This is a genomic window from Vibrio sp. 10N.222.55.C6, assembly GCF_041473395.1.
In the GTDB taxonomy this organism is placed as follows: Bacteria; Pseudomonadota; Gammaproteobacteria; order Enterobacterales; family Vibrionaceae; genus Vibrio; species Vibrio crassostreae_C.
Window position 1 is genome coordinate 1 of the sequence record NZ_JBFRSD010000002.1, and the last position, 57,671, is coordinate 57,671.

55 protein-coding genes and 2 tRNA genes (1 of these 57 running past the window's edge) are annotated in these 57,671 nt (G+C 44.7%); 40 read left to right on the forward strand and 17 right to left on the reverse strand.

What is annotated here, in order from left to right; all coding sequences use genetic code 11:
- Positions 1-499: 499 nt before the first annotated feature.
- Genes AB4486_RS01740 through AB4486_RS01750 form a run of 3 tightly spaced genes read left to right on the forward strand, consistent with a single transcriptional unit; the run spans position 500 to position 3,222 of the window.
- Entirely contained in the window at positions 500-721 is a 222-nt protein-coding gene (locus tag AB4486_RS01740) for a FeoA family protein (RefSeq protein ID WP_004734203.1), read from the forward strand.
- Positions 722-2,995 carry a Fe(2+) transporter permease subunit FeoB gene (feoB, locus tag AB4486_RS01745; protein WP_017061939.1) on the forward strand — a complete coding sequence of 758 codons (2,274 nt, stop codon included), beginning with the start codon at positions 722-724 and terminating at the stop codon, positions 2,993-2,995. It begins immediately after the preceding gene.
- The gene (locus AB4486_RS01750) at positions 2,992-3,222 is read left to right on the forward strand and encodes a FeoC-like transcriptional regulator (protein WP_017061938.1); all 231 of its coding nucleotides are present in this window, start codon (positions 2,992-2,994) and stop codon (positions 3,220-3,222) included. Before feoB ends, AB4486_RS01750 begins: the two co-directional genes overlap by 4 nt.
- A 132-nt stretch (positions 3,223-3,354) precedes the next feature.
- On the opposite strand, the gene AB4486_RS01755 is transcribed toward AB4486_RS01750, so the two are convergent.
- Together AB4486_RS01755 and argS are read right to left on the reverse strand one after the other, a co-directional pair.
- Entirely contained in the window at positions 3,355-3,783 is a 429-nt protein-coding gene (locus tag AB4486_RS01755; protein ID WP_017061937.1) for an HIT domain-containing protein, read from the reverse strand.
- Positions 3,784-4,174: 391 nt separating this feature from the next.
- Positions 4,175-5,908, reverse strand: a complete 1,734-nt coding sequence (gene argS, locus AB4486_RS01760; protein WP_017067376.1) for an arginine--tRNA ligase — start codon at positions 5,906-5,908, stop codon at positions 4,175-4,177.
- Positions 5,909-6,255: 347 nt separating this feature from the next.
- Here argS and AB4486_RS01765 point away from each other — a divergent pair, with 347 nt between their 5' ends.
- Entirely contained in the window at positions 6,256-6,852 is a 597-nt protein-coding gene (locus AB4486_RS01765) for a VOC family protein (protein WP_102398069.1), read from the forward strand.
- Between the two features lie 315 nt (positions 6,853-7,167).
- Here AB4486_RS01765 and purU read toward each other — a convergent pair whose 3' ends face one another.
- A complete protein-coding gene (purU, locus tag AB4486_RS01770; RefSeq protein WP_029235131.1) occupies positions 7,168-8,001 on the reverse strand; it encodes a formyltetrahydrofolate deformylase in 834 nt (277 codons plus the stop codon).
- A gap of 301 nt (positions 8,002-8,302) precedes the next feature.
- Here purU and AB4486_RS01775 point away from each other — a divergent pair, with 301 nt between their 5' ends.
- The 8 genes from AB4486_RS01775 to rnd all read left to right on the forward strand — a co-directional run bounded on the left by AB4486_RS01775 (position 8,303) and on the right by rnd (position 16,291).
- Positions 8,303-8,503 carry a hypothetical protein gene (locus AB4486_RS01775; RefSeq protein ID WP_017062381.1) on the forward strand — a complete coding sequence of 67 codons (201 nt, stop codon included), beginning with the start codon at positions 8,303-8,305 and terminating at the stop codon, positions 8,501-8,503.
- A 160-nt stretch (positions 8,504-8,663) separates the two neighbouring features.
- On the forward strand, positions 8,664-10,592 hold the full coding sequence (locus AB4486_RS01780; protein WP_372116354.1) for an ATP-dependent DNA helicase: 1,929 nt from the start codon (positions 8,664-8,666) through the stop codon (positions 10,590-10,592).
- 59 nt (positions 10,593-10,651) lie between these two features.
- Positions 10,652-11,353: a tRNA (adenosine(37)-N6)-threonylcarbamoyltransferase complex dimerization subunit type 1 TsaB gene (tsaB, locus tag AB4486_RS01785; protein WP_017062379.1), complete on the forward strand. Its 702-nt coding sequence runs from the start codon at positions 10,652-10,654 to the stop codon at positions 11,351-11,353.
- 72 nt (positions 11,354-11,425) lie between these two features.
- Positions 11,426-11,731: a hypothetical protein gene (locus tag AB4486_RS01790; RefSeq protein WP_017062378.1), complete on the forward strand. Its 306-nt coding sequence runs from the start codon at positions 11,426-11,428 to the stop codon at positions 11,729-11,731.
- A 35-nt stretch (positions 11,732-11,766) separates the two neighbouring features.
- The gene (locus AB4486_RS01795) at positions 11,767-12,327 is read left to right on the forward strand and encodes a Slp family lipoprotein (RefSeq protein WP_017062377.1); all 561 of its coding nucleotides are present in this window, start codon (positions 11,767-11,769) and stop codon (positions 12,325-12,327) included.
- A gap of 49 nt (positions 12,328-12,376) precedes the next feature.
- Entirely contained in the window at positions 12,377-13,228 is an 852-nt protein-coding gene (locus tag AB4486_RS01800; protein ID WP_372116517.1) for an alpha/beta fold hydrolase, read from the forward strand.
- Between the two features lie 106 nt (positions 13,229-13,334).
- Entirely contained in the window at positions 13,335-15,029 is a 1,695-nt protein-coding gene (fadD, locus tag AB4486_RS01805) for a long-chain-fatty-acid--CoA ligase FadD (RefSeq protein WP_017062375.1), read from the forward strand.
- A gap of 143 nt (positions 15,030-15,172) precedes the next feature.
- Positions 15,173-16,291 carry a ribonuclease D gene (gene rnd / locus AB4486_RS01810; protein WP_017062374.1) on the forward strand — a complete coding sequence of 373 codons (1,119 nt, stop codon included), beginning with the start codon at positions 15,173-15,175 and terminating at the stop codon, positions 16,289-16,291.
- A gap of 130 nt (positions 16,292-16,421) precedes the next feature.
- Here the strand turns inward: rnd and minE are convergent, their stop codons facing one another.
- The 3 genes from minE to minC are packed head-to-tail and all read right to left on the reverse strand — an operon-like array spanning position 16,422 to position 18,188.
- A complete protein-coding gene (gene minE / locus AB4486_RS01815; protein ID WP_010436847.1) occupies positions 16,422-16,685 on the reverse strand; it encodes a cell division topological specificity factor MinE in 264 nt (87 codons plus the stop codon).
- Positions 16,686-16,691: 6 nt separating this feature from the next.
- A complete protein-coding gene (minD, locus tag AB4486_RS01820; RefSeq protein WP_009848498.1) occupies positions 16,692-17,504 on the reverse strand; it encodes a septum site-determining protein MinD in 813 nt (270 codons plus the stop codon).
- A gap of 21 nt (positions 17,505-17,525) precedes the next feature.
- Positions 17,526-18,188 carry a septum site-determining protein MinC gene (gene minC, locus AB4486_RS01825; RefSeq protein ID WP_017063419.1) on the reverse strand — a complete coding sequence of 221 codons (663 nt, stop codon included), beginning with the start codon at positions 18,186-18,188 and terminating at the stop codon, positions 17,526-17,528.
- Between the two features lie 219 nt (positions 18,189-18,407).
- Here minC and AB4486_RS01830 point away from each other — a divergent pair, with 219 nt between their 5' ends.
- The 5 genes from AB4486_RS01830 to AB4486_RS01850 all read left to right on the forward strand — a co-directional run bounded on the left by AB4486_RS01830 (position 18,408) and on the right by AB4486_RS01850 (position 24,167).
- On the forward strand, positions 18,408-18,698 hold the full coding sequence (locus AB4486_RS01830) for a YcgL domain-containing protein (protein ID WP_017062372.1): 291 nt from the start codon (positions 18,408-18,410) through the stop codon (positions 18,696-18,698).
- A gap of 30 nt (positions 18,699-18,728) precedes the next feature.
- Positions 18,729-19,727 (forward strand): lytic transglycosylase domain-containing protein, encoded by a 999-nt coding sequence (locus AB4486_RS01835; protein ID WP_017062371.1) that lies wholly within the window; start codon positions 18,729-18,731, stop codon positions 19,725-19,727.
- Positions 19,728-19,862: 135 nt separating this feature from the next.
- Positions 19,863-20,783 carry a LysR substrate-binding domain-containing protein gene (locus AB4486_RS01840; protein ID WP_017067671.1) on the forward strand — a complete coding sequence of 307 codons (921 nt, stop codon included), beginning with the start codon at positions 19,863-19,865 and terminating at the stop codon, positions 20,781-20,783.
- Positions 20,784-20,988: 205 nt separating this feature from the next.
- Complete coding sequence (locus AB4486_RS01845; RefSeq protein WP_017070735.1) at positions 20,989-22,188, forward strand: NupC/NupG family nucleoside CNT transporter; 1,200 nt, start codon at positions 20,989-20,991, stop codon at positions 22,186-22,188.
- A gap of 164 nt (positions 22,189-22,352) precedes the next feature.
- Positions 22,353-24,167, forward strand: coding sequence for a cation:proton antiporter (locus AB4486_RS01850; RefSeq protein WP_372116356.1), 1,815 nt, complete (start codon positions 22,353-22,355; stop codon positions 24,165-24,167).
- Between the two features lie 125 nt (positions 24,168-24,292).
- Here AB4486_RS01850 and folD read toward each other — a convergent pair whose 3' ends face one another.
- Positions 24,293-25,150 carry a bifunctional methylenetetrahydrofolate dehydrogenase/methenyltetrahydrofolate cyclohydrolase FolD gene (gene folD, locus AB4486_RS01855; RefSeq protein WP_017062367.1) on the reverse strand — a complete coding sequence of 286 codons (858 nt, stop codon included), beginning with the start codon at positions 25,148-25,150 and terminating at the stop codon, positions 24,293-24,295.
- 211 nt (positions 25,151-25,361) lie between these two features.
- Between folD and AB4486_RS01860 the strand changes: the two genes are divergently transcribed.
- Together AB4486_RS01860 and AB4486_RS01865 are read left to right on the forward strand one after the other, a co-directional pair.
- Positions 25,362-25,438 (forward strand) — tRNA-Arg (locus AB4486_RS01860).
- A 92-nt stretch (positions 25,439-25,530) separates the two neighbouring features.
- Entirely contained in the window at positions 25,531-26,382 is an 852-nt protein-coding gene (locus tag AB4486_RS01865; protein ID WP_372116358.1) for a site-specific integrase, read from the forward strand.
- 102 nt (positions 26,383-26,484) lie between these two features.
- On the opposite strand, the gene AB4486_RS01870 is transcribed toward AB4486_RS01865, so the two are convergent.
- From AB4486_RS01870 to AB4486_RS01895, 6 genes are all read right to left on the reverse strand, one after another.
- On the reverse strand, positions 26,485-26,919 hold the full coding sequence (locus tag AB4486_RS01870; RefSeq protein ID WP_372116359.1) for a hypothetical protein: 435 nt from the start codon (positions 26,917-26,919) through the stop codon (positions 26,485-26,487).
- A 223-nt stretch (positions 26,920-27,142) separates the two neighbouring features.
- Positions 27,143-27,385 (reverse strand): hypothetical protein, encoded by a 243-nt coding sequence (locus AB4486_RS01875; RefSeq protein WP_372116361.1) that lies wholly within the window; start codon positions 27,383-27,385, stop codon positions 27,143-27,145.
- Between the two features lie 131 nt (positions 27,386-27,516).
- The gene (locus AB4486_RS01880; protein WP_372116362.1) at positions 27,517-27,822 is read right to left on the reverse strand and encodes a hypothetical protein; all 306 of its coding nucleotides are present in this window, start codon (positions 27,820-27,822) and stop codon (positions 27,517-27,519) included.
- Positions 27,815-28,342: a hypothetical protein gene (locus AB4486_RS01885; protein ID WP_372116364.1), complete on the reverse strand. Its 528-nt coding sequence runs from the start codon at positions 28,340-28,342 to the stop codon at positions 27,815-27,817. Before AB4486_RS01885 ends, AB4486_RS01880 begins: the two co-directional genes overlap by 8 nt.
- 252 nt (positions 28,343-28,594) lie before the next feature.
- A complete protein-coding gene (locus AB4486_RS01890; protein WP_372116366.1) occupies positions 28,595-29,203 on the reverse strand; it encodes a recombinase family protein in 609 nt (202 codons plus the stop codon).
- Positions 29,204-29,537: 334 nt separating this feature from the next.
- Complete coding sequence (locus tag AB4486_RS01895; RefSeq protein ID WP_372116367.1) at positions 29,538-29,849, reverse strand: hypothetical protein; 312 nt, start codon at positions 29,847-29,849, stop codon at positions 29,538-29,540.
- A 468-nt stretch (positions 29,850-30,317) separates the two neighbouring features.
- Here AB4486_RS01895 and AB4486_RS01900 point away from each other — a divergent pair, with 468 nt between their 5' ends.
- From AB4486_RS01900 to aroC, 3 genes are all read left to right on the forward strand, one after another.
- Complete coding sequence (locus tag AB4486_RS01900) at positions 30,318-30,701, forward strand: hypothetical protein (protein WP_372116369.1); 384 nt, start codon at positions 30,318-30,320, stop codon at positions 30,699-30,701.
- A gap of 80 nt (positions 30,702-30,781) precedes the next feature.
- A tRNA-Ser gene (locus tag AB4486_RS01905) sits at positions 30,782-30,859 on the forward strand.
- A gap of 270 nt (positions 30,860-31,129) precedes the next feature.
- Positions 31,130-32,215, forward strand: a complete 1,086-nt coding sequence (gene aroC / locus AB4486_RS01910; RefSeq protein WP_017062360.1) for a chorismate synthase — start codon at positions 31,130-31,132, stop codon at positions 32,213-32,215.
- 150 nt (positions 32,216-32,365) lie between these two features.
- Here aroC and AB4486_RS01915 read toward each other — a convergent pair whose 3' ends face one another.
- Positions 32,366-32,989, reverse strand: a complete 624-nt coding sequence (locus tag AB4486_RS01915) for a trimeric intracellular cation channel family protein (RefSeq protein ID WP_017062358.1) — start codon at positions 32,987-32,989, stop codon at positions 32,366-32,368.
- 297 nt (positions 32,990-33,286) lie between these two features.
- Between AB4486_RS01915 and AB4486_RS01920 the strand changes: the two genes are divergently transcribed.
- The 3 genes from AB4486_RS01920 to AB4486_RS01930 all read left to right on the forward strand — a co-directional run bounded on the left by AB4486_RS01920 (position 33,287) and on the right by AB4486_RS01930 (position 34,788).
- Positions 33,287-33,817 (forward strand): elongation factor P hydroxylase, encoded by a 531-nt coding sequence (locus tag AB4486_RS01920; protein WP_017063424.1) that lies wholly within the window; start codon positions 33,287-33,289, stop codon positions 33,815-33,817.
- 9 nt (positions 33,818-33,826) lie between these two features.
- Positions 33,827-34,090: a YfcL family protein gene (locus AB4486_RS01925; RefSeq protein ID WP_017063425.1), complete on the forward strand. Its 264-nt coding sequence runs from the start codon at positions 33,827-33,829 to the stop codon at positions 34,088-34,090.
- 176 nt (positions 34,091-34,266) lie between these two features.
- Complete coding sequence (locus AB4486_RS01930; RefSeq protein ID WP_017062355.1) at positions 34,267-34,788, forward strand: NADPH-dependent FMN reductase; 522 nt, start codon at positions 34,267-34,269, stop codon at positions 34,786-34,788.
- A 145-nt stretch (positions 34,789-34,933) separates the two neighbouring features.
- Here the strand turns inward: AB4486_RS01930 and mnmC are convergent, their stop codons facing one another.
- Positions 34,934-37,084, reverse strand: a complete 2,151-nt coding sequence (mnmC, locus tag AB4486_RS01935; protein ID WP_080582254.1) for a bifunctional tRNA (5-methylaminomethyl-2-thiouridine)(34)-methyltransferase MnmD/FAD-dependent 5-carboxymethylaminomethyl-2-thiouridine(34) oxidoreductase MnmC — start codon at positions 37,082-37,084, stop codon at positions 34,934-34,936.
- A 56-nt stretch (positions 37,085-37,140) separates the two neighbouring features.
- On the opposite strand from mnmC, the gene fabB reads away from it, so the two are divergent.
- Positions 37,141-38,352 (forward strand): beta-ketoacyl-ACP synthase I, encoded by a 1,212-nt coding sequence (gene fabB, locus AB4486_RS01940; RefSeq protein ID WP_017062353.1) that lies wholly within the window; start codon positions 37,141-37,143, stop codon positions 38,350-38,352.
- A 71-nt stretch (positions 38,353-38,423) separates the two neighbouring features.
- Here fabB and AB4486_RS01945 read toward each other — a convergent pair whose 3' ends face one another.
- Positions 38,424-38,687: a hypothetical protein gene (locus AB4486_RS01945; RefSeq protein WP_017062352.1), complete on the reverse strand. Its 264-nt coding sequence runs from the start codon at positions 38,685-38,687 to the stop codon at positions 38,424-38,426.
- Between the two features lie 150 nt (positions 38,688-38,837).
- Between AB4486_RS01945 and AB4486_RS01950 the strand changes: the two genes are divergently transcribed.
- From AB4486_RS01950 to purF, 9 genes are all read left to right on the forward strand, one after another.
- Entirely contained in the window at positions 38,838-39,971 is a 1,134-nt protein-coding gene (locus AB4486_RS01950; RefSeq protein WP_017062351.1) for a 4-phosphoerythronate dehydrogenase, read from the forward strand.
- Between the two features lie 12 nt (positions 39,972-39,983).
- Positions 39,984-40,997 carry an aspartate-semialdehyde dehydrogenase gene (locus AB4486_RS01955; protein ID WP_017062350.1) on the forward strand — a complete coding sequence of 338 codons (1,014 nt, stop codon included), beginning with the start codon at positions 39,984-39,986 and terminating at the stop codon, positions 40,995-40,997.
- A gap of 207 nt (positions 40,998-41,204) precedes the next feature.
- Positions 41,205-46,007: a FimV/HubP family polar landmark protein gene (locus tag AB4486_RS01960; protein ID WP_372116371.1), complete on the forward strand. Its 4,803-nt coding sequence runs from the start codon at positions 41,205-41,207 to the stop codon at positions 46,005-46,007.
- A gap of 194 nt (positions 46,008-46,201) precedes the next feature.
- Positions 46,202-46,996 carry a tRNA pseudouridine(38-40) synthase TruA gene (gene truA / locus AB4486_RS01965; RefSeq protein ID WP_004734161.1) on the forward strand — a complete coding sequence of 265 codons (795 nt, stop codon included), beginning with the start codon at positions 46,202-46,204 and terminating at the stop codon, positions 46,994-46,996.
- 176 nt (positions 46,997-47,172) lie between these two features.
- Entirely contained in the window at positions 47,173-48,099 is a 927-nt protein-coding gene (gene accD / locus AB4486_RS01970; RefSeq protein WP_017062348.1) for an acetyl-CoA carboxylase, carboxyltransferase subunit beta, read from the forward strand.
- Between the two features lie 42 nt (positions 48,100-48,141).
- Positions 48,142-49,404 carry a bifunctional tetrahydrofolate synthase/dihydrofolate synthase gene (gene folC, locus AB4486_RS01975; protein WP_017062347.1) on the forward strand — a complete coding sequence of 421 codons (1,263 nt, stop codon included), beginning with the start codon at positions 48,142-48,144 and terminating at the stop codon, positions 49,402-49,404.
- Entirely contained in the window at positions 49,405-49,980 is a 576-nt protein-coding gene (locus tag AB4486_RS01980; RefSeq protein ID WP_017063432.1) for an SPOR domain-containing protein, read from the forward strand.
- A gap of 61 nt (positions 49,981-50,041) precedes the next feature.
- Positions 50,042-50,533 carry a CvpA family protein gene (locus AB4486_RS01985; protein WP_009848678.1) on the forward strand — a complete coding sequence of 164 codons (492 nt, stop codon included), beginning with the start codon at positions 50,042-50,044 and terminating at the stop codon, positions 50,531-50,533.
- A 34-nt stretch (positions 50,534-50,567) separates the two neighbouring features.
- Positions 50,568-52,082, forward strand: coding sequence for an amidophosphoribosyltransferase (purF, locus tag AB4486_RS01990; RefSeq protein ID WP_017062345.1), 1,515 nt, complete (start codon positions 50,568-50,570; stop codon positions 52,080-52,082).
- A 100-nt stretch (positions 52,083-52,182) separates the two neighbouring features.
- Here the strand turns inward: purF and AB4486_RS01995 are convergent, their stop codons facing one another.
- The gene (locus AB4486_RS01995) at positions 52,183-53,058 is read right to left on the reverse strand and encodes a LysR family transcriptional regulator (RefSeq protein ID WP_371725110.1); all 876 of its coding nucleotides are present in this window, start codon (positions 53,056-53,058) and stop codon (positions 52,183-52,185) included.
- A gap of 228 nt (positions 53,059-53,286) precedes the next feature.
- Here AB4486_RS01995 and AB4486_RS02000 point away from each other — a divergent pair, with 228 nt between their 5' ends.
- The 5 genes from AB4486_RS02000 to dnaX all read left to right on the forward strand — a co-directional run.
- Positions 53,287-54,390: a response regulator gene (locus AB4486_RS02000; protein WP_102428821.1), complete on the forward strand. Its 1,104-nt coding sequence runs from the start codon at positions 53,287-53,289 to the stop codon at positions 54,388-54,390.
- 148 nt (positions 54,391-54,538) lie between these two features.
- Positions 54,539-54,676, forward strand: coding sequence for a hypothetical protein (locus AB4486_RS02005; RefSeq protein ID WP_017067606.1), 138 nt, complete (start codon positions 54,539-54,541; stop codon positions 54,674-54,676).
- A gap of 74 nt (positions 54,677-54,750) precedes the next feature.
- Positions 54,751-55,122 (forward strand): YbaN family protein, encoded by a 372-nt coding sequence (locus AB4486_RS02010; protein WP_029225617.1) that lies wholly within the window; start codon positions 54,751-54,753, stop codon positions 55,120-55,122.
- A gap of 161 nt (positions 55,123-55,283) precedes the next feature.
- The gene (gene apt / locus AB4486_RS02015) at positions 55,284-55,829 is read left to right on the forward strand and encodes an adenine phosphoribosyltransferase (RefSeq protein WP_017062340.1); all 546 of its coding nucleotides are present in this window, start codon (positions 55,284-55,286) and stop codon (positions 55,827-55,829) included.
- An 18-nt stretch (positions 55,830-55,847) separates the two neighbouring features.
- Positions 55,848-57,671, forward strand: partial view of a DNA polymerase III subunit gamma/tau gene (gene dnaX / locus AB4486_RS02020; protein WP_372116373.1) — the 5' portion only. Its footprint extends 393 nt past the window's final position; 1,824 of the gene's 2,217 nt are visible here — the first part of the coding sequence; the start codon lies at positions 55,848-55,850; its stop codon lies beyond the right edge, outside the window.

A 57,671-nucleotide genomic window follows, 5' to 3' on the forward strand; every position in this document is an offset into this window, starting at 1 on the left:
GAGATACGAGATACGAGATAAATGGGGAGTTTAAAAAGGTTGTTGGGATAAAACAAAGGGAAGAAAAAAAATATCGTGGCATAGCCGGGGGGACTATACCACGGGTGCCAACGACACCTTCGCTTGCTGCCGGAGTGATATAGCAAAGCCATATCACCTCTGGAATAAAATTAAAGAGAAGTAGTTTCTCTTAGATGGAGTAACTATACGTCCAGCTACTTATTTTACTTATAAAATTAACGACAGATACCTATGATAAAACCGACATTTTCTCAAGTGGTTGATAATTAATGATTTGTTTTTGTTTGGGAGGGTTTGTACTAGTGAGGTAGTTCTCGCTAGTTGTTGAAAGTAACGTTTTTGACGTAAACGTTTTTAACGAAACTTACGAGTATGTATTTTCGAAAACATTGATTTCACACAATAGAATTGTGGGCATGTATGTGTATCATGGCGTTAATAACAATCTTTCTCATTATCAGTCACGAATTGGGTACTTATGAAACTCTCACAACTAGAGCAAGGAAAGGCGGCTTCTATTGTTGCACTAACAGGTTTAACACCAGACGTAAGGAAGAAACTTATGGTCATGGGTATGTTGCCAAAAACCGAGGTGACGCTTATCCGCCGTGCACCTATGGGTGATCCGCTTCAAGTTGAAGTGAGAGGTGTTTCTATCGCCATTCGTGAAAGCATTGCAGAACAAATCGAGGTTATCTAAATGGATTATCAAGTTCTTACCGTTGGTAACCCGAATAGTGGTAAAACAACACTGTTCAACGCACTGACTGGTGCTAAGCAGCACGTTGGTAACTGGGTTGGTGTCACTGTTGAAAAGAAGACGGGTTTATACTCGCACGCTGGTGATCAGTTTCAACTAACGGATTTACCGGGTATCTACGCACTAGACAGTGGTAATGATGCGAACAGCATCGATGAGTCTATCGCGTCTCGCGCTGTTTTAACTCACCCAGCAGATGTGATCATCAATGTTGTCGACGCTAACTGTCTAGAACGAAGCTTATATATGACATTACAGCTGCGTGAGTTGGGTCGCCCAATGATCGTTGTGTTGAACAAAATGGATGTATTAAAGCGCGAACGTCAGGTGATTAACCTTAAAGCACTAGAGAAAGAGCTAGGTTGCCCAGTTCTAAGCTTGTCTGCAAACGATAAAGGTCAAGTGGTTCGCTTTAAAGAGCGTCTGCATAAACTGCTTGTTCAAGGTGTGAGCCTTGACCCTATCTCTATTGATTACGATGCCGCGTTAGAAGCTCTTATCCCTTCTGTTGAGTCACAATTTGATGATGCTGACGTATCTCACCGAGCGCTAGCGATTCGTGCTTTAGAAAATGATTACTTGGTATTGAATGGTTTAGCCCCACAAACTCGCACTCAAATTGATAGCGTGCGTCTTGGTGCCGATTTCGATATTGACCTTGCTGTTGCTGACGCTAAATACACTTTCTTACATGACCTTTGTAAACGTGTTCGTCGCAGCGAAGGCAAACTAAGCCGTAACTTTACAGAGAAAGCAGACCAATTCATTTTGAACAAATGGGTCGGTATTCCTTTCTTCTTCGTTATCATGTACCTAATGTTCATGTTCTCTATCAATATCGGTAGTGCGTTTATCGACTTCTTCGATATTGGTGTTGGAGCAATATTAGTTGATGGTGGACACCACTTATTAGATGGCCATTTACCAGTTTGGTTAGTCACTGTACTTGCTGATGGTATTGGCGGCGGTATCCAAACGGTTGCGACCTTTATTCCTGTTATCGCAGCGCTTTACCTATTCTTAGCGGTACTAGAAAGCTCAGGCTACATGGCTCGTGCTGCATTTGTACTTGATAAAGTGATGCAGAAGATTGGTTTACCGGGTAAAGCATTTGTCCCACTTGTACTGGGCTTTGGTTGTAACGTGCCTTCAATCATGGCAACTCGTACTCTTGACCAAGAGCGCGAACGTAAACTAGCAGCATCAATGGCGCCGTTTATGTCATGTGGTGCTCGTTTACCGGTATACGCACTGTTCGCGGCGGCGTTCTTCCCAGGTGCAGGACAAAACGTAGTATTCGCTCTGTACATCATGGGTATCGTTGCTTCTGTATTTACGGGTTTGTTCCTGAAAAACACGATCTACCCAGGTAGCAGTGATAGCTTAGTGATGGAAATGCCAGATTACGAATTGCCGACAGTGCAAAACGTAATGTTGAAAACTTGGCAGAAGCTGAAGCGTTTCGTACTTGGTGCAGGTAAAACAATCGTGATGGTTGTGGCTATTCTTAGCTTCCTAAACTCTCTAGGTATGGACGGCAGCTTTGGTAACGAAGATAGCGAAAACTCAGTACTGTCTAGAGCAGCTCAAGTTGTAACACCTGTATTCCAACCAATTGGTATTACTGAAGAGAACTGGCCTGCAACGGTTGGTATCATCACAGGTATTTTCGCTAAAGAAGCCGTTGTTGGTACATTAAATAGCCTATATACAACGCCTTCTGATGAAGAAGCAGCTGAGTTTGACTTAGCAGCAAGCCTGCAAGAAGCGGTAATGACGATCCCTGAAAACCTAGCCGGATTGAGCTACTCAGATCCATTAGGTATTGAAGTTGGCGACTTGTCTGACTCTAATTCTGTAGCAGCTGACCAAGAAGTCGATACCTCTATCTTTGGTAACTTGAAAGACAAGTTTGTATCTGGTCATGCGGCATTCGCTTACTTGATTCTTATCCTGCTTTACACGCCTTGTGTGGCCGCGATGGGTGCTTATGTTCGTGAATTTGGTCAGACGTTTGCACGCTTCATCGCGGTTTGGACGATGGCTCTTGGTTACTTTGGTGCGACTTTCTACTACCAAGCGGCAAACTTTGCTGCGCATCCTGTGACAAGTGCAGTATGGATGGTGGCGATTGCTGGTGGTTTTGTGGTGACGTATCGCGTCTTCAAGAAAGTGGGCAGTAAGCAGAAAGCACTAGAGGTGCAAGTAGTATGATTTTAACTGAACTTCATCAATACATTGATAGCCACGGCGTTGCGGCTCGTAAAGAGCTCGCTGCAAAGTTTGGCATGAGTGAAGATGGCGTCGATGCGATGCTGAGTGTTTGGGTCAAGAAAGGGAAAGTTTCTCGCTTGGTCGATACGAATAAGCATGGTCATACAACGCGTATTCGCTACACCATCAGCAAACAAGATGGTTTGTCGCTTAACGTGATGATGTAGTTCGGTCTTCAGACTCTCGTTGAAAAAGGCGAGATTAGAAAATGACAAAGCCGCTTATCTAAGATGAGCGGCTTTTTGTTATGTGTCTTTTCTGAAGTGTTTTGCTTTAAAGCTCAATGAGATGAACTCGAATTATGCTTTCTTGAAGATAGAGCTCAGTGACAGAACGTTTTGGATTCGAGTCAGGATAGCGGCTTGATCTTCTTCACTGCGCTGTTCGCCTTTTGTATTACCCCATACTGGGCCGGGCCAAGCAATGTCGTCTTTGAAGCGTGCAATATGGTGGATGTGCAGTTGTGGCACCATATTACCCAGCGCACCAAGGTTCAATTTGTCTGGTTGGAACGTTGCTTCTAATGCTTGGCTTACCGCCTGAGATTCATGTAGGAACTGCTGTTGCTCTTTCATTGGTAAGTGGTGCAACTCTTTTAGGTTGGCACGTTTTGGTACCAAGATAACCCAAGGCACTGCGTTATCTTTGTGTAGCAGGGCTAAGCTCAGTGGAAATTCGCCGATAAGTGTGGTGTCTTTCGCAAGTTGCGGGTGAAGTTCGAAGCTCATGATCTTTCCAATTAATTGTTTTACATGAGTATAAGGTCGAAGTTTGAATGTGGCTAGGGCTTACGTTCTCAATAAGCAGATTCCCTATCACGTTCGTCCCTCACTGTAGGGAATGATGGTGAGAAGAGGGATAACGATTTGGTGTGGTTTGATGGCGCATCATTGATGTTGTCTTGGATTCACTACACCTATTCTCGTCATCTCCTAGAGCGACGAATGAGCGTAATAGGAGATCTCTTGCTGTGTAGGTTAGCTAATCGCTTAAATAATCGAGTAAACAAACCTCCAGACAAAAAAAAGGTTGACGCTTTCACGTCAACCTTTCTAATTTTCTCGAATCTCGAATCTCGAATCTCGAATCTCGAATCTCGAATCTCGAATCTCGAATCGCTTACATGCGCTCTAGAGTGTCGATACCTAGAAGCGATAGACCTTGCTTGATCGTCTTCGCTGTTAGTGCAGCAAGCTTCAGACGGCTCTGCTTAACAGCTTCGTCTTCAGCAACTAGGATAGGGCACGCTTCGTAGAAGCTAGAGAATTGACCAGCTAGTTCGAACAGGTAGCTACACATGATGTGTGGTTGACCTTCACGAGCAACAGACTGTACTGCTTCTTCAAACTGTAGAAGTTTCGCGATAAGCGCTTTCTCTTTCTCTTCAGTGATTTTGATTTCACCTTCAAGCGAGTCCATAGAAATGCCAGCTTTAGCAAATACAGAAGCAACACGAGTGTATGCGTACTGCATGTATGGTGCTGTGTTGCCTTCGAATGCAAGCATGTTGTCCCAATCGAACACGTAGTCAGTAGTGCGGTGCTTAGAAAGGTCTGCGTACTTAACCGCTGCCATAGCAACAGTGTTCGCGATCGCTTTCTTCTCGTCTTCTGCTAGTTCTGGGTTCTTAGATTCGATTAGCTGCGCTGCACGAACTTCGGCTTCATCAAGAAGATCAGCAAGACGAACAGTACCGCCTGCACGAGTCTTGAATGGTTTACCGTCTTTACCTAGCATCATGCCGAATGCGTGGTGCTCAAGAGAAACAGATTCTGGGATGTAACCTGCTTTACGAACGATAGTCCAAGCTTGCATTAGGTGCTGGTGTTGACGTGAGTCGATGAAGTAAAGAACGCGGTCTGCGCCTAGTTCTTCAAAACGGTATTTTGCACAAGCAATATCGGTTGTTGTGTAAAGGAAGCCGCCGTCGCGTTTCTGGATGATAACGCCCATTGGGTCACCATCTTTGTTTTTGTATTCGTCTAGGAATACAACTTGTGCGCCGTCATCTTCTTTAGCAAGACCTTGCTCTTTCAGATCCGCAACAATAGTTGGAAGCATGTGGTTGTACATGCTTTCGCCCATTACGTCATCACGTGTTAGAGACACGTTTAGACGATCGTAGTTGCGTTGGTTTTGAATCATTGTTACGTCAACAAGCTTCTTCCACATCTCTGCGCAGAACTCGTCGCCGCTTTGCAGTTTAACAACGTAGCCACGTGCTTTAACTGCGAACTCTTCGTCTTCATCGTAGAGCTTTTTAGATTCACGGTAGAAGCCTTCAAGGTCAGCAAGTTCCATTGAAACTTCACCAGACTCAGCCTGAACGCGCTCAAGGTTTGCGATAAGCATACCGAATTGAGTACCCCAGTCACCGATGTGGTTAGCGCGGATAACGTTGTGGCCTAGAAATTCTAGAGTACGAACTACTGCATCACCGATGATAGTTGAACGTAGGTGACCAACGTGCATTTCTTTAGCAACGTTTGGCGCAGAGTAATCCGCAACAATAGTTTGCGTTTCAGCAACGGCAACACCAAGGCGAGAGTCAGCCAATGCTGCGTCTGCTTGTTTGGCTAGGAAAGCTTCATCTAGGAAGATGTTTAGGAAACCCGGACCTGCGATTTCAACTTTAGACGCGATACCGTCTAGGTTTAGAACGTCCAATACTTTTTGAGCAAATTCTCGTGGGTTAGTGCCTAGTCGTTTAGCAACGCCCATAACGCCGTTTGCTTGGTAGTCACCAAACTGTGGTTTTGCAGATTGACGAACAGCAGCAGGAGAGCCTGCAGGTGCGCCAGCGGCTTCTAGAGCCTGAGATACTTTGTCATTAATAAGTGCTTGGATATTCACACGCGTTTCCTTCAATTCAAGGATGATAAGAGTGGCCGTTAATTCTTGGTCATTAAATTGGTTAATTATGCTTCTAGTTAACGATTTAATGCCAAAATCAGCAGCAGACTCTGTTTAAGTTCACAGAAATGGCGGTAATCATACCAATTTTGTGCGGTTTCTTATAGGTCGAATTGATAGAAAATTAACATTTCCTGAGTGGTTTTTGACAATCGACTTTTAGCAAGACGCGTTTGCATGTTTAAGGAGCGAAAAGAACATAGTTATTGAGTGTTTTTTGTAAAAGCAACGCTTGTTGCAAAAGGCAAAACTGATAACATGCAGCCATTATTTGGAGAACACAGACAATGATGATGAGCCTGAAGCAAGCTGAACTAGAACCACAACAAATGATCGCCCGCCTTGATACTTTTATGGCAAAAATCGAGAGCCTAGGAAATACATTAGGTTTGGATTTAAGCTTTGCTCAAGCGGATCATATTGCGCTGCGAATCAATGACACTGAGCTAGCGAAATCTGCCCATCAAGCGTGGTCTGAGTACGGCTCTACGATTTCTGAGGCGATGATTAATGGTCGTCCAATTGTGGTGTTGGCTTTCGATGAACCCTTGCAAAGCCTTGGCTGGAAAATTGAATGTTTGGAGCTGCCATATCCAGCAGAAGGTAAGATTTACCCAAGCCAAGATTGGGAACATGTAGAGTTTGTGATTCCTTCTCATGCCCAAACAGCTGATGAGTATCTAGCGGATCTTAAAGAAACTTACCCGCAGTTCGCTGCTAACTTTGAAACGCTGGGTGAGCAAGGCGTTAAGATCAAACTCTCTAGCCCGAAAGGCGAGGGTGAACGCTTGAATAACCCAACAGTGGCTTTTAAACATCAAGGGATTTGCATCAAGCTGCATCCACACTCTTTGAAGAAGATTGTGGAATCAGAACAGGCTTAATTTGAATAGAGAGTTGCTAGGAAAGAGATTCCTGATCTCGCCTTGGCTCGTCGGAATGACGGGGTGTTCGATGAAATTTTCCAGAGTCTATCTTTGGATAGTGACAGACTGAGCGTTCGAGAGCGTATGTTAGAGCCTATAGCTCGAAGGTTCATCACCGAGTTCGTCATTCCTGATAGCGACGAAGGAGCGTAGTCGGGAATCTCTCAAAGCGAGTCTGATCATCAGATACAAAAAACGCGCGATGGGCTTTCCCTATTGCGCGTTTTTTATTGGGTTCTAACTGGAAGTCTTACCGGAAATCGAATATCCGATTTACAGAATTACAGTCTTGTTGCCGTAAACAAACACATGATCATTGATCACCTTGTTTAACGCCTTACTTAATACATTCTTCTCTACGTCACGACCGGCTTGTGCCATGTCTTTCGCGCTGAAGTTGTGATCCACAGGGATAACATCTTGCTTGATGATTGGACCTTCATCCAAATCATTCGTCACAAAGTGTGCCGTTGCGCCAATGATCTTCACGCCGCGCTCATACGCTTGTTGGTATGGCTTCGCGCCAATAAATGCTGGCAAGAAGCTGTGGTGGATATTGATGATCTTGTGGTGGTATTTTTCAACAAAACCTGGTGTCAGCACTCGCATGTACTTAGCCAAAACAAGGTAATCCGCCTCGTACTGGTCAATCACTTCTAGCATCTTCTTCTCATGTTCTTCACGGTTTAGCCCTTCGTGAGAAACATGGTGGTAAGGGATGTCAAAACGCTCGGTTAGGCTTTGTAGAATGTCGTAGTTACCGACAACGGCCGCAATTTCAACGTCTAAGCTGCCATCGAAGTTCTTCATTAGAATGTCGCCAAGGCAGTGTGCTTCCTTGGTCACGAGTATCACAACACGCTTGCGAGACGAATCAACAAGCTTACGTTTCGTATTTGGTGGCAGGGCTTGGTCTAAATCGGCAAGCAAGGTTTCATCATTGAAATAGCCTTCCAGCTCGGTGCGCATAAAGAAGTGGCCACTTGTGTTATCTACGAACTCATTGTTGTGAATAATATTGAGTTGGTGCTTATAACAAATATTGGTGATCTTAGAGATGAGGCCCGGGGCATCAGTACAATGTGTTAGTAAAGTTTTTCTTTCCATTTGCATCTTACTTCCATGAAATGTTGCACTTATTATATGAAATAGGGATTCTTCAAATTTAATGCAGGCCGTCGAACGGTGAACTGAGCCGCAATATCACCGTTATAATTAATCTATTATCAAGTTGGTTTCAACAAATTCTGCTGCTGATTTATCGCTTTGATAAATTGTTTGATATAGAAATATCAGTTTTTAGATAGAAAAACAGGCAGAAGCTTCATTTTTAAAAGTTTTGACCGTAGTACGCATTTGAACTTCAACCGAGGCATTTACGCCTTGGCCAAAAATAGAGGTGATACTTATGGATAAAGAGTTACTAGCCAAAAAACTGTACTGCAAGCGAGTGAATTCATTGGCGAGAGGTACCGAATTAGATGGTCATGTTCTAGATGAAATGTGGGAAAGTAAGACCTCACCAACCGATGCAGCGAAAGCCATACAGCCTGGTGATAACCATTTTGAAGGTGCTCCTTGGCTATCACGTTATCTCAGTCGAAAATAAAAACGATTCTCTAATTCCTACTTCTTCAATTCTTACCTTCAAGGTAACTTAAGCCACGTCAAGCCAAACCAAACACCTCCGGTGCGAAGTCATTCTTGATTCGCGCCGGCTCACTAAACCTGCCATAATTCTCCTTCTCTTTTTCTAAACTTCGTACTCTATGATATCTAAAACGTTTTCTGCTGATGGCGCTCTGGGCAAAGCTATCCCTGGGTTTCAACCAAGACAAGCTCAGTTAGACATGGCTGAAGCGGTTTCACAAGCTATTGAAAATCAAAGCCAGTTGGTTGTTGAGGCTGGAACAGGTACTGGTAAGACGTTTGCTTACCTAGTGCCTGCGCTGCTTAGTGGCAAGAAAACCATCATTAGTACGGGGTCTAAAAACCTTCAAGAACAGCTGTTTCACCGAGATTTACCCTTGATGGTCGATGCGCTTGGCTTTTATGGTCAAGTTGCGTTGCTCAAAGGACGTTCAAACTATTTGTGTTTGGACAGACTCAGCCGCCAAATGATCGAGAGTCATGGTGCTCATACCGATCCAACGCTGCTGGCTCAGTTAGTCAAAGTTCGTAGTTGGTCGTCATCCACTCAAACGGGTGATTTAGGCGATTGTGATGATATCGCTGAAGACAGCCCGGTTATTCCAACCATTACCTCGACCAATGATAATTGCTTGGGTAAAGAGTGCCCAAGCTATACCGATTGCTTTGTGCTTAAAGCGCGTAAAAAAGCGATGGATTCCGATGTGGTGGTCGTAAACCACCACCTTTTCCTAGCTGATTTGGCGATCAAAGAAACCGGATTTGGCGAATTGATACCTGAAGCTGACGTGTTTATTTTCGATGAAGCACATCAACTTCCTGACATCGCCAGCCAGTACTTCGGACAATCGGTTTCCAGTCGACAAATCCAAGAACTAGCCAAAGACATTGAAATCGCTTACCGCACTGAAGCCAAAGACATGCGGCAGCTGCAAAAGGTTGGCGAGAGGCTCATTCAATCAGCCGCCGATTTACGCATTGTGCTCGGCGACACCGGCTTTCGTGGTAACTGGCGTGAAGCATTGAAGTCAGAGTCGATTGTGAGAGAGCTCGTGCGTTTACAAGATGCGTTGCAACTGGCTGTGGATGTATTGAAATTAGCATTGGGTCGAAGCCAGTTGTTAGACACGGCTTTTGAGCGTGCAACCATGATTAAGTCGCGTATCGAACGTGTGTGTGATGTGTCGATTACCGGTTATTCCTATTGGTATGACACCACGCCACGCCACTTTGCTTTGCACATCACGCCTCTTTCGGTTGCGGATAAATTCCATGAGCAGATTGAGCTAAAACCGGGTGCTTGGGTGTTTACCTCTGCAACTTTGGCTGTGTCGGATGATTTCGACCATTTCACCTCTCGACTCGGGTTAAAACCGTCAGCACAGTTTTCACTGCCAAGCCCGTTTGACTATCCAAATCAGGCGCGTTTGTGTGTGCCTCGTTATCTTCCCGAACCAAATAGCCCGGGTTTAGCGGATAAGCTAGTAAGAATGCTGACTCCTGTGATTGAGCAAAACCAAGGTCGCTGTTTCTTCTTGTGCACCTCACACAGCATGATGAAAGAGTTGGGGGAACGATTCCGTGAAACGCTCTCGGTTCCCGTTCTGCTACAAGGTGAGACAAGTAAGCAAAAAACCTTAGCCGAATTCATGGAATTAGGTAACGCATTGCTGGTGGCCACTGGCGCCTTCTGGGAAGGTATAGATGTTAGGGGCGACGCATTAAGCTGTGTTATCATCGATAAATTGCCCTTTACCGCCCCAGACGACCCGTTACTTAAGGCTCGAATCGAGGACTGTAAGCTGAAAGGGGGTGATCCTTTTGCACAAGTACAGTTACCAGACGCAGTGATTACCTTAAAACAAGGTGTTGGCCGATTAATACGTGATAAACGTGATAATGGCGCTTTAATTATTTGCGATAACCGCTTGGTGACCCGCGATTACGGTGGTGTGTTTTTGGCGAGTTTACCGCCTATCCCACGTACCCGTGACTTAGGGGTCATTAAAGAATTCTTAGCTAAAGACCATTCAACCGCTGCTGAGTAATTGGCATTGTTGAGTTTAGCCATTATTTTTAGATTAGATAACGAATATTTGAGACACAAATGAGCGCGAAAATTCTTGCAGTAGATACCGCAACTGAAAACTGTTCAGTTGCATTAGTAATTGGTGACCAGGTGTTCGCACGTAGCGAAGAGGCTCCTCGAGACCATACAAAAAAAATTCTACCTATGGTGGATGAAGTACTGAAAGAAGCGAATGTCGCTTTAACCGATATCGATGCTATCGCGTTTGGCCAAGGCCCAGGCAGTTTCACGGGTGTGCGTATTGGTATTGGTATTGCTCAGGGCTTGGCTTTTGGTGCGGATTTACCAATGATTGGTGTCTCTACACTGGCAGCGATGGCGCAAGGCAGCTACCGTAAATTTGGTGAAACTCATGTAGCAACAGCGATTGATGCGCGTATGAGCGAAGTGTACTGGGCTCGTTACAGCCGCGAACAAGATGGTCGTTGGACTGCGGTTGATGCCGAATGTGTAACGCCACCAAGTGAACTGGCTGCGCAGTTAGAAGCAGATTCTGAAATATGGGCGAAAGTCGGTACCGGCTGGGAAGCTTATGCCGAGCATATGGATACACTTGCGATCAACACCAAAGCGTGTGAAGTGCTATTCCCAGAAGCTCAAGATATGGCGTTCCTTGCTCAATTTGCTTACGCAGAAGGTAAAGCGGTTGCAGCAGAAGAATCTGAGCCAGTTTATCTTCGTGACAAAGTGACTTGGAAGAAACTGCCAGGTCGCGAATAATTTTTACAAGGTTCTGATGCAAATTAGGTCTAAATGCGTATTATTTAGATTTGAGAGGGCAGATATTTAGTCATGGTATCAATTAACAACTTACCTCCTTCTTCGATAGGCAGCACGTCTAAGCCGAATCGAATTAAAAAGAAGGAGCAGGCAAAAAAATCTGATGCTAGCACTGCGGTTGGGCAACCGACTAAGGTCGCTAATGCTGTTTCTCACTCTATTCGTCAAGTTAAAGAGTCTGAGCTACACAAGGCTCAAATCCAGTATGATCTTCCAGAAGGCCGAGGACGTAAGGCTATGGAAGAGTATATGGATGTAATGAATCAGGCGAAGAAAGAAGAACTTGCAAAGCTTATCGGTGTCGATATCTACATCTAGAGCTTCTTATTAATGCCTGTTTAAGGACCAGAACCATGTCAAATTATCTCTCTAAATTACGCTTAATAGCCTTTTCTCTTGGTGTATTGGTACTTGCCGGGTGTTCATCACTTCCTAGCGAGCTTGAAGCAAAATCAGAGCCTGTAATTAGCGATTACCAACAGTGGGTCGACCAACTACCGGATGCGCAAAGTGTTCGATTAGGTGGCGTTATCTCTAAAGTGACCAACTTGAAAGATAAGACTCGAATCGAAGTCGCTAATATGCCGATTTCGAGTAGCGGTAAGCCAGATCTAGACGCAGAGCCAAGCGGACGTTTTGTTGGTTATATTGAAGGGTACGTTGAGCCTCTAAGCTTTGCAGAAGGTCGTCTGATTACTTTGGTTGGTCAGTCAATTGGAAGTGAAGATGGAAAAATAGGGGAATACCCTTACACCTTCCCTGTAATGAAAGTAGACAACCAACGCCTGTGGAACATTACTGAGCGCGTTGTTGTTAACGATTTTGCACCAACCTACTACTCGTGCAGAAGTTTACATTGCCGCAGTTTTCAAACGATGCCAAGACAAGGTCGAGTGATACAAGACGTAGAGTAATTAACTTTATCCGATGTTGATTACGCAAACAGATGGAACTACATGTTTGATGATTGAAAAGTCATACTCCCTCGCGAGCGGGACGCTTGCAACACAACAGATTGGCAACCCACAAACGACCGCAACGACGGTCGTTTTTATTCATGGGTGGTTGGATAATTCGTCCAGCTTTAATCAGGTTATGCAGCAAGTCGCCAAGTTTGCGCCCAATGCTCACCTTGTTGCTATCGATCTCTTCGGACACGGCTTCTCGTCGCACAAATCGGGAAGTTACTACCCATTTCATGATTATATAGATGACTTGCATCAGTTGGTGACTAAATTATCGCCAAACAGACTGGTACTGGTAGGACATTCACTTGGTGCATTGATAGCAAGTTGCTATAGTGCCGCCTTTCCTGAAAAGGTGTCAGGATTAATTCAAATTGAAGGTCACGGACCTCTTTCAGAAGCTCCCCAAGAAACGGTTTCTCGCTTGAGAGATGGGGTACTCAGTCGTCTTCGACAGCGAAGAAAGCCTTCACGTCCTCTGGCAAGCCTTGAGGATGCTATTAAGCTGAGAGCTCACGCCAATCAAATCAATGCTGAATTAATTGCTCCTATTGTCGAGCGAGGAATTGTCGAGTTAGATAACTCTTGGCAATGGCGATGCGACCCTAACCTAAAATGTGACTCGTTATATCGAATGTCACAGGCGCACGCTGAAGCGATCATGGCGGCTATTGAATGCCCTCAATTAATAGTTTTAGGAAATGATGGATTCCGACATTTGCAGCATACTCGCTACAAATCAGCCCATAGTTCTCTGAATATAGAGACTGTTCCTGGCGGACATCATTGCCATTTAGAGAGCCCGGAGCTAGTTTCAGAGCTAATTCTTGGTGTAGTTAACAAAATTTAAACAAGTGTTTGAGCCTTTTAGTGCTCATGCACTAAAGCTGTGCTGTAATACCGCAATGATAAAAAGCGGCGAAGCAGTCGTCAGCTGATAAACGAGGAGTAACATAGTGGACAAACCTTGGCTTTCACGTTATCCAAGTGACGTACCAGAAACGATCAACCCAGATCAGTACCCATCTCTTGTAGAAATGTTTGAACAGTCGGTACAGAAGTACGCGGACCAACCTGCATTCGAGAACATGGGCTCGATTATGACATTCCGTAAGCTTGAAGAGCGCAGCCGTGCTTTTGCCGCTTACCTACAGAATGACTTGAAACTGAAGAAGGGCGATCGCGTCGCGCTAATGATGCCAAACCTACTGCAATACCCAATTGCACTATTTGGTGTATTGCGTGCAGGTATGATTGCAGTGAACGTCAACCCACTGTACACACCTCGTGAGCTTGAACATCAACTGAACGATTCTGGTGCAAAGGCGATTGTTATCGTATCTAACTTTGCGAGCACGCTAGAGAAAGTCGTTGATAACACGCCGGTTAAACACGTTGTTCTAACTAGCCTAGGGCAAATGCTGCCACGCGCGAAAGGGACAATTGTCGACTTTGTAGTGAAATACGTAAAAGGCATGGTGCCTAAGTATGATCTGCCGGGTGCTATCTCATTCAGAAAAGCGCTGCACAAAGGTCGTCGTCTTCAATATGTGAAACCGTTCATGGCGGGTGATGACATCGCGTTCCTACAGTACACTGGTGGTACAACAGGTGTAGCGAAGGGCGCAATCCTAACGCACCGCAATATGATTGCGAACGTACTTCAAGCGAAAGGGGCTTACGGTCCTGTTCTGCAAGAAGGCCGCGAGTTGGTTGTAACGGCATTACCGCTTTACCACGTATTTGCACTGACGGTGAACTGCTTACTGTTTGTTGAGATGGGTGGTCGTAACCTTCTAATTACTAACCCTCGTGACATTCCTGGCTTTATTAAAGAGCTGCAAAAGGTTCCGTTTACCGCAATTACCGGCGTAAACACCTTGTTTAATGCGCTAGTTAATAACGAAGATTTCCACGAGTTGGATTTCAGTAACCTACGCCTATCTGTTGGCGGCGGCATGGCGGTTCAACGCGCTGTTGCTGAGCAATGGAAGAAAGCGACAGGCATTCACCTATTGGAAGGCTATGGCTTAACTGAGTGTTCACCACTGGTAACGGGTAACCCATACGACCTGAAAGACTACACAGGTGCTATCGGCCTACCAGTACCATCGACAGAAGTTCGTATTGTTGATGATGAAGGTAAGGTTATTGCTAATGACCAAGTAGGCGAGCTACAAGTTCGTGGCCCTCAAGTGATGCAAGGTTACTGGCAGCGCCCTGAAGCGACCAAAGAAGTGATCGATCAAGACGGTTGGTTATCGACAGGTGACATCGTTAAGTTTGATGACGAAGGCTTGTTGTACATCGTTGACCGTAAGAAGGACATGATTCTTGTATCAGGCTTCAACGTTTACCCGAACGAGATTGAAGACGTTGTGGCTCTGCATGGTAAAGTGCTTGAAGTAGCAGCTATCGGTCAACCTCATGAAGTGTCTGGTGAATTGGTTAAGATCTACGTTGTGAAGCGTGACCCTAGCCTGACCAAAGAAGACATTATCGCGCACTGTCGTGAGCACTTAACGGGTTACAAAATCCCTAAATTAGTCGAGTTCAGAGATGATCTTCCAAAGACTAACGTAGGTAAGATCTTACGCCGCGTACTGCGTGAAGAAAACGATGCAGAACTTGCGAAACGCGCTAGCGAATAATTAGCCCGTTTGCGCGAAAGTACTGCACCAAAACCATTGAGGCGCTTAATCTAAGCGAGCGCTGAAAAATGGTGTTAGAATGCCGACAGTTAATGTCGGCATTTTTGTATCCGGCGATCAAATAGAAACCTGTGAGAGTTTTTGTGGATTATCAAATCATTACCCAATTGAAAGACCTTGAGCGAGTTTGCCAACAAGCACGTGAAGCCGATGTCGTTATGCTTGATACGGAGTTCGTTCGTACTAGAACCTATTACCCTCAATTAGGCTTGATTCAGTTATTTGATGGTGAAACGCTGTCACTGATTGACCCTATTGCTCTTGATGACATGACACCGTTCGTTACCTTGTTGAAAGACGCATCAGTATTGAAAGTGCTGCACGCGTGCGGTGAAGATTTGGAAGTGTTCCAGAACGCATTTGGCTGTACACCAACACCAATGGTTGATACACAGATCATGGCGGCTTTCTTAGGTCATGGTTTATCAACGGGCTTTGCTGCTCTGGTTTCAGAGTTTGTCGGTGTCGATCTCGATAAGAGTGAATCTCGCACAGACTGGCTAGCGCGTCCGCTTTCTCAAAAACAATTGGACTACGCAGCAGCAGACGTGCATTACCTAATGCCAATGTACAACAAGCTTCTAGAAAAAGTGATGGAAGCTGGCTGGTGGGAAGCGGCTCAGCAAGAGTCTGATTTACAAGTTGCCAAGCGCATTCGTAAAGTAAACCCAGATACAGCCTACCTTGATATTAAAGGGGCGTGGCAGCTTAAACCTAAGCAATTAGCGATCTTACGACCTCTAGCAACTTGGCGTCTAAAAGAAGCAATCAAGCGCGATTTAGCGCTGAACTTTGTCTTCAAAGAACAAGACCTATGGGCTGTGGCGCGTTTTGCGATGAAAGATCCCAAGCACATGGAGCAAGAGGGTTTTGATTACCGCTCTGTGCGTCGCCATGGTGCGAAGATCAGCTCAATCGTAAAGTTAGCGGAACATACACCAGAAGAAGAGTACCCAGCACCAGTAGAACGTCTAATGGATTTCCCTGGCTACAAGCAACTCTTCAAAGTGCTGAAAGATGAAGTGAAAACAGCATCACAACACAGTGGTTTGGCGACGGAATTCTTGGCATCGAAGAAGCAACTTAACCAAATGTTAAGCTGGGTGTGGAAGCACGATCGTAACCCAGAGAAGCTGCCTGATGTTATGCAAGGCTGGCGTTTAGATGTGGTTGGCGAAAAGCTGAGTAAAGCGATCAAATAACCGCTTGCTGCTTTAAAGCCTAACTTAGTTACAGTTATAAACTGCACATACAAAAAAGAGAGCCTAGGCTCTCTTTTTTTATTCAATCAATACAAGCAAGTGTATTACCTGCCAATCTTGTTCAGAAAGATTATCGATCTTCTTCTGGAAGCTTAACATTCAACTCTAACACTGAGATGTCGTCATCTTTGTGTTCAAAAGTCAGATCAACCATTGATGGATCGACCTCAACGTACTTGGCAATACACTTCAAGATGTCTTCTTTTAGTTGCGGCAGGTAAGACGGCGCTGGGTCGTCATGGCTGCGTCGTTCGGCAACAATGATCTGCAAACGTTCTTTGGCTAGGTTTGCGGTTGTCTTTTTCTGTGGTCTAAAAAACTCTAATAATGACATTGTGCATTAGCCCCCGAACAGTCGTTTGAAGATGCCTTTCTTCTGTTCCGTTAAGAAGCGGAAGTCAACTTGGCTACCCAGTAGTCGCTCTACAGTATCATTGTAAGCCATACCTGCGTCGGTTGCTTCGTCAAAGATAACTGGAACACCCTTGTTCGATGCGTTGAGTACTGCTTGGCTTTCTGGAATCACACCCAGTAGAGAGATGTGCAGGATTTCTTCAACGTCTTCAACACTGAGCATCTCACCTTGAGTTACACGTGCTGGGTTGTAGCGAGTCAGTAGAAGGTGTGTTTTCACTGGCTCTAAGCCGTCTTCTGAACGACGAGATTTAGAGTCAAGAATACCTAGAATACGGTCTGAATCGCGTACTGAAGAGACTTCTGGGTTGGTGGTTACAATCGCTTCATCAGCGAAGTACAACGCCATTAGAGCGCCTTGTTCGATACCCGCAGGAGAATCACAGATGATGAAATCAAAGCCCATTTCATCTAGTTCATCAAATACACGACGAACACCATCTTTTGTTAGTGCGTCTTTATCACGAGTTTGAGAAGCAGGAAGAATGAACAGGTTCTCTGTGCGCTTGTCTTTGATCATCGCTTGGTTCAGCGTCGCTTCACCATTGATAACGTTAACGAAGTCGTACACAACACGACGCTCACAACCCATGATTAAATCTAGGTTACGCAGACCGATATCAAAGTCGATAACTGCGGTTTTCTTTCCTTTTAAAGCCAGACCCGAGGCAATAGCTGCACTGGAGGTCGTTTTGCCTACCCCGCCTTTACCTGACGTTACAACGATAATGCGTGCCATTCTGTTTTCCTTTTATTTCTCTTATATTGCGAGGACATCAACGTGTAATACATCGTTTGCCATACTGAACATGGTTTTCTTCTGCCAGTACTCGCTTTCAATTTGATCGCTGAGCCAGTAATTTCCAGCAATGGAAACCAGCTCGGCTTGTAAGTCATTACAAATTATTTTTGCTTCAGTTTGACCACTTGCACCTGCAATCGCACGGCCGCGTAAAGTGCCATGAATATGGATACTGCCATCGGCAATCACTTCCGCGCCTGCACTCACATGGCTGAGAATCAATAGATCGCCATCTTTCGCATAAACCTGCTGACCAGAACGAATAGGGGTTCTAATCACTTTGATTGGTGCCATCTTCGCTGGAGCTTGAGATGGCGACTTGCTTGCCGTCATCACTGCAAAACCGGCTTCTTTAGCGAGGTTTTGCATTCGCTTATCAGAACAACCAGCCACACCAACCGGGATCATACCCGCTTGAGATATACCATTTTTAAGTTGCACAAAATCGATATCGCCCGCGACTTTGCTGATGTTGATAACAACAGGCGCGGCAGCGAAAAACGTAGGTGCTTGGTCTACTTTCTCTTGAAGAAAAGAGACTGCATTTTCGACTTGATCATCGGATAAGTGCAAAACAGATAGCGTAAAGCTGCTACCTTTTAGATCTGGGTTACTAGACATCGAAAAACTACAGGACCTCAATAGCGGATTGGTACAATTTCTTTATCAATAAAATAAAGGGCATTGCCTGAAACTAGGTTTATCATGTTATATTCCCAAACCAAGCACAGCAAGTAATCTTGTTGTCAAATGGACGTTTTGTTCCCAATATTTCCCTAACATAAACTATTGATCTCGCAAGTGAGAGTTTTGTAGTCATAATCAATTAAAAGGTTTGTCATGCTGTGTTCTATATATAAAAGCTCAAAGAAAGAAGGAACATACCTTTATATCCCTAAGAAGGATGATTTTTCACAAGTTCCTGACGCATTGATGCAAATGTTTGGTAAACCTAGTTTTGTAATGGTAATTAAAATGGATGGCCGTAAACTGGCTCAAGTAAACATCGAAAAAGTGAAAGAATCACTGAATACCGATGGTTTCTTTTTACAGGTTCCGCCACCACCAGTTAACGAACTTGAACTTCATAAAGAGCGTAAAGCTCAACAGAAATCTCAAGACGAAGAGTGATAGCCACCTCAATTCAAGGAGGAGTGATCGTTGAGTAAATTTTCGAAAACCATATTGGCTGTGTCGGCATTACTATTGGGTAATAGCCTGACCATAAGTTCAGTACAAGCTGAAGAACTGAGCTTCGAGCAATATGTAGAAAAACTAAAACAACAAGGCCGTGAAGAAGGCATCTCTGAAGCGATCATTGATGAAGCCTTTGATGGTGTAACGTTTAAGCCAAGAGCGGTAAAAGCCGACAAAAACCAACCTGAGAAAAAACTGACTCTGGATGAATACATTCCACGAGCGGTTCCAGATTGGAAAGTGAAGCAAGCAAGGTCACTCTACAAGGAGCATTACACCGCGTTAAAGCGTATTGGTGATGAATATGGTGTTCAACCAAGATTCATTGTCGCGCTATGGGGCGTTGAGAGTAATTTTGGTAAGTTCACGGGCAATTACAGCGTTATCGACGCCCTAACGACCATGGCTTATGAAGGACGCCGAGAAGCTTTCTTCCGTAGCGAAGCGATGGCGGCATTGAAGATTCTTGATCAAGGCCATATTGCACCAAAAGAGATGAAAGGCTCTTGGGCTGGTGCGATGGGTCAACCTCAGTTTATGCCAAGCTCATTCTTAGCTTACGCCGCTGATGGCAGTGGTGATGGCAAGAAAGACATTTGGGGCACTGAAGAAGACGTATTTGCTTCGGCGGCCAATTATCTCAGCCAATCAGGGTGGGATGACAAATATACTTGGGGTCGTCAGGTTCATGTTCCGTCAACTGTGTCGATCGATTTACAAGGTCGAGACGAAGACAAAGCGAAATACTTAAAAGAGTGGTCTGAACTCGGTATTAAACGCTATGACGATCGCCCACTGCCAACACTTGATGAAGACATTAAAGCTTGGTTAATCATGCCGGATGATGAAACCGGACGTTCGTACCTCATTTATAACAACTACAATGTGTTAATGAAGTGGAATCGTTCTTACTACTTTGCTTTGGCAGTAAGCCATCTAGCCGACAGAATTAAGTTTGATTAACAGACCTAAGTCGCTTTGAATAGCATTTGGCCTACCATAGGCAGAACGAACTAAAGGACTCTTCGGAGTCCTTTTTGATTTTATATTTCAGAGATTTAATAAGGTGATCTTGTGCTAACAGATAGAGCTGCACAGATGGTGATATTCCATGCGCTGATCAAGCACGAAGGCTTTACCAGTGCTGCAAAAAGCTTGAACGTTTCGGTGTCTCACATTAGTAAGCAAGTTGCTTTGCTTGAAGACTCTATTGGTATCAAGTTGGTACAACGCACCACACGTAGCTTAACGCTGACCGAAGCAGGGGAAGTGTTCTATCAGCACTGTGAGCAACTGTTTAACACGGTAAAAGCCGCTCAAATGGATATGGACAGCCAGCGTGATGACATCTCTGGAATATTGCGTGTTGGGTTGTCACAGTCATTTGGCACTTTACATATCATTCCTGCGATTGATCAGCTCAGACAACTTTATCCTCAGCTGAGAATCGAGGTTCACTTGTTTGACTACAAGGTGGATATGATTGAAGAGCGACTGGACCTATGGATCACCAACAACGAAGATCTGCCAGAAGGTTATATTGCTCAGCGATTGGCTGACAGCCAGTTTGTGGTGGCTGCATCACCGGACTATTTGATTAAGGCCGGGACGCCACATGTGCCTTCTGATCTGATTGACCATAACTGTCTTATCTATCGCAGCCGTGAACGAGATTACACCTCGTGGGCATTTGATAATGGCCAAGAGAACCTTAGCGTTAAAGTAGCGGGTGATTACTCGGTGGATCTAGCTGAGGCCGTGCGAGACGCAGCCGTATCAGGGTGGGGTGTGGCTTACTTAGCAACTTACTTAGTAAAAGAAGAGTTTAGAACGGGCAAATTAATCCAAGTTTTGCCGGAATGGAGAGCGAGTCAATTAATGCCATTCTATGCCGTTTACCCGAGCCGAAAGAATATGCCGAAGAAGCTTTCGGCAGTGATTGAGTTCATTAAAGATCATATCGGGTCGCCGACGTATTGGGACAAAAACCTCAAAACTTGCGTTGAACTGCATCGCTAACTGTTTCCTAATCTATAAATATAATTTCCATATGGAAAAAGTACGCTTTTTAATCAAAGTTAATTATTAAAATTCAATAACTTAATTATACTCATAGTTAAATCGTGATTACCCCAACATCACATTAACAACCTCAGCTTGCCGCAAACGATTTCCTCTATAGAATGCGTCGCCTTTCCTACCTACAACTTTTAGGTTGACGCACATGGCTTCCCTACTTGGAATTATCACTATTTTAGTTGCCGCTTGGTTACTATCTACGGACAGAAAAAATATTCCACTAAGAACAGTCTCTTTGGCTTTCTTATTACAAATCTCATTCGCGCTGTTGGTTCTGTATGTACCAATGGGTAAAGAAGCGTTGAATGCAGCCACAGGTGCGGTATCTAGCTTGATCAACTACGGTCAAGAGGGGATTAACTTCCTATTTGGTGGCCTAACGAATAACGGATTTGTTTTCGCGATTAACGTTCTAGGCATCATTATCTTTTTCTCTGCACTGATCTCTGGTTTGTACCACATCGGCTTTATGCCAAAGGTGATCAACCTTATCGGTGGCGCACTACAAAAGTTTTTGGGCACAGGTCGTGCGGAGTCACTGTCTGCGACTGCAAACATTTTCGTTGGCATGATTGAAGCTCCATTGGTGGTTAAGCCTTACTTGAAGCACATGACGGATTCACAACTGTTTGCTGTGATGGTGTGTGGTTTGGCTTCTGTCGCTGGTGGTACGCTAGTGGGTTACGCATCGCTTGGCGTTGATCTAAATTACCTGATCGCAGCTGCATTTATGTCTGCACCTGCTGGCCTATTGATGGCTAAGATCTTAGTACCAGGTAGCGCAGATGACGCTCAAGAAAATATTGAGTCTGACGTTGAAATTCCACGAGCAACAAACGTAGTTGAGGCAATGGCAGATGGGGCTATGTCTGGACTTCGTATTGCCGTTGCGGTGGGTGCGACACTACTTGCCTTTATCAGTGTGATTGCAATGCTGAATGGCTTGCTAGGTATTGTTGGTGGTTGGTTTGGCGTAAACCTAAGCTTCGAACTTCTACTAGGTTATGTGTTCGCACCCGTTGCATGGCTGATCGGTGTGCCGTGGTCTGAGGCTGTGGTTGCGGGCTCATTGATCGGTAACAAGATTGTCGTGAACGAGTTCGTGGCTTTCATCCAACTAATGGATGCTAAAGAGGCGCTAAGTGAGCACTCACAAGCGATCGTAACTTTCGCTCTATGCGGCTTTGCTAACATCTCTACCATGGCGATTCTTATCGGTGGTTTGGGCAGCTTAGTTCCAGAGCGTCGCTCTTTCATCTCACAATATGGCTTCAAAGCAATTTGTGCAGGTGTGTTTGCTAACCTAATGAGTGCTGCTATTGCTGGTGTTGTACTTTCTCTATAGTTAACTGATCATGACTTTACTCCCCCTATAGTAAAGTGACTGATTAATCACAATAATATTCGGTTAGCGTGAAAAAGAGAGCCTATAGTGTAAGAACGTAGGTTTTCTTATTTCATTGAATAGTTTGTACCACAGGGTGTGGTGCAAACCTTTTAGGGGCACAAATGGATTTGTCGATTACTTCTTCTTTGGCGTTAATTGGACTCTTGTCTTTAGCTTGTCAGCAGCTCGGCTGGCGTTTACGTCTTCCCGCCATTCTCCCTCTCCTTATCGTTGGCCTATTGTTAGGTCCCGGCCTGAATATTCTAAATCCCGATGCCATTTTCGGTGATGTGCTGTTTCCTATGATCTCCTTAGGGGTTGCCATCATCTTGTTTGAAGGAGCATTGACCCTAAATTTCAAAGAAATCAGAGGCCATGGCCGGATGGTGACTCACCTCGTGAGTTTCGGCATGTTGATTACATGGGCGTGTATCGTGGTGGGGGCATACTACTTTGTGGACTTCAGTTGGCCGTTAGCCGCACTGTTTGGTGCATTAGTTGTGGTAACTGGCCCTACGGTAATCGTGCCCATGCTTCGCAGTATTCAGCCTAAATCTTCGTTAGGCAGTATCTTGCGATGGGAAGGGATAGTAATTGATCCGATTGGCGCTCTGTTTGCGGTTCTCGTCTACGAGTACATTGTTTCTTCTGCCGACCCTACCGGACATGTTCTGTCAGCTCTGGGCCTGACGTTAGTCATAGGTTTAGGCTTAGGGATCATCGGTGGCCATTTGATTGCCAAGATGCTGCAAGGGCATTGGGTACCGCACTATTTACGTAATGTGGCTGTGCTGACGCTAATGTTGGCGGCGTTCTCGTTTTCTAATGATCTGAGTGAAGAATCGGGTTTATTAACCGTGACCATCATGGGGATCTGGCTTGCCAACGTGAAGGGCTTGGACATCGAAGACATCATCGAATTCAAAGAAACCCTGACCGTGTTACTTATTTCTGCGTTGTTTATTCTGTTAGCCAGTCGACTCGATTCGGGGGCTTTCCTTTCGATAGGTTGGGGCGGTATTGGGTTGCTAGCGGTGGTTATGTTGGTGGCTCGCCCGTTAAGCGTGTGGATCAGCGGGATCGGTACGGATCTTAATTCGGCGGATAAATGGTTTTTGAGTTGGATGGCACCTCGCGGGATCGTAGCAGCCGCGGTTTCTTCTCTGTTTGCGATAAAACTGCAAGAGAAGCAACTGATTGAAGGCGCAGATCTGCTCGTGCCCATGGTGTTCTTAGTCATTATTGGTACGGTTGTGATTCAGAGCTTAACCGCGAGCTGGTGGGCGAGAAGGCTAGGGGTCACTCAAGAGAAAGCGCAAGGGGTTATCTTCTTTGGCGCCACTCACTTTGCAAGACAATTTGCCAAGGTGCTAGCCACACACAACATCAACAGTGTGCTTGCTGATACTAACTGGGAAAGCATTCGCTTAGCTCGTATGGATAACTTGAATGTTTACTTTGGTAACCCAGCTTCAAGCCACGCGGAAAACAATTTGGAACTCGATGGGATAGGGCGTGCGATGATCGTCTCGCCTTATCGTCAAACCAACCCGTTAGTCAGCATGCATTACCAAGACGAGTTTGGTGCCAATAAGGTGTTTGAGCTTGAATCCTCAGAGAATAAACATGAAAGGCACCAAGTGAGCCGCGATGGCAATAGAAGTCTGTTTTCGGAAGGGATCACCTATTCTAAGCTTAACTCGTTGATGGCTCAGGGTAGCCAAATTAAAAGTACAGGTTTGACCGAGGCATTTGATTTAAAAGAGTTTAACGCTTTGTATCCTAAAGCCATTCTTCTTGGGGTGATTAATGGCGGTGATTTCCGTTTAATTACACAAGGATCTGAGTTGGAAAAACTCATATCAACGGAGTGTGAGCTTATTAGTTTATTACCGCCTTCTGAACAGACGGAAAAAGTTGAGAGTCCAGATAAGTAGCAACGAGCGCTTCATCAAAAGCGAGTCACCCCGTTTTAAAAACGAATAGCTAAGTACCAAAGCATCAAAAAAGCCGCAACGTTCATCACGTTGCGGCTTTCTAATTTATTTATATGCGCTGCGGACTATTTCGAGTGAAATTGCTCGCAAGCGATCATGGTGTTCTCGATTAGGCTCGCCACCGTCATTGGGCCAACACCACCCGGCACAGGTGTGATGAAGCTTGCGCTTTCTTTCGCTACGTCGTATTCAACGTCACCCACTAGTTTGCCAGATTCCAAACGGTTGATACCCACATCGACCACAACAGCGCCTTTCTTAATCCAAGCGCCAGGAATGAAGTTAGGTTTACCAACGGCAACTACAACAACGTCTGCTTGACGCACGTGACCTTCAAGGTCTTTGGTGAAGCGGTGACATGTTGTCGTCGTACAACCTGCTAGAAGAAGCTCTAGCGTCATTGGGCGACCTACGATGTTTGATGCGCCAACCACAACCGCGTGCTTACCACGTAAGTCGATGTTGTAACGGTCAAGCAGCGTGATGATGCCTTTTGGCGTGCAAGAGCGAAGCTTAGGCATGCGCTGAGCCAAACGGCCGACATTGTATGGGTGGAAGCCATCAACGTCTTTTTCTGGCGTGATACGCTCAAGAACGTGAGTGCTATCAATGCCAGCTGGTAGAGGCAGTTGAACAAGAATACCGTCGATCTCTGGATCGTCGTTCAGTTGGTCTACCAGTGTTAACAATTCGTCTTCTGTCGCAGTGGCTGGCAAGTCGTAAGATTTAGATACGAAGCCAACTTCTTCACACGCTTTACGCTTACTTCCAACGTAAACCTGAGAAGCAGGGTCTTCACCCACTAAAACAACCGCTAGGCCCGGAGCGCGTAATCCAGCTTCAGTACGAGCTTTTACACGTGCAGCAACTTCGGAGCGAACCGTTTGAGAAATTAGCTTTCCATCAATATTTTGAGCAGTCATGAATTTCCTTAGTATTGATATTCAAGTTAGTGGCTGATGTTTTTGGCGCATTATTCCAGAAAATCTTTTTGATTACCATCAAGCAAACGTTTGCTTTGGTCTGTTTTCCAACACTTATATGTTTGTTGGCCTTTTTTTACCCACTTAGATCAGAATGTTACATAAAGCCGTTGCTTTACTGATTCGAATTCGTATAATTCGTTCCTGTAGCGCGCCCTTAGCTCAGCTGGATAGAGCACCTCCCTTCTAAGGAGGTGGTCGAAGGTTCGAATCCTTCAGGGCGTGCCATTATTTAAAGAAACCCGATAACTCTCCGAGTTGTCGGGTTTTTTGCTTTTTAGCGTCACTGTCCCTTTTCATACCCTTGAGAGGACAGATACTTGAATTTTGATACCCACGTCACGCTTTCTCTGCATACACCTATCCCTGTACTGATAGAACAGTACTCAATTCAGAAAGCTCAATACTTCAAAAGCTACCTCTGCAGTATCCAGTATCGCCTAAAGCGTTTAGCTGAATGGTTCTCAGATAGCTGTGTAAAAGACATTTCTCCAGAGCTTGTGTCTAAGTTTCTACGAGAGCGACAGACACAGGTTAAATCTGGCTCAGTTAGAAAAGATGCCTCGGTTTTACGAGCGATGCTTAACTGGCTGAGAAAGGACATAGGGTTGCAGATACCTGATGTGTCTAAGCACGTTCGCATCCCAAAAGACTACACAGTGCGACAGTTCACACCTACAGATGAACAACTACATAAAGTGATAGGGAATCTCAAAACTCTGGAACTTAAAGACATTTGCTTGCTGCTATCTGAAACAGCTTGTCGGCGCAGCGAAATACTAGGATTAAAGCTTGGTGGTGTGTGCCTTGCGGGGCGTTATCTTCAGCTTAGAGATACGAAAAACGGTGAGGATAGGCGAGTTCCATTATCACGACCTGCAATGGCAATTCTTGAGCGTAGGTTATATGAGCTAGAGGGTTATAAAGAATCAAAGCAGTTATTCAAAACTCAAGCAATGTACTTGAGCAAAGCCTTTAGAGTTGCTGCTGATGAAGAAGGGCTGAATGACTTTGTGCTTCACTCACTGCGACACTACCGCCTATCTAAACTGATACAGGCAGGGCATGACCATATGCTTGTAGCAAAGCTATCAGGTCATAAAGATATACGAGTATTAAATCGTTATGTGAAGGTGGATGTGTCGCAGTTAGCAGCTACGCTTTTTGATTAGACAGCTTATTCTTCTTATGGCACTTTTTTACGTATTTATCTAGCTTGTTAGCTTTCGAAGGATTGAGAGCTAATCTTCCGATTTTGCATCGTTGTTTACTTGTTAGACTGGCTTTCTGCTAGAGAGATTTTTTCCCATGATGGCTAGGTAGATGTCTAATCGATTGAATAAATAGTGACTGATTGCTTGAGAGGCGCATCGAATGGCTCTTGTATACCACTCAATCATACTCTTGCTGTAGTTCTTTCCTGTTATTGCTACTTGCTTCCTGTTAAGTAGTTTCCCAACTGTAGTGGTGCTTATTTCAGTAAGAAATGTCAGATAAAATAGAATTTGTTTTTTGCTGGTTCTCCTTGTGCTTGTTTTGGGAGTTTGGCCTGTCGCTCCACGCAGGCAGTCATCAAGCCAGTTAGGAAGGCCGGAGGTACTGATGGCGTTGCACTGTTCATCGTTGATAGCTTGGTTATACCCTAGAAAGTTGAGCTTGGATAAGAACTCTTGAACTTTCGAGTTATCGGTGATTTTTACTGTATTCAAAATAGTTTCCTTTGATAGCAGATAGCTTGCTTGAAAGAAGAAATTTAAAAACCGAACCTAATATAAAAGGGCTTGTTTGGGCTTTTGCTGTATTTGGAGGTTTAGAGGTAAGGAGGAAAGATAGCTATCTAACCTCCTTGCTTTCTTACTACTTCAAAAAGTTAGAGAAGATGAATATCGCCAATTGTTTTTGATGATACCTGTACGCCGTTTTTCCATTGGCTTAACGCTTCATTTTGAACTTAACTTGTTTGCTTTTTCTTGCAGCTCTCAGTACGGCACGAGTCCAACAGGTAGATACACCACGAGGATTAAACCCTTGAACTTTTAGCCAATCTTTAAAGTTGGTTTGTCTAAAGCTCAGGTGCTTCTTTTGATTCGATGGAATGTGAAGTTTGTTAGGCGATTTGTAGTTTTTGTTTTTTCGGTGATGGCAATCTAGTTTGATTAGTTTATTTTTACTCACAGTAATTCCTTAATGTCGCTACGCATGCCATAAGCATGTTTTAGATTAGATAGGTAGGTTGATTCCAAACGGAATCAAGAAGGGTTTAGATTGGGGCTCCACCCCAATCACCGGAACTACGTTCCTCCGTCTTATCGGTGCATTTTTAGTTTGTTTCGTTGTTCAATTCGGATGCGCTCAAGCTCATGGCCTAGCTTCTTGTCTTTCTTGGTTGGTTCTTCCCTTGCAGTGGTTTTGTTCAGGCGTAGTAATTTGATGGCATTATCAATCGTGTCTTTCTGGACACACATAGTGAGGTTGTCGTCCCTGTCTTTGCTGTTTTCAGATTCTGTTACTTGTTCTTGAATTTGCTTGAGAAGTACATCAGCTACAGCGTCATGCAATTCTTGAACTTGTAACACCGTTCCTGCTTTGTTCTTCTTGTTTTTATTACCCATTAGTTTTCTCCTTCTTTTTACTCTGTCGCTTAAGCGCCTTTGCCTGATTTGCTCGCTCCTTATCCCAGCCTTTGAGCTTTACATACATCAGCTTGAGCTTCCGTTTCCGAGCTAATGACTGTCGTGTATTGCTACTCAAATCTCTGAGGTCATGCTGTAGCTCACAGCGTTTACGGTTGAACTCCTTACGGTTTATCGCTTTTATTCGCTTGCGCCATTGATATTCATTAAGCGCACACTTCTTGAAATGTATAGGTGTTCCGTGAACAGTCATTCTTAGCTTCCACGCATTAGGTTTGATGCCGTCCTCCCGAAGCCACTCCCAATGGCTTGAACTCATGTCTGCTAAACTCTTTACAAATGACTCGGACAATCCACACATTTGGCTTATTTGTTTAGCTGAGAGTCTGGGCCTCAGCATCAAGCGGCTATTTTTCTTGATGAGTTCTTCTTCTGGCTGTGAGTACAGCACTTGAATAGCTTTTCTTACTTTGTCTTTACTTACTTTTTGTCTACCCATACCACCTACCTTATTGGCTTTCCTGAAGCTTCTATCTCCTATACCAACGTTTAATAACCAATCGGTAAGAAAAAACGAGTAAGGTACGGTGATAAATATTTCTAAACCTATTGATTTTATTGGTCTGTTGGCGAGGCAGTGTCTGATATAAAGTCCGATATATCGCACACGTGCAAGCTGAAAATAAACTCCAGATAAAAGAAAGCCCCACCGAAAGGCGGGGCTGTTTTGGGTGCTTAATAGTTTATATGTTTATAGTGACTTTTTGATGTTGTAGATTGAGCTGCGAGTAACGCCATGTTTTCGAGCCATCGCTGCAACAGGTTCGCCATTCGCTAACCCCTGTACGATACTCTTGTATGTATCCGCACCCATCTTCAAAGGTCGTCCACCTTTTACAGCTTTCTCTGCCTCTGCCTTTGTTGCTCCTGCTTCAATACGTTTGGCGACACTGTGAGCCTTGCCTGACTGCATACGGTCTTCAATCATGTCCCTTTCCATCTCAGCGAACAAAGCAAGTAGGTGAACCATTGCTTTGCCCATTAGGTCGTTAGCTCTGGTATCTACTCCTTGCTCAATGCATTTAACCGTTATACCTCTCTCCTTGAAGGTTTCGAGGTTTAGTAGTACCTGCGACAGTGAACGACCTAGGCGGTCTAGTTTGGTAATTACTACAGTGTCTCCCTCTCGTGCGTACTCAAGAAGGTCATTGATTAGCTCTTGGTGTTCTTGGCTCTTACCTGAATGTTTAGCCTTCCATACTTTTCTACAGCCATAGCTCTCAAGTTTGCTCACCTGTGCACCTAAGTCTTGTTCCTTAGTAGATACACGAGCTAATCCAAGTAATGCGCCATTCTTCATCTGTACAATTCTCTGTAGTTTTGTTCTTTAATTGGAATGCATCATATTTCTGTGGACACAACTCTGTCAATTGGTTTTGTACATGTGCAAAAGTGTTTAGGTTAGGTGGGTTAGTGTTTTGTTCACTCAGCTTTGTGCAGTCTTTTACTTTGTTGAGGTTTTGTTTCTTCGGATTTCGGGAGGGTATTGGGGGACATTAGAAAAAGCACCGCAGCGGAAGCTCTCGCACATTTTCGACCCGTGAATTCTAGGTGTGTTAGTTTGATTTTGGTTATCGGCATCAAGAGAAGACGCCGATATTCTTTTGCATTGTTTTCAGTCTATGGTTAGCTTGTTAGTCTGTCGGATTGTTAGTAAAACGGATGTTACCGAAACCGTCTCGGATAACGTACCCTTGGTCATCAAATGAGACGTTGCCTAATTGATTGGCGAATACAGGGTATACCTTCCACTTTTCAAGAGATACATCGTCCCCGATGCTTTGTCTCCATTTGAGGGCGTAGTCCAGAGAATCGAACACCATATAGTCGGCTGTGTTCTCTAACAAACTACATTCTTGCGAGTTTAGTTCGCTGTAATATTCATGCAGTAGTTCGGAATTGAGTTGGTTTGCATGTTGTGCCAATTGATTTGCTTGGTCACGCATAGCCCACATTATTTGATTATAATGGTCCTTACCTACAGCCATAGATGAAATCTTGATACGTTCAATAAACTTCCCTTGAAGAACATTTTTATTCGAGCATCGTCCAAGCTGAGAATACATCCGTGCATACTCTCTTCCCCAGTCGTAGAACTGTGCGTATTTTCCATCTGGAATAGGATTATAAATCGAGATTATTTTCCTTCCAACTATGTAACTTGTTGGCTCTTGGTCGATGACGTGAGAAGTGTTTGCACATGCAGCTATTGATAATGAGAGCAGTGCTAACAAGGTAGGTTTTATCATGTGGATTTCAGTTTTCTGGTTCATATTGAGTATATAATAACACATAAAATTTGGGGTTTGGGCAGTCGTTCTTATGTGTAAAGTAGACCTTGACGACCAGCAACGCTAAAGTGATTCAAAGCACATATAAGTACAATCAGACATTAATAATTTTAGGTAACTCTTATGAAAAAATACTTCACTATCTTCTGCCTGTTACTACCAAGCGTGACTTTAGCGAAAACTTACACTACAGCTCAGATTAGTTGTCAGCTTGATGAGTATTGGGACCCAACGGAGATTCACAACTTCATTTATACGGATGATAAAATGGTAAGTTATGGCAGTACCTTTGAGCTTGAAGTCATCAAGCCAATGACGGAAGACGAGAATGGCGTCATAATTATGGAGTATAAATTTGCTGACAACGGTGGTATGTACTTTTGGTCATATGACCCTAGATACAAAACATTTCAATATAAGTTCTTAAAATACAAAGAAAATGGCGAGGTTATGTGGGTCGGTACAGGTCAAGAGAACTACAAACGTTGTAAGGCAAGCTTTAGTTAGTTTTCGAGTGGGATACTCTTTACAGCTACAGTAGCACTGTCTTACAATCACGTCTCACTCGGGAAGTGACAAGCTATTAAACGCATGAACTGTATGATTCCTATCGATACTCCCTTCTAAGGAGGTGGTCGAAGGTTCGAATCCTTCAGGGCGTGCCATTATTTAAAGAAACCCGATAACTCTCCGAGTTGTCGGGTTTTTTTGCATTTTACATATCATAAAACACTTCTTTTCAAGCGCGACTCATTTTCTTCTGTTATTCGTTTCATTCGGCTTATGTAATAGAAAGTTAAAATTGTTCGTTTTTTGGGGTTTACATCATTTGGTAATAAAGCCACTATGAATTCACGAAGAATAGACAAGTAAAGCTATTAGCCAGTCGGTTTAGGAATCAAACCTTCTGATTGATGGCTGATTTAGAGGAAGCAATGGCAGGAAACAGTATCGGACAACACTTTCGAGTGACCACATTCGGAGAGAGTCACGGTATCGCACTAGGATGTATCGTAGATGGGTGCCCACCAGGATTAGAAATTACCGAAGCAGACCTTCAAAGAGATTTGGATCGTCGTCGCCCTGGTACTTCTCGCTATACAACGGCTCGTCGTGAAGCGGATGAAGTGAAAATCTTATCAGGTGTATTTGAAGGCCAAACTACGGGTACTTCTATTGGTCTATTGATTGAAAATACAGACCAACGCTCTAAAGACTATTCCGAAATTAAAGACAAGTTCCGCCCTGGCCACGCTGACTATACGTACCATCAAAAGTACGGTGTGCGTGATTACCGAGGTGGTGGTCGTTCTTCAGCTCGTGAAACTGCAATGCGTGTTGCTGCAGGTGCAATTGCGAAGAAATACCTAAAACAAGAATTTGGTGTTGAAATCCAAGCTTACCTTTCTCAAATGGGTGATATCTCAATTGATAAAGTGGATTGGAACGAGATTGAAAACAACGCTTTCTTCTGTCCAGATGCCGACAAAGTACCAGAATTTGATCAACTGATTCGTGACTTGCTAAAAGAAGGCAACTCGATCGGTGCGAAGATTCAAGTGGTTGCGACTAAAGTGCCAGTAGGCCTTGGTGAGCCAATCTTTGATCGTCTAGATGCTGACATCGCGCACGCTCTAATGAGCATTAACGCTGTGAAAGGTGTTGAGATTGGTGATGGCTTTGATGTGGTTAATCAACGCGGTAGTGAACACCGTGACCCATTAACTCCAGAAGGTTTCAGCAGTAATCATGCTGGCGGTATCTTAGGTGGTATCTCTACTGGTCAAGATATTGTGGCAAGCATTGCGCTTAAACCAACATCAAGCATCACTGTACCTGGTGACACAATCACGAAAGATGGTGAAGCAACGCAGTTAATCACGAAAGGTCGTCACGATCCATGTGTTGGCATCCGTGCGGTACCTATTGCAGAAGCAATGCTGGCTATCGTGCTGCTTGACCACTTGCTACGTCATCGTGGTCAAAACTTTGGTGTGACAACTGAAACACCACAAATCTAATTCTGCTTCTTTTTATTTAGAATAGAATTGGTAGAAACAAAAAAGGGTTGCTTCGTAATGAAGTAACCCTTTTTCACATTAGCAGGATTATTCGTCCGGTTAGCGACTATCGTCATTAAAGACAGCTAGCAGCTTAAGGCTCTTAATCCATTAATGCACTGAACTTTCAGGATCAAGCTGGAACGAAGGCAAACTCCATTTGAATCTTACAGCCGCCATGCGCAGCAAGTAACCAACTACAAGCGTCACAATTGTCGCCGTGACGTCGTTGATGCCAAGCTCAAGCAAACCTAGGTACAAACCTGAAGCGACAAGTGCGACAGAGGCATACAGCTCTTCATGTAACACCAATGGTGTTTGACGACAGATAAGGTCACGTAACAAACCACCAAAGACACCTGTCACTAATGCCGATACCATGCAAATCATCGGGTGCAGACCCATGGTCATCGCTACTTTGGTACCAATGATACTGAATACGATTAGGCCTAAGGCATCCAAGCGAATAAACAAACCTTTTAGCTTGATAACCCATTTCGCCAACCCGGTTGTAATAACACCTGCTATACAGGTGATGGCCAGATACTGAGGGTTTTCAACCCAACCTAAAGGGTAATGGCCAAGTAAGATATCGCGTACTGTACCGCCGCCAATTGCCGTTGCGCTCGCAACCAACATTACACCAAACCAATCCATTTTTTGTTTGCCTGCACTGAGAGCGCCGGTCATGGCTTCTGCCGTGATGCCAATGATATACAAAACACTTAGTAGCATTGCTGTAGCTCTATAATTTAGGTCTATAAACTCGAGTCTTATAGGCCTTAGGGATATAAAATGAAGCGCGAGTGTAGTAGTAAAAATGCTTGTTGACGAATGAATATTTGTACCGTGAATGGGCGTTTCAGATTAGCTAAACTAATCATTCACCTTAAAGTGGTGTAATCTGGGAATGGCAATCGATTGTCACTGCAAAGTATAATGGCGAACCCGATGTCATTACGCTTGATAGGGCTTTACCGAGCGCTTAAAAAAAGCAAAATGCCCCAGTTATTTTTACTTAAATTTGATTTTATGACACACCAATACTCAGACATTATCGATATCTTCAATCAGACCTTTTTTGAAAGCTTTAATACCAAACTAGAGCTAGGGGCTGATGAGCCGATCTATTTGCCTGCTGATGATACTATCCCACACCATCGAATCGTGTTCGCACGTGGCTTTTACGCCTCTGCACTCCATGAGATCGCACACTGGTGCGTTGCTGGGCCTGAGCGTCGTTTACTGGAAGATTTTGGCTATTGGTATGAACCTGACGGTCGAACGGAATCGGTTCAAGCTGAGTTTGAAAAAGTAGAAATTCGCCCACAAGCGTATGAATGGATCATTGCGATGAGCGCAGGCTTTCCTTTTAATGTCAGCTGTGACAATCTACACGGCGATTTTGAGCCAGATCGTTTGGCCTTTATGAATAAAGTACATAGCGAAGTTATGGGTATCTTTGAAGTAGGCTTTCCGCCTCGCGTGAAAATGCTCTCTGAAGCATTACGCAGCTTCTACGATGTAGAACCTTTATGTGCTAGCCAATTTATTGTGAAATAAGAGAATATTATGATTATCGAATTTGAAGAAAAACTACTTGAAGTAATTGATGCTCGCATTGAAAACGCATCAGACGATGAACTGTTTGCTGGTGGTTACTTACGTGGTCATATTTCTCTTTCAGTGGCTTCATGTGAAGAAGAAGGCATTGAAGATGTGGCTGAAGTAAAAGCTCGTATTGAACAGAGCCTAGACGACGCTCGCTCTGAACTAACACCAGCAGACCGCACTATCGTTAATGACCTTTGGGTTGAGCTACAAAACCAAGCTTAATCTCGATGTATTAATACTATCCGCTCAGTCCCTTCCTTTCCCATTTTGCTGAGCGAACTGGTTTATTTGAGACTCGTTCGAAATTTTTGAATGAGTCCGTTCATTTCTTGTGATGGTTACATTTTCTTACTACGTTATTCTAATCCCACTTAACGGAATTACAGAAAGGTCACATCATGAAAGTTATCGCATTTGGCGCAAGCACAAGTTCTACCTCAATCAACAAAACACTAGCAACTTACGCAGCAAACTTGATTGAAGGTGCTGAAGTAAAAGTCCTAGACATCAACGATTACAATGTTCCTATGTTCAGTGAAGACACTGAAAAAGAGATTGGCCAAGCGGAAGGTGCTCAAGCATTCCTACGCGACCTAGCTGAAGCTGATGCGTTTGTTATTTCGTTCGCAGAACACAATGGTCACTACCCAGCAGCGTATAAAAACCTATTTGACTGGGCGACACGTATTGAGCGTTCAGTGTTTGGCGAGAAGCCGGCGGTTTACCTAGCGACTTCACCGGGCCCTGGTGGCGCACAAACGGTACTTGGTGCAGCGACAGGTTCTGCACCTTACTTCGGTGGCAACGTGCAAGCGTCAGTTTCAGTACCAAGCTTCTACGATAACTTTGATTTTGAATCTGGTTCTATCAGCAACGAAGAGATCGTTCTACAGATTAAAGACGCGGTTGCTAAGCTGTAAATACAGCTTCGTTTAGAACATCAGTTTAGAGCAACACGAATAACAAAAAGCCCGAGCGACACAATGAACTCGGGCTTTTTAGCTTTTAACTTATTAGTTTCAGATATTCAGAAATTTCAGATGTTCAAAATAGCTGAACTAGAAACTACGGCTTTGATTTAGAATGCTTGTCAGCAACCCATCCAGCCGTTAATGCCTTACCTTTACGCAGTCTGCGTACCCACATTCGACTTGGGTGAATCGCCTCAAGCACATCAACAGGCAAGGGCAGCGGATCGCCACAGATCTGTGATGCTAATACTTCAGCCAATAATGGTGCAGAGCTCAAACCACGTGAACCCAGTCCGATAAAGCAATAAAGGTTAGGGAAGCTTGTTACCGTTTCTACATCCTCAACCGAGTCACGCTGCGGGTTGAAGTTGTGGAGATCTTGGTACTGCTCCTTAATGGCTTCAAAGTCACCAACGTTTCCGACAAACGGAAGGTGGTCACGGCTTACGCTTCGGATACCTTGGCGCGCTAAGTTGTCACTGGTATCGACATCTTTTGTCCATGCTTGGTCTGGTAGTGACCCATGTAGGCGCTCGCCATTGTGCTGCTGAACCTCAATATCAAATTCTTGGTCGATATTGGTTTTGTCGTAGTTCGCACCAATACAGTGATGACCATTGTTGGGGTTCTGTGGCGTCAAATAGCCATCAAAGCACAACACGGTTTTTAGCTGGCTGAGATTTTCCGTGGTCGGAATATGGCTCACTTGGCCTTTAACCGGAGTCAGTGGTACTGGCTGAGTTTGTTCAAACTGAGTGAACTTGTGTCCGTTTGCGACAACTACTTGGTCGTGCTTAGTTTGAATCTCACCTTGAGGTGCCTCAATCGTCAGTAACCATTGTTTTTCAGCTTCGAGCCACTCAAGTTGCGTTACTTGATGTTGATAGTGTGCGCTCACTTGGTTGCTCTCTTCTAGCTTGCCAATCAAGCCTTGAGTCAGTTGAAGAGGGCTTAACCAACCACCCAGCGGAAAGTAAACACTCTCTTTATCGACGGGTAAGCCAATCTTTTCGTTGGCTTGCTCTGGCGATAAACGCTGAATCAGGTCGGTGTGGAAGTTGCCTTCCAACATGCGGTTGAGCTTTTTAGTGGAGCCTTGATCCCACATCAAGATGTTCACGCCACACAAGCTGTGATCAAATTGAATAGACTGAGCCGCTTGATTAATAAATTGACGAGCAAACAGTAACCCCGGGCCAAACACGCGAGACACGTTCGAGGTCGCTTCGCTTAATAGCGGGTAAATCGCACCTTGGTTGTTACCTGAGGCATTGCCCGCAGCTTGTGGATGTTCACAATAAAGGGTGATGTTTTTACCACGACGGCTTAGCGTTTTGGCTAATGCAGCACTGGCGACACCACCACCAATGATCGCAATGTCTTGGGATTCAGTGTGTTGAGCGAGGCCATACCAAGGTTTGATGTTGGTGTGAGCGTGCTTTTCGCCAAGTCGGCCGGCGATCATTTCTCGCTTAGTACCAAAGCCTTTGACCTTTTTCATTTCAAAGCCAGCTTCTATTAAGCCACGGCGAACAAAGCCAGCAGCGGTGAAGGTGGCGCAGCTACAATCTTGCTTAGCGAGCTTAGCCATGCCGTTGAATAGGTTTTGATTCCACATCTCTGGGTTCTTGCTCGGAGCAAAACCGTCTAAGAACCAAGCATCAACCAAACCTTCACGCGGGGTTGGTACGTTGGGCATGCAATCTTTAATATCGCCAAACCACAAATCAAGCGTGATTGCACCGTCGCCCAGCACAATGCGGTGACATTCAGGTAGAGCAATAGGGTAGTGTTCTTGGAGTTGCGTCGCATACTCGGCTAATTCTGGCCACGATTGGTGTGCTTTGATGAGATCCTCTTTATTTAAAGGATATTTTTCAAAACTGATGAAATGTAACTCTTTGGTCATCGCTTGTGGGTTATCTTTAAGAAAAGCATCGAACCATTGCCAAACTGCAAGAAAGTTCAAACCTGTGCCAAAGCCGGTTTCAGCAATCACAAAGCGGCGTTGTTCATGTTCAAGCCAACGCTCTGGAAGGTGGTTTTGCTTTAAAAAGACGTAGCGAGTTTCTTCTAAACCGTTAACATTGGAGAAGTAAACGTCGTCAAATTGGTCTGAAACTGGCGTGCCAGACTCATTCCATTCCAGTTCTGCATTAGTAATTGAAGTCATAAAATCTATCATTTTGTGATTTGAAGCGATATGTTGGTAGGGATTGTACGAATTTCTAGGAAAGCTGACCACTTTTGTTAGGCTTCTTAGTTATCATCTAGCTGAATTTAGAATTATAGGAATGTCACATGAAACGAGTCGTAATCACCGGTATGGGTATTGTTTCAAGTATCGGTAACAACGTCGAAGAAGTTTTAGCATCACTGAAAGAGGGTAAATCTGGTATTACCGCTTCAGAGCAGTTCAAGGAAAATGGCTTGCGCTCTCAAGTATGGGGTAACCTAAAAATGAACCCTGCTGACCATATCGATCGCAAAAAAATGCGCTTTATGGGTGATGCAGCGGCATTCGCTTATCTTTCAATGGAGCAAGCAATTGCTGATTCTGGCTTAACTGAAGATCAAGTATCTAATGACCGCACGGGTATCGTTGCGGGTTCAGGTGGTGCTTCATCTCTAAACCAAGTAAACGCGGTAGACATCATCCGTGAGAAAGGCGTGAAGCGCGTTGGTCCATACATGGTTCCACGTACAATGGCTTCTACGGTTTCTGCTTGTCTAGCAACTCCTTTCAAAATCCGTGGTGTGAACTACTCTATGAGCTCTGCATGTGCGACATCTGCACACTGTATTGGTCACGCAATGGAGCTTATCCAACTTGGTAAGCAAGACGTTGTATTCGCTGGTGGCGGTGAAGAACTGGATTGGTCTCTGACTATGATGTTCGACGCAATGGGCGCACTTTCTACTAAGTACAACGACACGCCAGAGCTGGCTTCTCGTACCTACGATGCAGACCGTGATGGTTTCGTTATCTCTGGTGGCGGCGGCATGTTAGTTATCGAAGAGCTTGAGCACGCTGTTGCTCGTGGCGCAAAAATCTACGGTGAAATCGTAGGCTACGGCGCAACTTCAGATGGCTACGACATGGTTGCTCCTTCTGGTGAAGGTGCGGTTCGTTGTATGAAGATGGCGATGCAAAACGTTGATGGCGTTGATTACGTGAACACTCACGGTACTTCAACTCCAGTTGGCGACGTTAAAGAGCTAGGCGCTATCCAAGAAGTATTTGGTGGCAACAGCCCAGCAATTTCTGCAACTAAAGCGATGACAGGTCACGCTCTAGGTGCTGCTGGCGTACACGAAGCTATTTACTCAACGCTAATGCTAGATAACGGCTTTATCGCTCCAAGCATTAACGTTTCGAACCTAGACGAAGCTGCTGCTGGCCTAGACATCGTAACTGAAGCTCGTGATCAAGAGCTAACTACAGTTATGTCTAACAGTTTTGGTTTCGGCGGTACGAACGCAACGCTAGTAATCAAAAAGTACCAAGCTTAACTTAAGCTTGAGTTACAGAGACAAGGTTAATCGTTAAAGGGTTGCGCTAGTGCCGATTCAACACGCACAGGTCACCCAGTAATAATGACCATCAGAACAAAGTTTTTAGACGCAGGTTGGTAAACGTGTTTTTTGAACATAGTTTTTAAATCTGGGTTTAGAGATTGAAAGGTTTCCAGAGCTTGACCAGTACTGACTTTGGTTAGTACTGGTTGAACAGACGCAAGACTCTGTCTCCTGGAGAGCGAGATAGGATCCTTTTGTTCTGGATGTTTGCCCGATTGTTTATTCAATCGGGCATTTTTCGTTTTAGCCGTTTGATCTTGGGTGTTCACTCTGGTTTCGGTTCTTGTCTGCCAAGGTTAGGTGATTCAGCCCTTTATTTATAATGTATTCCAATTGCTACTCGACACCGTGTGTGGAATTTTGCACAATCATTTCAATTCACATTTAGGTCGATAGACCCCAACAAAAGTACTCGCCAAATGAAAATCTTAATCGACGAAAATATGCCTTACGCTGAAGCGCTTTTTAGCCAGCTAGGGGAAGTGACAATGAAGTCTGGTCGCACATTAACAGCTGACGACCTAGTTGACGTAGACGCATTGATGATTCGCTCTGTTACCAAGGTAAACGAGTCATTGATCAGCAAAGCCAATAAGCTGAAGTTTGTTGGTACTGCGACGGCTGGCATGGATCACGTTGACCAAGAGTTGATGAAAGAGCGTGGTATTTTCTTTACTGCGGCACCTGGTTGTAACAAGGTGGGTGTTGCTGAGTACGCGTTCAGTGCGATGATGGTGCTTGCGCAGCAACAAGGCTTTTCTGTTTTTGATAAAACGGTTGGTATTATCGGCTGTGGTCAAGTGGGCAGTTACTTAGCGAAGTGCCTTGAAGGTATTGGTATCAAAGTTCTGCTGAACGACCCTCTAAAACAGCAAGAGGGTGATACTCGCGAATTTACTGAGTTAGAGACTTTGCTTGAACAATCAGACGTTATTACATTACACACGCCAATCACTAAGACGGGTGAGTATCCAACGCATCACTTGATCAGTGAGCAAGTGCTGAACAACTTACGTGCTGATCAAATCCTGATTAATGCAGCTCGCGGTCCTGTGGTTGATAACCAAGCGCTAAAAGCTCGCCTGCAAAAAGCCGATGGTTTCACTGCAGTGCTTGATGTGTTTGAGTTTGAACCTGAAGTCGACTTTGAGCTTCTTCCGTTACTCGCTTTTGCAACGCCTCACGTAGCGGGCTACGGTTTAGAAGGTAAAGCGCGTGGTACCACGATGATCTTCAACAGTTATTGTGAATTTTTAGGTACTGAACAGCGTGCGTATGCAAGCGACTTATTGCCGACAGCGCCTGTACCTCAAATGAAATTAGATAGAGCTTGGGATGAAGCAACACTGCACAATTTGACTCAGTTGATCTATGATGTGCGCAAAGACGACGCCTTATTCCGTCGCAATATCGTTACGCCGGGTTCTTTTGACAAGATGCGTAAAGAATATTGGGACCGCAGAGAGTACAGTGCAGTCGAGTTAACGGGCGACGAATCTTGTAATTTAACGCCGTTATCTAAACTCGGTTTTATGGTAAAGCCAACTTTATAAAAGAGAGAAACAATGAGCCAAGAATTTAATATTGCTATTTTAGGTGCGACTGGTGCGGTTGGTGAAACCATTCTTGAAGTACTTAAAGAGCGTAAATTCCCTGTCGGTGAAATGCACTTACTAGCAAGTGAACGTAGTGAAGGCAAAACTTCCCGTTTTAACGGCAAAACAATACAAGTACAAAACGTAGAAGACTTCGATTGGTCTCAAGTACATATTGCGTTTTTCTCTGCAGGTAGCGAGCTTTCAGAGCGTTGGGCTCCAATTGCGGCTGATGAAGGTGTGGTTGTCATCGATAACACATCACGCTTCCGTTACGAATACGATGTTCCTCTGGTTGTGCCTGAAGTGAACCCTGAAGCGATTGCTGAGTTCCGTAACCGTAACATCATCGCGAACCCTAACTGCTCGACTATCCAAATGGTAGTAGCGCTAAAACCAATTCACGATGAAGTGGGCCTTGAGCGTATTAACGTTTCAACTTACCAATCTGTGTCTGGTGCAGGTAAGCCAGGTATCGATGAGCTAGCGGGTCAAACGGCTAAGCTTCTTAACGGTATGCCAGCTGAAAACTCAGCGTTCTCACAACAAATCGCTTTCAACTGTATACCTCAAATCGATGAATTTACAGAGAACGGCTACACGCGTGAAGAGATGAAGATGGTTTGGGAAACTCAAAAAATCTTTGCTGACTCTTCAATCACAGTGAACCCGACTTGTGTCCGCGTACCAGTATTTTACGGTCACGCAGAATCTCTACACATTGAAACTCGCGCACCAATCGGTGCAGAGCAAGTGGTTCAGCTTCTAGAGAACACAGAAGGTGTTGAAGTATTCCAAGCGCTAGACTTCCCAACTCAAGTTCGTGATGCAGGTGGTAAAGACCACGTAATGGTTGGTCGTATTCGTAACGACATCAGCCATCACAGTGGCGTAAACATGTGGGTTGTCGCTGATAACGTTCGTAAAGGCGCAGCAACAAACGCAGTTCAAATCGCTGAAGTTCTGATTCGCGATTACTTCTAAGCTTTATTGCTTTGATAAAAAAGCCTCACTCTTTAGTGGGGCTTTTTTAATCGATTAAAAATATTGTTAGTCAAATTGTGTGAAATTGCTGCGAATATTGTTGCTGCAACACATTTTTTGTTTTCATCTCTATAGTTTTACGTCATTTATCCGATATATTTAATAGATCATCACTTTTCCGAATTTAAGCACCTAGCTGAGCCTTTTATGTTTCAAATTTTCAAGCCGTGGTTAATGCCTTTTGCCTTTATCATTGCGACTCAGATTTCCGTTGTTCGTGCAGATTCCATTCGAGTTGTAGGGCCTAATGGCCAGATACAATCAGCGCCTACGTTTTCAGAACCACTTCAAAGAGCGCAATCAAATAGCGCTGAGCCTTCACGTTTCTATGGTCCAACTCGCGGCTCAGAAACATTGTGGTCTATTGCCTCAAAGTTACGCCCTGATAACTCCGTTTCAGTCCAACAAACTCTGTTGGCTATTTATCGCTTAAACCCACAAGCGTTTGAAAACCAGAATATCCATAGCCTGCTGCCTGCGAGCAATCTACGCGTGCCTTCTTTAGAGCAAGCACGTGCAAGCTCGACGCAGCAAGCTATCAACATCATGAACTCACATCTTGCTAAGCTTGATGCTCCTGCAAGTAAGCCTGTCGCTTCAAAACCCAAAGCGCCGAGTTCTGATGCAAAAAATGTTACTCCTGCTAAGCAAGTAAGCACTACTGAAACTGCTAAAAAGCCATTGTCTCCAACTCAATCATCTCTAGCTCAATCTGCACCAACCCAAGAGATGAACAAGTTAGAGAAGCAGCTAGAGCTTTCAGAAACTGAACTGCTGTCACTTGAAGAGAAAAATCACCAACTTCGTTTGATGTTATCGAATGTTCAATCGGAAGTGGATGAGCTAAAAACAGAGCTCAGTGATGAAGACCGCATTCGTAGCGAAGTGGAAAAGCTGCTTGATGAAGAGCGCAGAAAGAACGCCGAAATTGAAAAGATGGCACCAAGTGTCATGGACGAACTGTTATCGAATGGTTGGTTAGTGGCGGCTCTTGCGATTATTCCAGGTCTGCTCATTGGTTTGATCGTTGTGATGCTGTTAGGCCGTCGTTCTAAAAATGATGAGCAACAGCAGACGACTCAAGAACAACCGCTCCAGCCAGAACCAAGTACCGTTGCACCTATTACATTGGGCGACGAGATGGACGACCTTAACGAGCTGTCTTTAGATGATGACTTGTTTGGTACGGAAGATGACGCCAACAAGCTGTTTGACGATCAAGCGCTAGCCGAAGAGGATGATGTCTTTGCTGGTTTAGATGAATCTGATCTCGATTTCAATCTAGATGGTGAAGACGATGACCCATTTGCTAGCATTGGCGAAAACGGTGATTTAGACACCAACTTCGACGATCTAGATTTAGACAGCAGCAACGGCATTAGTGTTAATGGCGAAGAGAAAGCGCTTGGCCTTGAAGAGATGGAACGTGCGCTAGACAAAACAGCGGAAAGCGCCGTCGATACTGATGATGTCGACTTTGATCTTTCTGATGATAACGCAATGTCTGCTGATGACATTGAAGCTTTACTATCTCAAGAGTCTGAAACTGAAGATCTCGGTTCCAACGAGCTAGACCAATCTTTATTAGATGATCTGTTTGCTCTTGATGACGAAGATGACGACAGCTTCGATATTGATGCTCTGATTTCGGAAGAGCAAAGTGATTCGCCTTCTAGCACTGAAACACCAGCAAGCGATGATTTTGACATCGATGCGCTTATCTCTGAGCAACAAAGTGAGACTAAGCCTGTTGATTTGAGCAATGACGATTTTGATATTGATGCTCTAATCTCTGAACAACAGTCCCCTGAGCCAGCTTCACCGACAGCGAATGATGATATTGATGACATCTTTGCCCAAGTTGCTGCTCAGAACGATCAAGCGAATGACCCTTTCAACCTCGATAGCGACGATGAGATTGCCACTAACCTAAACAGTGGTTTGGCGTCTGATGATGATATCGAAAACATTCTGTCTCAGTTCGATAAGCCCATCGTAAATGAAGAACCTCAAGACAGCGTTGATCTGCTTGATGAGCAACTGGCAGGCGATGACGTAGACCTAAGTAACTCGACAGACCTTCTTGATGAGATGCTAGGGGACGATTCGGATGATGAGTCTGAAAGCGAACCTCTTGGCTTTGATTCTCTGTCTGAGCTTGAAGAGCTTTCTGGTTTATCGACCGATGATGACCTCAACATCGCAGAAGACAGCACGGAAACCTTGGATGAATTAATAGGTGACTCTGACGAGGATGATTTCGAACTCGACGCCGAAAGTACCGACTTATTGGATGATTTCCTTGATAGTGAATTGTCAGATGATGAGCTTTTAGCGGATGCATCAAAATCAGAATCTCTAGACCCATTTGATGACTTACTGACAAGTGGCATTGAAGACGAGCTTGAATCTGAAGATAAGACGTTTGATAAAGAGTTAGACGCAGCCTTTGGTTTGGACAACGCCAATGAGGAGCCTGAAAAGGACTCAGACGTTGAGCTTACTCCGTTAACCTCTGAAGGTGAGCCTGAGCAAGATCCGGACATTAGTGAAACACTACAACCTGAAGTCGTTACTGATGAATCGTTAGATTCGGAACTGATTCAAGACAGCGCTGACGTTAAGCCAGAAAATGATGAAGCCTTTAATCGTGATGGTTTTATCGATGATTTGTTCGGTGTTGCACCAGCAACGGATGCTTTGCTTGATGACTCGCTAGAAACAACAGACGAAGCGTTGATTGATGAGTTAATGACTTCTGATGACAATGATTTGTTGTCAGCAATAGAAGAGCCTGTTGAACCATCAATTGAAAATACGGTTGAATCAGAGCAAGCGCCTCTTTCAAACAGCAACGAAGTATCAGCGCAAGAAACCGCATCATCGGTGGAAGATGATAAATTGGATATCGACTCGCTGTTATCTGAGAATTCTGATTTTGACAAACCAGATTTTGAAGTGCGAGTTAAAGAAGAAACCGCACAACAAGAACCAGAGCCGAAAGAAGCCGACGTACAAGAGCAAGCTTCGCCATCCTCTTTAAATGATATCTCTGAAGATGATGAAGAGACGGTTGAAGACTGGCTAGCTGAGGCTATCGACGATGTAGAGTCGCCAGCTAACGTTACCTCTGATTTTGACTTTGAACCGAAAATCCAAGGTAGCGATCAGCTTGAAGATGTCGTGGAATCCTTGCCAGAGCCAGAGCCAGAGCCAGAGCCAGAGCCAGAGCCAGAGCCAGAGCCAGTTCGTGCTGCAAACATGCCAGAGATCATTCCAAATGAATTTGGTGTGCCAGAAGACGATGATTGGCTGATTGAAGATGAGGCGTCTGAACCAGAAGCATTAGCGGAAACTGACGTAACACCAGAGCTAGTGACACCTGTCGCTGAACCGAAAGTTGAAGCTACACCACAAGCGGAAGTAGCAGAACAAGCTGAAGTTCTAGGACAAGAAGGCGAAGAAGAATTCTCGTTTGACGACTTCGAGCTACCAGAGTTTGGTGAAGAAGATGCACTAGCGGAAGCTGATGCTGAATCAACAACAGAATCAGTATTGCCTGCTGTTGAGCCTCAAGCTCAAGCTAAAGAGCAAGACGACGAAGAGTTCTCGTTTGATGATTTCGACTTACCAGAGTTTAGTGAAGAAGACGCACTAGCGGAAGCTGATGCTGAATCAACAACAGAGCCAGCAACGCCTGCTATAGACTCTCAATCAAGTGTTGAATCGCAACCTACCGCTGAGCCTCAGTTAGATGCTGCACCACAAGTTGAAACTGCGAAACCAGAAAGCGAAGAAGAATTCTCGCTTGATGACTTCGAACTACCAGAGTTTGGTGAAGACGATGCGTTAGCGGAAGTGGTGAGTGAACCAGATGAAGCACAGTTAGAGCAAGACTTAGCGCCTGACACAGAGAAGTTCGAGTTCGATGACCTTGATCTTCCGGAGTACGATGAAGAAAGCGCAAAAGCAGACTCTGTTTTAGATGATATTGAGCAAAGCAATGCCGAGCCGGTGGCGGAAGCCCAAGGCGTAGAGTTCGATGAGTTTGATTTACCGGAATATGGTGAAGATGAAGCCATCTCTGATGCGTTTGCTGAGAAGCCAACACCACTGACTTCTTTCAGCCCACAAGGCGAAGAGCAAGATGCGTTGCATGATCTGTTCTCAAATCCGCAGAGCTATAGTCAGGCTGATGATTTCTCGAATGCTGAAGACTCTGAACCGGCTGGTTTTGCACAGCCAGAACAATCACTGAGTGCGGCTTCAGAGCCAAACTCAACGCCTGCAGCGGTTCAAGACGAGCCACTAGAAGGCTTTGATGACTTTGATGAGACAGCATTAGCTGAGTTGCTTTCTGAAGATGTTCAAGACTCTGTCGACAACATGTTCGATAAGCCATTGGACGCAACTTCGATTGATAGCGCAGGGTTAGATATTGACGCCATGCTTGAAGTCGGCGGCGAAGACTGGAAAGGCTTTAACCTAGCGCCAGAACAACAATCGAGCATGCATAATGATGTGCCTGATGACCAACAAGAGATTTGGGCATCGGCTGAACAGCAAGCTGAACCGAAAATCAAAGAAGAGAATTGGGCTGAACAAGACAATCTAACCGAATCAGGCAACAGTCGTGATAAGCAGTACATGACGATTGATGAGCTAATGGCTCAAGTCGAGCAAGAAGGTGAAGAAGTCATTAATCCAGACGATGAAGAGCTTAAACTGGATGTGGGTCTTAACGAATTCCCTGATGTTATCGGTGATATTGGCAATTATGATGTCGACAGCAATGCAGAAGCTGCGGGTAAGCTTGATTTGGCCAAAATCTACATCGAGATGAGTGACTCGCAAGGGGCAATTAAGCTTCTAGAAGAGGCAATCGTTGACGGCAGCGATGATATTCGTCGAGAGGCAAAAAATCTTATCGATACGTTAAACGGTCGATAAATTTACAAATCAGAAAGGGTAGCGTTGGCTACCCTTTATTTTAAGGCGATACAGAGCGCTATCGTTTTATTTGGTTTTTCAACAGCATCGTCTCGGTCGATGCTGATTGTTTATTGAAGTTTTAGCCCCATCCTATTTGGGCTAGCACTGATTTCCGTATATAATTCTCGCCCATTTTCAAAGAGAACAAGAACATGAAAATTGCTTTAGGTATTGAATATAACGGTACCCACTACTTTGGTTGGCAGCGCCAACGAGACGTGAAAAGTGTCCAAGAAGAATTGGAAAAGGCTCTTTCAGTTGTCGCGAATCACCCTGTAGAAGTTATGTGCGCAGGTCGTACAGATGCCGGTGTTCACGGTACGGGACAAGTCGTTCACTTTGAAACTAATGTCGATCGTAAAATGGTGGCATGGACAATGGGCGCGAATGCCAACATGCCAAAAGATATTGCGGTTCGTTGGGCGACAGAAGTGAATGAGGATTTCCATGCTCGCTTCTCGGCTACTGCCCGCCGTTATCGCTACATTATCTTTAACCATGCACTACGCCCAGGCATTTTGAATTCAGGTGTGAGCCATTATCATGGTCATCTTGATGAGAAAAAAATGCATGAAGCGGGTCAGTACTTACTTGGTGAGAATGACTTCACTTCGTTCAGGGCAACACACTGTCAATCTCGTAGCCCATGGAGAAACATGATTCACTTGAACGTGACTCGTCATGGACACTACATTGTGATCGATATTAAAGCGAATGCGTTTGTTCACCACATGGTGAGGAATATTACGGGTAGCCTTATTGCCGTAGGTAAAGGTGAGCAGAAACCAGAGTGGATCCAGTGGCTTTTAGAAGCTAAAGATCGAAAAGTAGCCGGCGCAACTGCAAAAGCGGAAGGTTTGTATCTGGTGGATGTTGATTATCCTGAACATTTTGAGCTACCACGAGAGCCAATTGGTCCTCTATTTTTACCGGATAATTTGAACTAAATGTGAGACTTAGGTTCAAAAATTATTACGGTTTAGTGCGTAAGATAGTCCCAGAAAATAGGTACAACCAGTTTTTTATCTACAGTCGCTGTTTTATGTGCTTTAATTCCCACGCATAATTCCCAAATTTATTTCTTTCGCAATCAAGCGGAAGAATCGAAACAAAAAGGTCTTCCATGAGTTGGCTTGAAAAGATTTTAGAAAAAAGCAACATCGTAACATCTCGTAAAGCGTCTATCCCTGAGGGTGTTTGGACGAAATGTACTTCTTGTGAGCAGGTTCTGTACCATGCTGAACTAGAGCGTAACCTAGAAGTATGTCCAAAATGTGACCATCACATGCGCATGAAAGCACGTCGTCGTCTGGATACATTCCTAGACAAAGGTGAGCGTGTTGAACTAGGTGCTGATCTTGAGCCACAAGACAAGCTGAAGTTTAAAGACTCTAAGCGTTACAAAGAACGTATCTCTGCTGCTCAAAAGAACAGTGGTGAAACAGACGCATTAGTTGCAATGAAAGGCGAACTATTGGGTTTACCTATCGTAGCGTGTGCTTTTGAATTCTCATTCATGGGCGGCTCAATGGGTTCTGTTGTTGGTGCTCGTTTCGTGAAAGCGGTAGATGCTGCTATCGAGAACAACTGTGGTTTAGTGTGTTTCTCTGCAAGTGGTGGTGCTCGTATGCAAGAGGCATTGATGTCTCTAATGCAAATGGCGAAAACCAGTGCTGCGCTTGAGCGTTTATCTGCGAAAGGCCTACCGTTTGTTTCAGTTATGACTGATCCAACAATGGGTGGTGTTTCTGCAAGTTTGGCAATGCTTGGCGATATCAATATTGGTGAACCAAAAGCACTGATCGGTTTTGCTGGACGTCGTGTAATCGAACAAACGGTACGTGAAGACCTTCCTGAAGGTTTCCAACGCAGTGAGTTCCTACTAGACCACGGTGCTATCGACATGATTGTTGACCGTCGTGAGATGCGTCAGCGCGTTGCAAGCCTTGTTGCTAAAATGACCAACCAGCCTTCACCATTAGTAGTTTCTGTGAACGATTCACCGAATGAAGCTACTTATGAAGTACCAGAAGCGCCAGAAAAAGGGTAAAGTACCTTCTAACAAACCAACTTAATTATGGTTATGAGTTAGATGAGTCAACAACCTATTCCTCAAGCCACATCCTCTTTGGAGATGTGGCTTGATTATTTATCAAACATCCACACAAGCGCTATTGATCTTGGATTAGACCGAGTTCAGGCCGTCGCCTCTAAGGCAAACCTCACCAAACCTGCTCAACATGTTATTACTGTTGCCGGAACCAATGGCAAAGGCTCAACATGTGCACTGATGGAAGCGATTCTATTGGACGCTGGTTACTCAGTTGGTGTCTACAGCTCTCCTCACTTAATTCGCTATAACGAACGTGTTCGTATCAACGGCCAAGATCTATCTGATGAAAAGATGGTTCAGTCTTTCGATTTCATTGAGAAAGAGCGTGGCGAAATCAGCCTGAGTTTTTTCGAATATGGCACTTTAGCGGCGTTACGTGCATTTCAAACTGAAGCGGTTGATGTTGTGCTTTTAGAAGTGGGTTTAGGCGGGCGTTTAGACGCGACCAATATCGTTGAGCATGATGTTTCTGTGATTACTAGTTTGGCTGTCGACCATGTTGACTGGCTAGGTGATGACATCAATGTGATTGGTTTTGAGAAAGCGGGCATTTATCGTAGCGGTAAACCCGCTATCTGTGGTCAACCCAAGCCACCGGCTACGGTTGCAGCGCACGCTGATGACATTAAGGCTGAGTTCTACCAAGTCGGTATTCAATACACTTATGATGTTGACGGTGATACGTGGAACTGGCGCAGTGGTGCATTCCAACTAGAATCGCTACCTATTCCAAGCCTGCCGTTACCTAACGCTGCAACAGCGTTGATGGCATTGGGCACATCAGAGCTTAGTATTAGCGACGTGAACGTGGTTAACGGCATGAAGAATGCGCAGCTTCCTGGGCGTATGCAGCAAATTAGCGAACAACCGGTGATTGTGCTTGATGTAGCACACAACCCGCATTCTGCTGAGTACTTTGCGCAGCAAGTCGCGAAGAAGTATGCAGGCAAAAATTTACACGTTGTAGTCGCCATGCTTCATGACAAAGATATCCCCGCGACATTGGAAGTATTAGCTCCAATAACAACACATTGGTACCCAGCTTCGCTGAACGGCCCACGAGCCGCAACAGCCGCTGAATTGTGTCAAAGCTTACCTGAAGGTGTAGAGCGGTATTCAAACCCTGTTGTAGCGTTTGAAGCGGCTTTAGCTTCTGTTAAAGGTGACGATGTTGTGTTGGTTGTCGGTTCTTTCCATACAGTGGGTGAAGTGTTGGAGCATTGGCAGAAAAAAGGAAACTAAATGGCAAGTAAATTCCAAAGCCGGTTAGTCGGCACCATCATTTTAGTGGCCATTGGCGTGATTGTATTGCCCGATGTACTAGATGGTAAGAAGCTCCACTACAAAGAAGAGTTTGCAAGCATTCCAATTAAGCCTGAGCTTGATAGTAATGTTGAAGTGTTTGAAGTACTCGATCCCGTTGAAGATCAGATAGCGCTACCGGATTCTCCGGTTGAGCAAGTGGTTGAAAGTGGTCGTACTGATAATTCAAACACGCAAACCGCGTCTTCTTCTAATGATAAAGAAGCAGACAAAGTGGCAGTTGTGGTTAAGCCGGTACCTGAAAAAAATGAATACCAAGACAGTGCTTGGATTATTCAATTGATGGCTTTGAAGAATGCTGACAACGCAAAAAACGTTGTTAAGGATCTGCAAAAGCGCGGTTATCAGGCTCACACCAAGCAAGAAAAAACTTTTACGCGAGTAATTATTGGCCCGGATGTCTCTAAATCCAAACTTGAGCGACAAATTAAGGAATTAGAAAAAATTACGGGTTCAAAAGGCCAGTTGCTCAAATTTAAACCGTTAAATCCATAAGAAAACGTTTGCGTCAGCATTTTTTCTGTTAAAATGCGCGCCAACTTAAGATGAAGAATTCATGAATTGGTTAGATTTTGTCATTTTAGGCGTGATCGGCTTCTCTGCCGTGATCAGTTTAGTTCGTGGTTTCGCTAAAGAAGCCTTGTCACTCGTTATTTGGTTTGGAGCATTTTTTATTGCTAGCCAGTACTACGCTAAATTAGCGATGTACTTCACCAATATCGAAGATGAGATGTTTCGAAACGGAACTGCGATAGCAGCATTGTTTGTTGCAACGTTAGTTGTGGGTGCCTTAGTTAACTATGTCATCGGTCAACTAGTTCAGAAAACAGGCCTGTCAGGTACAGACAGAATCCTCGGTGTCGTCTTTGGTGGCTTACGTGGTGTTTTGATTGTTTCTGCAGTGTTGTTTTTCATGGATGCGTTTACTGCATTCCCAAGTTCTGAGTGGTGGAAGAATTCGCAATTGGTTCCAGAATTTAGTCGAATCATTGCGCCGTTCTTCGAGCATTTACAAGCAACATCTAGTTTCTTATCTGGCGCGCTCTAGCGCCAGTTAATGTCGAAAAATCGAGGATTAGGACATGTGTGGTATTGTTGGAATCGTGGGTTCAACACCTGTAAACCAGTCTATTTATGACGCTTTAACGGTATTGCAGCATCGTGGCCAAGATGCCGCTGGTATTTGTACCATAGAAAGCAATCGTTTCCGTCTGCGTAAGGCGAACGGTTTAGTAAAAGATGTTTTTGAAGCAAAACACATGCAGCGCCTACAAGGTGAAGTTGGTATTGGCCATGTTCGTTATCCTACTGCGGGTAGTTCAAGTGCGTCTGAAGCTCAGCCTTTCTACGTAAACTCTCCTTTTGGCATTACGTTGGCGCACAACGGTAACCTGACGAACGCAAACGAAGTTCGTGAGAAGTTGTTCGAAAAAGACCGTCGTCATGTAAACACAACCTCTGACTCTGAAGTTCTACTGAACGTATTAGCTCATGAGATCGATACCGTTAAAGGTAACGTAACTTCAGATGACGTTTTCCGCGCTGTGGCAAATGTGCACCGTACAATTCGTGGTGCTTACGCCGTAACGGCGATGATCATCGGCCACGGTATGATCGCATTCCGTGACCCACATGGTATTCGTCCACTGTGTCTTGGTAAGCGTGAAGTTCAAGGTAAAACAGAGTACATGGTTGCGTCTGAATCGGTAGCACTCGATGCTGTTGGTTTCGACTTCATGCGCGACGTAGCGCCAGGTGAAGCTATCTACGCAACGTTCGACGGTGAGCTTTTCACTAAGCAATGTGCAGACAACCCACAACTGAACCCATGTATCTTTGAGTTTGTATACTTTGCACGCCCAGATTCATTCATCGACAAAATCTCGGTTTACAGCGCACGCGTTGAGATGGGTGAGATGCTTGGTATGCGTATTAAAGAAGAGTACGCAGACTTAGACATTGATGTAGTTATTCCAATCCCTGAAACATCAAACGATATTGCGCTACGAATCGCTCAAGCGATCAATAAGCCATACCGTCAAGGTTTCGTGAAAAACCGCTATGTTGGCCGCACATTCATCATGCCAGGTCAGCAACAACGTAAGAAGTCGGTTCGCCGTAAGCTCAACGCAATTCGCTCTGAGTTTAAAGGTAAGAACGTTCTTCTGGTTGACGATTCTATCGTTCGCGGCACAACATCAGAGCAGATCATTGAGATGGCTCGTGATTCTGGCGCAAATAAGGTCTTCATGGTTTCAGCTGCTCCAGAGGTTCGCTTCCCTAACGTTTACGGCATTGATATGCCGAGCGCGACAGAGTTGATTGCTCATGGTCGTGATAACGAAACGATTTGTAAGCAGATTGGCGCAGACGCCTTGATTTTCCAAACGCTACCAGATCTGATTTCTGCAGTGGGCATGGGCAATCAAGACATCTCTCGTTTTGATACTTCTGTATTTAACGGCGAGTATGTAACGGGCGATATCGACCAAGTGTACCTAGATTTCCTAGACTCTTTGCGTAATGACGACTCAAAGGTTCAGCGTGAGATTCAACAAGATCTTGCTAACTTAGAGTTACATAACGAAGGCGCTTAACTAGCGTTTCGTTAGTCATACAGAGTTTCGCTAGCGATACAGAAAATAAAAAACCAGAGCATCGGCTCTGGTTTTTTGTTTATAGAGAAGGGGATTGACCTTAATGAATGTGGTATGCGATCACAAAATCAATAAACAATCTCACTTTCTCTGGTAGATGGTCTTTGTGGTTATAAAGCATGTAAATATCACGAGGGTTAGCGCTCCAGTCTTCTAAGACTTGCACTAAGCTGCCATCTTCAATGTATTCACGAATCATCACGTCAGGCATCAGGGTGATACCTAGGCCTTCTGAGCACGCTTGTCTTACGACATTAAGCGCATTGGCGTTGAAACGGCCTTTCTCGCTATTCACCACCGTCTCTTCATTCGAATTACTCAGCTGCCACTTAATCAGCGGGTAGCCTTTGAGTAGCGAATGGTTCGCTAGCTCTTCAGCATGGCTTGGAGCTGGGTTCTTCGTTAAGTACTCAGGGCTCGCGATAAGAATATCTTTGACTTCACTGATTTTTCGAGCGATTAGGCTTGAATCACGCTGAGGGCCGACTCGGAAAATTACGTCCCACTCCGTTGGATCCAGCTGATCCGCTTGGTTGTTCATCATCAGCTCAATATTGATATCAGGGTATTGAATCATGAATTCACTGAACATTGGCATCATCATGCGCTTGGTCAGGTTTGAGGGTGCCGTAATACGAATCTTACCGGAAGCGCCTTTGCACACGTCAGTTAACTCTTCTGCAGTAGAAGAGAGACGTTGCAACAGCGGAGAGCATTCATTGAAGAAACGTTCGCCTGCCTCTGTTAAAGAAAGTTTACGCGCGTGTCTATTGAGAAGCCTAAGGTTCAAAGAATCTTCTAAGGCTTGGATGCGTCGTGTGATGGTCGCAACCGGAATCATAGTCTTGCGCGATGTTGCGGTGTAGCTCCCATTTTCAACGACGAGTCGAAAGAGGTTTAAATCATCTAATTTCATAAATCCAGACACATTTGTTTACAATCTCATCTAATTTATACGTAACAGTGAGATCAATGTTTGCGTTACGTCAACTCGTTGCACTATTTACAAGTATTCCAACCCTCGTCACGAATTACCAGTAAAGAGTGCAAATTTGTGTATTTAGCATTTTATTACTAAGTTTTATATTAGTTCTTAGAACAGATAACAATAATAATTCGACTTAGTTTTGTGAGGTTATAGATTATGTACAAAACTCACAGTCAGCCAGTAATGACCTCGGCTCAGGAAGTAATTAACCAAAAATGCGTGATGTTGGTTGATGATGATCCTATTTTTCGCCGTATAACCAGCGCGTACCTAGACAAGGTCGGTTATAAAGTGGTTGAGGCTGAAAATGGACTGGACGCTTTGCAGAAACTTAGAGACTCAACGCCAGATTTAATTGTGTGTGACTTATCAATGCCAATACTTGATGGCATAGAGCTTGTGGAAGAGCTCAGTTTAGAGTACCCGTCACTGCCTATGATCGTTGTGTCTGGCACTGATGATATGTCTGACGTGGCGAAAGCCTTGCGATTTGGTATTAAAGACTTCTTGGCGAAGCCGTTAGAGGATCACCGTCACCTAGGAAGTGCGATTGCGAATACATTGACAGATTCGTTCGATAACATTTCAGACCAACGAGATTTTTCGAGCCAATGGTTCTGTGTGGATGATGGGGGAGAGATCCCTGAAGACCAAGAACTGCATTGGCACCTGAATTACCTTCAAGATAACCCAAGCGCAGCAAAAGACTTACTGCATGCGCTGCTTCCAGAGAAAGATACGCGACAAGGCTCATGGCGTTGCAGTTACCGGTTACTGCAATCAACAGAGATGATGCCACTTGTCTTTGACTATGCGTGGATGATGAACGGGCAGTTTGCTTTTTACCTCGTTGATTCATCGTCGTCTGATAATGGCGGCTCCGCGACAACATTGTTAGTGAGAGCGCTGTTCCACGATTACATAAGAAACAGAAAAGATTTTAATGTTGATCTCAAAGATATTGCTGAAATCTTAGAGAAGGGGATTCGTTGCTCTAAATGCTCCACCCCAGTGAATGCCTTGTTTGGTGTTGCTGACCTTGCCGAGGGAACCATCTCCATTTTGCCTGCGGGTCTAGACGGGCAATGGTCGAATGGTGAATTGAATCAATATATTGCAGCAGGTGAGCGCTTGGGTGAGAACTGCAAGAAGAACTTTATTACGCGGGACCTTCCGATCGAACAGGGCTGCCAACTGTCGTTGAGCCTACTTGGAGCGGCAAGTTTTAGTTTAGACATACACCAAGGGTCTACTGATTAACCCTATATTTCCTCGGTTTTTGTGAATAATTGATTAAGGTATAGTTGCGCAAATGGTGTGGCTATGCCTTTTTTGTTAAATGTCGATTTAGCAAAGCGGGTTTGGTTCGCCGGATACTTACCTTCACTAACAAAAACAAGAAGCAATCATGGCAGATAACAAAGACTTTCAAGACCCGTTTAATGTATTCTACTTTTTAGGATTTTTAGCCGCATTTTTAATGATTCCATTGCTACCAGCAACACTTACGTTGATCCGTGTATTCAATGGTTACGCAACATTCTAGTTAAGCTGTCGTTGCCGATTGGTGATAGCTAACTCAAGGAGGCCACAATTAGCGTTCGAGTTTTAAGCCTCAATATTGCTGGTGGCCTTTGTATATTTCTCGCAGTTCTAGGGATAGTTTTGCCCGTTCTGCCAACCACTCCTTTTCTCCTTCTTGCCAGCGCATGCTTCATGCGAAGCAATCCGAAAGTTCATAAATGGATGCATGAGCACAAAACGCTGGGTCCTTTGCTGAACAATTGGTATCAACACGGTGCCGTCACCAAACAAGTTAAAACGCGTGGCGTATTCTTTATCTTGTTGAGTTTTGCGTTATCCATCTACTTTGCCCCTATCATTTGGGTCAAGGCTTTCCTAATTTGTGTACTTGTTATTCTTCTCACATGGTTTATGCGACTTCCAACCCATGAGTTGGTTGCTGACAGCAAAGAAAATCACTACCATTAAGCCAGTGTGCCTGCTTGTATAGCGGGCGTTTATTATTTCAGCAATCAGAGTTATGACTCTCGTTGCAATGAATACCAATCGTACCTTTCCTTAATTCCGAGCGTTGATGTTTGATTCGTTAACGAGAGTTTGGAAAGCGGCCTAATGAAGTGCATAAGATTATGAACACAGAAAAAATCTCTCTGATCAAAGCAAGCATCAAAAGCATTCCTGATTACCCTAAAGCGGGTATTTTGTTCCGTGACGTAACAAGCTTGATGGAAGATCCAGTAGCTTACAAAGCGACTATCGACCTGCTAGCGGAAACATACAAGGACATGGGCTTTACTAAGATCGTTGGTACTGAAGCTCGTGGTTTCCTATTTGGTGCGCCTTTGGCACTTGAGCTAGGTGTTGGCTTCATTCCTGTTCGTAAGCCGGGCAAGCTGCCTCGTCAAACTGTGGCACAATCTTATGAGCTTGAGTACGGCACCGACACTCTAGAAATCCATACTGATGCTATCGTTGAAGGCGATAAAGTGTTGATGGTTGATGATTTGCTAGCAACGGGCGGTACGATTGAAGCAACAACAAAGTTGATTCGTCAGCTTGGTGGTGTGGTAGAACACGCTGCATTTGTTATTAACCTTCCAGAAATCGGTGGTGACAAGCGCTTACAAGGCTTAGGTCTAGAAGTGTTTAGCATCTGCGAATTCGACGGTCACTAATCCTTTTCGGAATTATTCATGAGCTATCTTGCGTTAGCGCGAAAATGGCGACCAACCAAATTCAAAGAAGTGGTTGGTCAAGCCCATGTTTTAACAGCATTAGAGAATGCCCTTAGCCAGAATAGGTTGCACCACGCATACCTGTTCAGCGGTACACGAGGTGTTGGTAAAACAACCATCGGTCGTTTGTTTGCTAAGGGACTCAACTGTGAAACAGGCATTACCTCAACACCTTGTGGTGAATGTGCAACCTGTAAAGAAATCGATGAAGGTCGCTTTGTTGACCTGCTCGAGATCGATGCGGCATCACGAACTAAGGTAGAAGATACCCGCGAGCTTCTGGACAATGTTCAGTACAAGCCTGCACGTGGTCGCTTCAAGGTTTACCTAATCGATGAAGTCCACATGCTTTCTAGGCACAGCTTTAATGCGCTTCTAAAGACCTTAGAAGAGCCGCCTGAGTATGTGAAATTCTTGCTCGCAACAACGGATCCACAGAAGCTTCCAGTAACGATCTTGTCGCGTTGTTTGCAGTTCCATCTTAAGCCGATCAGCGTTGATAATATTCACGAGCAGCTCGATCATATTCTTGAACAAGAAGATGTGACGTCTGAATCTCGTGCGCTTGGAATGATTGCTCATGCTGCTGATGGCAGTATGCGTGATGCGCTAAGCCTTACAGACCAAGCTATCGCATTGGGTAATGGCAATGTCGTAACAGATACTGTTGCTCACATGCTCGGAACACTGGATACCGACCAAGCTATCCACTTGCTTGAAGCGATTAGCAGTAAGCAGCCACAGCAAGCGATGGCGTGTATCCAAAGCCTTGCTGAGAACGGTGTCGAGTGGGATGGTTTGCTGAATCAGCTTGCGACTCAACTGCATCGTCTTGCGATGTTCCAAGCTTTGCCATCCACACTAGATAAGGCACAGCCTGACGCTGAGAAGCTTGAACTACTGAGCAAAGCGCTTAGCCCACAAGACATTCAACTCTACTACCAGATCGTATTGAAAGGTCGTGAAGACTTACCATTGTCGCCAACCGCTCGCGTTGGTATTGAGATGGTGGTTTTACGCATGTTGGCATTTAGACCAGCTGAACAAGCGGTTGCTACGGCAATCTCGACTCAGTTGGCAAGCCCAGCGCCAGTTCCAGCAGCTCAAGCTCAGAACGTTGCTCAGTCAGTGAGTCAACCTGCGCCAATGGCAGCTCCGAGACAGCCTCAGATGCAACAACAGGCGCCTCAACAGCAAGCTATGCAGCCACCACCCGTGCAACAGACTCCAGCACAGTATTCAGATTCGCAAGGTTACGCTGAACATTCAGGCAACCAAGGTTATCCTGAGCAGGATTACCCGCATAGCCAGTATGACGCGCCTCCTGCTTATGATGAGCGTCCAAGCTACGGTGCAGAGCAGCCTCAGCAGCAACAAACGAATTATCAAAACCAGAGTCCGGTTCAACAGCCAAGCGCTGCACCTTCTGCTCCGCAAGAGCAGCCAGCGCGTGCAACTTCGCCTATGAGTGGTTTACGCCACCAATTACGTTCTCAACGTAGAGGCAGTTCGGCAACAGAAAACAAAGGCTCGGCGCCAAAAAAGGCTAAAGCGACACCAGCTAAAACTTCAGTTCTTGATCGAGTTGCTCAGCAACACGGTGGTTCTGAGCGGGTGTCGCCAGCTTCTTTATCAGCCTCTTCGACAGAAAATGTGACCAACGATAATGAACCTTATCGCTGGAAACCGTCTAAACCTGTAGTGAAAGAGGTGAGCAAAGAGCTTACACCTACTCAGATCAAGCGTGCGTTAGAGCATATTAAGACACCAGAAATGGTCGAC

What these genes read in the sequence shown, in the direction of transcription:
- AB4486_RS01740 (WP_004734203.1), top strand. Translation starts at nt 500, where the DNA reads ATGAAACTCTCACAACTAGAGCAAGGAAAGGCGGCTTCTATTGTTGCA.
- feoB (WP_017061939.1), top strand. Translation starts at nt 722, where the DNA reads ATGGATTATCAAGTTCTTACCGTTGGTAACCCGAATAGTGGTAAAACA.
- AB4486_RS01750 (WP_017061938.1), top strand. Translation starts at nt 2,992, where the DNA reads ATGATTTTAACTGAACTTCATCAATACATTGATAGCCACGGCGTTGCG.
- AB4486_RS01755 (WP_017061937.1), bottom strand. Translation starts at nt 3,783, where the DNA reads ATGAGCTTCGAACTTCACCCGCAACTTGCGAAAGACACCACACTTATC.
- AB4486_RS01765 (WP_102398069.1), top strand. Translation starts at nt 6,256, where the DNA reads ATGATGATGAGCCTGAAGCAAGCTGAACTAGAACCACAACAAATGATC.
- purU (WP_029235131.1), bottom strand. Translation starts at nt 8,001, where the DNA reads ATGGAAAGAAAAACTTTACTAACACATTGTACTGATGCCCCGGGCCTC.
- AB4486_RS01775 (WP_017062381.1), top strand. Translation starts at nt 8,303, where the DNA reads ATGGATAAAGAGTTACTAGCCAAAAAACTGTACTGCAAGCGAGTGAAT.
- AB4486_RS01780 (WP_372116354.1), top strand. Translation starts at nt 8,664, where the DNA reads ATGATATCTAAAACGTTTTCTGCTGATGGCGCTCTGGGCAAAGCTATC.
- tsaB (WP_017062379.1), top strand. Translation starts at nt 10,652, where the DNA reads ATGAGCGCGAAAATTCTTGCAGTAGATACCGCAACTGAAAACTGTTCA.
- AB4486_RS01790 (WP_017062378.1), top strand. Translation starts at nt 11,426, where the DNA reads ATGGTATCAATTAACAACTTACCTCCTTCTTCGATAGGCAGCACGTCT.
- AB4486_RS01795 (WP_017062377.1), top strand. Translation starts at nt 11,767, where the DNA reads ATGTCAAATTATCTCTCTAAATTACGCTTAATAGCCTTTTCTCTTGGT.
- AB4486_RS01800 (WP_372116517.1), top strand. Translation starts at nt 12,377, where the DNA reads ATGATTGAAAAGTCATACTCCCTCGCGAGCGGGACGCTTGCAACACAA.
- minE (WP_010436847.1), bottom strand. Translation starts at nt 16,685, where the DNA reads ATGTCATTATTAGAGTTTTTTAGACCACAGAAAAAGACAACCGCAAAC.
- minD (WP_009848498.1), bottom strand. Translation starts at nt 17,504, where the DNA reads ATGGCACGCATTATCGTTGTAACGTCAGGTAAAGGCGGGGTAGGCAAA.
- minC (WP_017063419.1), bottom strand. Translation starts at nt 18,188, where the DNA reads ATGTCTAGTAACCCAGATCTAAAAGGTAGCAGCTTTACGCTATCTGTT.
- AB4486_RS01830 (WP_017062372.1), top strand. Translation starts at nt 18,408, where the DNA reads ATGCTGTGTTCTATATATAAAAGCTCAAAGAAAGAAGGAACATACCTT.
- AB4486_RS01840 (WP_017067671.1), top strand. Translation starts at nt 19,863, where the DNA reads ATGGTGATATTCCATGCGCTGATCAAGCACGAAGGCTTTACCAGTGCT.
- AB4486_RS01845 (WP_017070735.1), top strand. Translation starts at nt 20,989, where the DNA reads ATGGCTTCCCTACTTGGAATTATCACTATTTTAGTTGCCGCTTGGTTA.
- AB4486_RS01850 (WP_372116356.1), top strand. Translation starts at nt 22,353, where the DNA reads ATGGATTTGTCGATTACTTCTTCTTTGGCGTTAATTGGACTCTTGTCT.
- folD (WP_017062367.1), bottom strand. Translation starts at nt 25,150, where the DNA reads ATGACTGCTCAAAATATTGATGGAAAGCTAATTTCTCAAACGGTTCGC.
- AB4486_RS01880 (WP_372116362.1), bottom strand. Translation starts at nt 27,822, where the DNA reads ATGGGTAATAAAAACAAGAAGAACAAAGCAGGAACGGTGTTACAAGTT.
- AB4486_RS01885 (WP_372116364.1), bottom strand. Translation starts at nt 28,342, where the DNA reads ATGGGTAGACAAAAAGTAAGTAAAGACAAAGTAAGAAAAGCTATTCAA.
- AB4486_RS01890 (WP_372116366.1), bottom strand. Translation starts at nt 29,203, where the DNA reads ATGAAGAATGGCGCATTACTTGGATTAGCTCGTGTATCTACTAAGGAA.
- AB4486_RS01895 (WP_372116367.1), bottom strand. Translation starts at nt 29,849, where the DNA reads ATGCGTGACCAAGCAAATCAATTGGCACAACATGCAAACCAACTCAAT.
- AB4486_RS01900 (WP_372116369.1), top strand. Translation starts at nt 30,318, where the DNA reads ATGAAAAAATACTTCACTATCTTCTGCCTGTTACTACCAAGCGTGACT.
- aroC (WP_017062360.1), top strand. Translation starts at nt 31,130, where the DNA reads ATGGCAGGAAACAGTATCGGACAACACTTTCGAGTGACCACATTCGGA.
- AB4486_RS01915 (WP_017062358.1), bottom strand. Translation starts at nt 32,989, where the DNA reads ATGCTACTAAGTGTTTTGTATATCATTGGCATCACGGCAGAAGCCATG.
- AB4486_RS01920 (WP_017063424.1), top strand. Translation starts at nt 33,287, where the DNA reads ATGACACACCAATACTCAGACATTATCGATATCTTCAATCAGACCTTT.
- AB4486_RS01925 (WP_017063425.1), top strand. Translation starts at nt 33,827, where the DNA reads ATGATTATCGAATTTGAAGAAAAACTACTTGAAGTAATTGATGCTCGC.
- AB4486_RS01930 (WP_017062355.1), top strand. Translation starts at nt 34,267, where the DNA reads ATGAAAGTTATCGCATTTGGCGCAAGCACAAGTTCTACCTCAATCAAC.
- fabB (WP_017062353.1), top strand. Translation starts at nt 37,141, where the DNA reads ATGAAACGAGTCGTAATCACCGGTATGGGTATTGTTTCAAGTATCGGT.
- AB4486_RS01950 (WP_017062351.1), top strand. Translation starts at nt 38,838, where the DNA reads ATGAAAATCTTAATCGACGAAAATATGCCTTACGCTGAAGCGCTTTTT.
- AB4486_RS01955 (WP_017062350.1), top strand. Translation starts at nt 39,984, where the DNA reads ATGAGCCAAGAATTTAATATTGCTATTTTAGGTGCGACTGGTGCGGTT.
- AB4486_RS01960 (WP_372116371.1), top strand. Translation starts at nt 41,205, where the DNA reads ATGTTTCAAATTTTCAAGCCGTGGTTAATGCCTTTTGCCTTTATCATT.
- truA (WP_004734161.1), top strand. Translation starts at nt 46,202, where the DNA reads ATGAAAATTGCTTTAGGTATTGAATATAACGGTACCCACTACTTTGGT.
- accD (WP_017062348.1), top strand. Translation starts at nt 47,173, where the DNA reads ATGAGTTGGCTTGAAAAGATTTTAGAAAAAAGCAACATCGTAACATCT.
- folC (WP_017062347.1), top strand. Translation starts at nt 48,142, where the DNA reads ATGAGTCAACAACCTATTCCTCAAGCCACATCCTCTTTGGAGATGTGG.
- AB4486_RS01980 (WP_017063432.1), top strand. Translation starts at nt 49,405, where the DNA reads ATGGCAAGTAAATTCCAAAGCCGGTTAGTCGGCACCATCATTTTAGTG.
- AB4486_RS01985 (WP_009848678.1), top strand. Translation starts at nt 50,042, where the DNA reads ATGAATTGGTTAGATTTTGTCATTTTAGGCGTGATCGGCTTCTCTGCC.
- purF (WP_017062345.1), top strand. Translation starts at nt 50,568, where the DNA reads ATGTGTGGTATTGTTGGAATCGTGGGTTCAACACCTGTAAACCAGTCT.
- AB4486_RS01995 (WP_371725110.1), bottom strand. Translation starts at nt 53,058, where the DNA reads ATGAAATTAGATGATTTAAACCTCTTTCGACTCGTCGTTGAAAATGGG.
- AB4486_RS02000 (WP_102428821.1), top strand. Translation starts at nt 53,287, where the DNA reads ATGTACAAAACTCACAGTCAGCCAGTAATGACCTCGGCTCAGGAAGTA.
- AB4486_RS02005 (WP_017067606.1), top strand. Translation starts at nt 54,539, where the DNA reads ATGGCAGATAACAAAGACTTTCAAGACCCGTTTAATGTATTCTACTTT.
- apt (WP_017062340.1), top strand. Translation starts at nt 55,284, where the DNA reads ATGAACACAGAAAAAATCTCTCTGATCAAAGCAAGCATCAAAAGCATT.